Origin of the sequence: Lacipirellula parvula (assembly GCF_009177095.1) — a bacterium.
GTDB classification, from domain to species: Bacteria; Planctomycetota; Planctomycetia; order Pirellulales; family Lacipirellulaceae; genus Lacipirellula; species Lacipirellula parvula.
Genome location: NZ_AP021861.1, coordinates 5,989,878 through 6,047,548 on the forward strand (window position 1 = coordinate 5,989,878; position 57,671 = coordinate 6,047,548).

Annotated in this window: 42 protein-coding genes (1 of these 42 only partly in view); 18 read left to right on the forward strand and 24 right to left on the reverse strand. The window is 62.5% G+C overall.

The window, feature by feature from the left end; translation table 11 throughout:
- Positions 1–51, reverse strand: partial view of an AI-2E family transporter gene (locus PLANPX_RS23515; protein WP_152101077.1) — the 5' end (the start) only. Its footprint begins 1,893 nt before the window's first position; 51 of the gene's 1,944 nt are visible here — the first part of the coding sequence; the start codon lies at positions 49–51; its stop codon lies beyond the left edge, outside the window.
- 38 nt (positions 52–89) lie between these two features.
- The gene (locus tag PLANPX_RS27570; RefSeq protein ID WP_172992283.1) at positions 90–431 is read right to left on the reverse strand and encodes a BON domain-containing protein; all 342 of its coding nucleotides are present in this window, start codon (positions 429–431) and stop codon (positions 90–92) included.
- A gap of 696 nt (positions 432–1,127) precedes the next feature.
- Here PLANPX_RS27570 and PLANPX_RS23525 point away from each other — a divergent pair.
- The 6 genes from PLANPX_RS23525 to PLANPX_RS23550 all read left to right on the forward strand — a co-directional run bounded on the left by PLANPX_RS23525 (position 1,128) and on the right by PLANPX_RS23550 (position 3,246).
- Positions 1,128–1,550, forward strand: coding sequence for a CsbD family protein (locus PLANPX_RS23525; RefSeq protein WP_152101079.1), 423 nt, complete (start codon positions 1,128–1,130; stop codon positions 1,548–1,550).
- Positions 1,551–1,620: 70 nt separating this feature from the next.
- Positions 1,621–1,794: a DUF1328 domain-containing protein gene (locus PLANPX_RS23530; RefSeq protein WP_152101080.1), complete on the forward strand. Its 174-nt coding sequence runs from the start codon at positions 1,621–1,623 to the stop codon at positions 1,792–1,794.
- 58 nt (positions 1,795–1,852) lie between these two features.
- Complete coding sequence (locus PLANPX_RS23535; RefSeq protein ID WP_152101081.1) at positions 1,853–2,317, forward strand: hypothetical protein; 465 nt, start codon at positions 1,853–1,855, stop codon at positions 2,315–2,317.
- Positions 2,318–2,321: 4 nt separating this feature from the next.
- A complete protein-coding gene (locus tag PLANPX_RS23540) occupies positions 2,322–2,543 on the forward strand; it encodes a hypothetical protein (RefSeq protein ID WP_152101082.1) in 222 nt (73 codons plus the stop codon).
- Entirely contained in the window at positions 2,543–2,983 is a 441-nt protein-coding gene (locus tag PLANPX_RS23545; RefSeq protein ID WP_172992284.1) for a phage holin family protein, read from the forward strand. The genes PLANPX_RS23540 and PLANPX_RS23545 overlap by 1 nt, the downstream gene beginning before the upstream one ends.
- Positions 2,984–3,036: 53 nt before the next feature.
- Positions 3,037–3,246, forward strand: a complete 210-nt coding sequence (locus PLANPX_RS23550) for a hypothetical protein (protein ID WP_152101084.1) — start codon at positions 3,037–3,039, stop codon at positions 3,244–3,246.
- A gap of 119 nt (positions 3,247–3,365) precedes the next feature.
- On the opposite strand, the gene PLANPX_RS23555 is transcribed toward PLANPX_RS23550, so the two are convergent.
- From PLANPX_RS23555 to PLANPX_RS23565, 3 genes are all read right to left on the reverse strand, one after another.
- Complete coding sequence (locus tag PLANPX_RS23555; protein WP_152101085.1) at positions 3,366–4,823, reverse strand: sigma-54-dependent transcriptional regulator; 1,458 nt, start codon at positions 4,821–4,823, stop codon at positions 3,366–3,368.
- Positions 4,824–5,101: 278 nt separating this feature from the next.
- On the reverse strand, positions 5,102–8,983 hold the full coding sequence (locus PLANPX_RS23560) for a PAS domain S-box protein (RefSeq protein ID WP_152101086.1): 3,882 nt from the start codon (positions 8,981–8,983) through the stop codon (positions 5,102–5,104).
- A gap of 135 nt (positions 8,984–9,118) precedes the next feature.
- Positions 9,119–9,631, reverse strand: a complete 513-nt coding sequence (locus PLANPX_RS23565) for a hypothetical protein (RefSeq protein WP_152101087.1) — start codon at positions 9,629–9,631, stop codon at positions 9,119–9,121.
- 1,124 nt (positions 9,632–10,755) lie between these two features.
- Between PLANPX_RS23565 and PLANPX_RS23570 the strand changes: the two genes are divergently transcribed.
- A complete protein-coding gene (locus PLANPX_RS23570) occupies positions 10,756–12,030 on the forward strand; it encodes a Gfo/Idh/MocA family protein (protein WP_152101088.1) in 1,275 nt (424 codons plus the stop codon).
- Positions 12,031–12,109: 79 nt separating this feature from the next.
- Positions 12,110–13,528, forward strand: coding sequence for an arylsulfatase (locus PLANPX_RS23575; RefSeq protein ID WP_152101089.1), 1,419 nt, complete (start codon positions 12,110–12,112; stop codon positions 13,526–13,528).
- Positions 13,529–13,631: 103 nt separating this feature from the next.
- On the opposite strand, the gene PLANPX_RS23580 is transcribed toward PLANPX_RS23575, so the two are convergent.
- The 4 genes from PLANPX_RS23580 to PLANPX_RS23595 all read right to left on the reverse strand — a co-directional run bounded on the left by PLANPX_RS23580 (position 13,632) and on the right by PLANPX_RS23595 (position 17,427).
- Positions 13,632–15,092, reverse strand: a complete 1,461-nt coding sequence (locus PLANPX_RS23580) for a hypothetical protein (RefSeq protein WP_152101090.1) — start codon at positions 15,090–15,092, stop codon at positions 13,632–13,634.
- 231 nt (positions 15,093–15,323) lie between these two features.
- On the reverse strand, positions 15,324–15,968 hold the full coding sequence (locus PLANPX_RS23585; RefSeq protein WP_152101091.1) for a hypothetical protein: 645 nt from the start codon (positions 15,966–15,968) through the stop codon (positions 15,324–15,326).
- Complete coding sequence (locus PLANPX_RS23590; RefSeq protein WP_152101092.1) at positions 15,934–16,881, reverse strand: ABC transporter ATP-binding protein; 948 nt, start codon at positions 16,879–16,881, stop codon at positions 15,934–15,936. Before PLANPX_RS23590 ends, PLANPX_RS23585 begins: the two co-directional genes overlap by 35 nt.
- 150 nt (positions 16,882–17,031) lie before the next feature.
- The gene (locus PLANPX_RS23595) at positions 17,032–17,427 is read right to left on the reverse strand and encodes a GntR family transcriptional regulator (protein WP_152101093.1); all 396 of its coding nucleotides are present in this window, start codon (positions 17,425–17,427) and stop codon (positions 17,032–17,034) included.
- Between the two features lie 447 nt (positions 17,428–17,874).
- On the opposite strand from PLANPX_RS23595, the gene PLANPX_RS23600 reads away from it, so the two are divergent.
- Positions 17,875–18,858, forward strand: coding sequence for a dockerin type I domain-containing protein (locus PLANPX_RS23600; protein WP_172992285.1), 984 nt, complete (start codon positions 17,875–17,877; stop codon positions 18,856–18,858).
- A gap of 42 nt (positions 18,859–18,900) precedes the next feature.
- On the opposite strand, the gene PLANPX_RS23605 is transcribed toward PLANPX_RS23600, so the two are convergent.
- From PLANPX_RS23605 to PLANPX_RS23635, 6 genes are all read right to left on the reverse strand, one after another.
- Positions 18,901–19,953, reverse strand: coding sequence for a hypothetical protein (locus PLANPX_RS23605; protein ID WP_152101095.1), 1,053 nt, complete (start codon positions 19,951–19,953; stop codon positions 18,901–18,903).
- A 278-nt stretch (positions 19,954–20,231) separates the two neighbouring features.
- Complete coding sequence (locus tag PLANPX_RS23610) at positions 20,232–21,794, reverse strand: DUF7453 family protein (RefSeq protein ID WP_172992286.1); 1,563 nt, start codon at positions 21,792–21,794, stop codon at positions 20,232–20,234.
- Between the two features lie 245 nt (positions 21,795–22,039).
- Positions 22,040–24,736 (reverse strand): hypothetical protein, encoded by a 2,697-nt coding sequence (locus tag PLANPX_RS23615; protein ID WP_152101097.1) that lies wholly within the window; start codon positions 24,734–24,736, stop codon positions 22,040–22,042.
- A 192-nt stretch (positions 24,737–24,928) separates the two neighbouring features.
- On the reverse strand, positions 24,929–27,568 hold the full coding sequence (locus tag PLANPX_RS23620; protein ID WP_172992287.1) for a hypothetical protein: 2,640 nt from the start codon (positions 27,566–27,568) through the stop codon (positions 24,929–24,931).
- Positions 27,569–27,585: 17 nt separating this feature from the next.
- Entirely contained in the window at positions 27,586–29,118 is a 1,533-nt protein-coding gene (locus PLANPX_RS23630; protein WP_152101100.1) for a pectate lyase family protein, read from the reverse strand.
- Positions 29,119–29,457: 339 nt separating this feature from the next.
- Positions 29,458–30,384, reverse strand: a complete 927-nt coding sequence (locus PLANPX_RS23635; protein ID WP_152101101.1) for a hypothetical protein — start codon at positions 30,382–30,384, stop codon at positions 29,458–29,460.
- Between the two features lie 872 nt (positions 30,385–31,256).
- On the opposite strand from PLANPX_RS23635, the gene PLANPX_RS23640 reads away from it, so the two are divergent.
- From PLANPX_RS23640 to PLANPX_RS23650, 3 genes are all read left to right on the forward strand, one after another.
- Complete coding sequence (locus tag PLANPX_RS23640) at positions 31,257–32,333, forward strand: DUF1559 domain-containing protein (RefSeq protein ID WP_152101102.1); 1,077 nt, start codon at positions 31,257–31,259, stop codon at positions 32,331–32,333.
- A gap of 25 nt (positions 32,334–32,358) precedes the next feature.
- A complete protein-coding gene (locus PLANPX_RS23645) occupies positions 32,359–32,763 on the forward strand; it encodes a carboxypeptidase-like regulatory domain-containing protein (RefSeq protein ID WP_152101103.1) in 405 nt (134 codons plus the stop codon).
- Positions 32,764–32,854: 91 nt separating this feature from the next.
- Complete coding sequence (locus PLANPX_RS23650) at positions 32,855–34,402, forward strand: dockerin type I domain-containing protein (RefSeq protein WP_172992289.1); 1,548 nt, start codon at positions 32,855–32,857, stop codon at positions 34,400–34,402.
- Positions 34,403–34,792: 390 nt separating this feature from the next.
- Here PLANPX_RS23650 and PLANPX_RS23655 read toward each other — a convergent pair whose 3' ends face one another.
- The 4 genes from PLANPX_RS23655 to PLANPX_RS23670 form a co-directional block, all read right to left on the reverse strand.
- Positions 34,793–36,226 (reverse strand): DUF1501 domain-containing protein, encoded by a 1,434-nt coding sequence (locus PLANPX_RS23655; protein WP_152101105.1) that lies wholly within the window; start codon positions 36,224–36,226, stop codon positions 34,793–34,795.
- A gap of 113 nt (positions 36,227–36,339) precedes the next feature.
- Positions 36,340–39,030: a PSD1 and planctomycete cytochrome C domain-containing protein gene (locus PLANPX_RS23660; protein WP_172992290.1), complete on the reverse strand. Its 2,691-nt coding sequence runs from the start codon at positions 39,028–39,030 to the stop codon at positions 36,340–36,342.
- 272 nt (positions 39,031–39,302) lie between these two features.
- The gene (locus PLANPX_RS23665; protein ID WP_152101107.1) at positions 39,303–42,287 is read right to left on the reverse strand and encodes a sulfatase-like hydrolase/transferase; all 2,985 of its coding nucleotides are present in this window, start codon (positions 42,285–42,287) and stop codon (positions 39,303–39,305) included.
- 57 nt (positions 42,288–42,344) lie between these two features.
- Positions 42,345–43,016 (reverse strand): response regulator transcription factor, encoded by a 672-nt coding sequence (locus PLANPX_RS23670; protein ID WP_152101108.1) that lies wholly within the window; start codon positions 43,014–43,016, stop codon positions 42,345–42,347.
- A gap of 505 nt (positions 43,017–43,521) precedes the next feature.
- On the opposite strand from PLANPX_RS23670, the gene PLANPX_RS23675 reads away from it, so the two are divergent.
- From PLANPX_RS23675 to PLANPX_RS27575, 6 genes are all read left to right on the forward strand, one after another.
- Positions 43,522–46,605, forward strand: a complete 3,084-nt coding sequence (locus tag PLANPX_RS23675) for a DUF2309 domain-containing protein (protein WP_232536226.1) — start codon at positions 43,522–43,524, stop codon at positions 46,603–46,605.
- Positions 46,602–47,993 (forward strand): proton-conducting transporter membrane subunit, encoded by a 1,392-nt coding sequence (locus tag PLANPX_RS23680; RefSeq protein ID WP_152101110.1) that lies wholly within the window; start codon positions 46,602–46,604, stop codon positions 47,991–47,993. The genes PLANPX_RS23675 and PLANPX_RS23680 overlap by 4 nt, the downstream gene beginning before the upstream one ends.
- Positions 47,990–49,414 (forward strand): proton-conducting transporter membrane subunit, encoded by a 1,425-nt coding sequence (locus PLANPX_RS23685; RefSeq protein ID WP_152101111.1) that lies wholly within the window; start codon positions 47,990–47,992, stop codon positions 49,412–49,414. The genes PLANPX_RS23680 and PLANPX_RS23685 overlap by 4 nt, the downstream gene beginning before the upstream one ends.
- A 228-nt stretch (positions 49,415–49,642) precedes the next feature.
- Positions 49,643–49,984 (forward strand): hypothetical protein, encoded by a 342-nt coding sequence (locus PLANPX_RS23690; protein WP_152101112.1) that lies wholly within the window; start codon positions 49,643–49,645, stop codon positions 49,982–49,984.
- 231 nt (positions 49,985–50,215) lie between these two features.
- Positions 50,216–50,881 carry a carbonic anhydrase gene (locus PLANPX_RS23695; RefSeq protein ID WP_152101113.1) on the forward strand — a complete coding sequence of 222 codons (666 nt, stop codon included), beginning with the start codon at positions 50,216–50,218 and terminating at the stop codon, positions 50,879–50,881.
- A 143-nt stretch (positions 50,882–51,024) separates the two neighbouring features.
- A complete protein-coding gene (locus PLANPX_RS27575) occupies positions 51,025–52,983 on the forward strand; it encodes a SulP family inorganic anion transporter (protein WP_172992291.1) in 1,959 nt (652 codons plus the stop codon).
- 18 nt (positions 52,984–53,001) lie between these two features.
- Here the strand turns inward: PLANPX_RS27575 and PLANPX_RS23705 are convergent, their stop codons facing one another.
- From PLANPX_RS23705 to PLANPX_RS23725, 5 genes are all read right to left on the reverse strand, one after another.
- A complete protein-coding gene (locus PLANPX_RS23705; RefSeq protein ID WP_152101114.1) occupies positions 53,002–53,961 on the reverse strand; it encodes a YihY/virulence factor BrkB family protein in 960 nt (319 codons plus the stop codon).
- Positions 53,962–54,073: 112 nt separating this feature from the next.
- Positions 54,074–54,712: a hypothetical protein gene (locus PLANPX_RS23710; protein ID WP_152101115.1), complete on the reverse strand. Its 639-nt coding sequence runs from the start codon at positions 54,710–54,712 to the stop codon at positions 54,074–54,076.
- Positions 54,713–54,938: 226 nt separating this feature from the next.
- On the reverse strand, positions 54,939–55,364 hold the full coding sequence (locus tag PLANPX_RS23715; protein ID WP_152101116.1) for a globin: 426 nt from the start codon (positions 55,362–55,364) through the stop codon (positions 54,939–54,941).
- Positions 55,365–55,632: 268 nt separating this feature from the next.
- The gene (locus PLANPX_RS23720) at positions 55,633–57,117 is read right to left on the reverse strand and encodes a glycoside hydrolase family 99-like domain-containing protein (RefSeq protein WP_172992292.1); all 1,485 of its coding nucleotides are present in this window, start codon (positions 57,115–57,117) and stop codon (positions 55,633–55,635) included.
- A gap of 64 nt (positions 57,118–57,181) precedes the next feature.
- The gene (locus PLANPX_RS23725) at positions 57,182–57,643 is read right to left on the reverse strand and encodes a carboxypeptidase-like regulatory domain-containing protein (RefSeq protein WP_152101117.1); all 462 of its coding nucleotides are present in this window, start codon (positions 57,641–57,643) and stop codon (positions 57,182–57,184) included.
- Between the last annotated feature and the right edge of the window lie 28 nt (positions 57,644–57,671).

Here is a 57,671-nt window from a genome sequence, read left to right on the forward strand (position 1 = left end):
CAAGGTGAGAAGCGGCGAACTAGCGCCAGACGACGTGCGGGATCGAGCCATGCGCGACGTCGGCGAGCGACGCCGACGTTCCTATGAAATTAGAACGATGTGACGATCAGTCGGTTGACGACCCGCACCGAACCGGCAACCCGGAGTGCGGCCACCTGCGCCATCTGCTTCAGATAATAGCTGGGAACAGCGCCCGAGAGAACGAGCCCTTCCTGCGCCGCGGCGCAGCTCACGCTACCGAGCACAGGATAACCAAGCGATTCGAGTGTTGCTTTGACGTTCTCGCTCGCTAGTTGCAGCCGGTTGCGGTTGATTGCCTGATGGTCGCTGTCGCGGCGCTCAAGCGGATTGGAGCGATGGAAGTCGAGGGCGGGAGTCGCAGAGGCGGGCGTCGATTTATGGCGAGGACGAATGCGAAGTGCTTCGTGCATGACAGTGAAGGATCCAGTACGGAGGGACCGTCGAGGCAGTCCAGTTGGTAGGGAGTTAAGCGACGAGAGGATCGATCTTGCGGATCCATTAAAAAAGCCGACGGGCGACAACCCTATCTGTTCAGCGACGGTGCGGACACCAGAGCAACGTCGTGACTTCAGACATGGTTTTTCGCCCGTCGGCGCTTCCGTGATTTGGCGAGCCCCGCGTGCGGGAGCGGAGCAATGCATTCAGCGTGCCAATTTGCGCAGATCGCAGCGATCAAAGGGGCCACCGCCACAGTCGGCCGCCGCTCGCGCAGGCATACATCGATTAAACCGGGCGATTTCTGCAACCTGATCGCCTTTCGGTCACTTTGTACGGCTGCTGTGCGGCCCGCGTAGGCGCGGTCGATTGCCCGCAGAGGGCGGCTCGGTTGGTCGCTAGCAATCCAGCTTTCGGGCGTTAGTGGTAGTTTTGAAGTCACTACCGAGTGGAAACTCCCCAACAGAAGGCCTTCGAGCGGCTCGCGTGCGCGGATCGCCAAACGATCACCCATTTCGCGATTTCACCGCGAATCGTCGCGACGCCGGCGCGCTGCGCATGGCACGCCGGTTGCAATTGTGTATCTCAGGCCTGACGCGATCTCGCTGAGACGCTGCTCCAGGGCCCAGGGGTCACGACACAACGACACCAGACGAACAAAGGAAGCTGTGATGAAACTGAACCAACAAACGCTAGAAGGAAACTGGAACGAGATCAAAGGCAAGCTCCACGAACGTTGGGGCGAACTGACCAACGACGATCTGCAGAAGGCCCGCGGCAGCGTCGACCAACTCGTCGGCATGATCCAGAAGAAGACCGGGGAGGCTCGCGACAAGGTTGAGCAGTATCTCGGCGAAGTCACTTCCAACGGCGCGACGGGCGTCAGCAAAGTTGCTGAGGCCGTTCGCAGCTATGCCGGTTCCGCCGCCGAATCGTTTGGCGACGCCCGCGGTCGTGCAGGAGATGCGATGCGCGGCGGTTACTCTCAGACGGAACGCATGGTTCAGCAACGTCCGATCGAGTCGCTCGCCGTCGGCTTCGGAGCCGGTCTCATCACGGGCGTCGTGCTCGGGTTAGTGATGCGCTCGAGGTAACTGCATTTAACCTACTCAACCCCGGCCTCCAAGGTCGACGCTTGCATAGTTTTCACATAGGAGAGAAGTCATGTTAAACCTAGCCATTACCATGCTGATTTTGGCATTGGTTGCCGCTCTACTCGGATTTGGCGCAATTGCCAGCAGTTTCGCCGGTATCGCGAAAATTCTATTTGTCGTCTTTATTGTGCTATTCTTGATCAGCGCTCTCGCAGGCGCCTTGCGTGGACGTCCGCCGGTCTAATCTGGCGATGACCTCGCTCGAACGAGTAAGAGTAGTCACGCAGGATTAGCAACATCACATGGCTAGCAACGCCGATGATATCTGCCGACGCATGGAAGCCGTTCGCCGCACTGCCGGCGAAGAGGTTGAATCTATTGTGCAATCGGCGAAGACGCTGTCGGACTGGCGCTACTATGTGAAGAATCATCCGTTCTTGTTGGCGGGGGCCGCTGCGGGGTTGGGGTTCTTCCTCATCCCGCGCCGGAAAGCCCCGCCAACTCCCGGAGCGGCGGATGCGAAAGAGCTAATTGAGTTGCTGAAGAAGCATCACGTGAGTGGAGTGACGGTCGAGGGCCCGCCGAGCGGATTGCTCAAAACAGTTGCGGGACTAGCCACGCCGTTCCTGATTCGCACGGCGATGAACTTCGCACAAACTCGATTGGAATCGGGCGATTGGAGTTCGTTGTTCGGCGGCAAGGCGGCATCGCCTGCCAAGACGCCGGACGACGAACAGTCATTCGAAGAGTTCAACATTCCGCGGTGATGCCATGCACAATCGCCTCCAGAATCATTTTCGAACTGCGGCTGAAGCCGCTGAGGCGCGGGTCTCGGCAGCAGCGGCCGCGGCTGATGAAGCCGTCGCCGATTTTGCAGCCAGCGGCGAAGGCATCGTGAACCGGACGGCGCGTTCGGTTGCGTCACACCCTGCCCTGGCTATCGGCGCCGCCTTCGCGGTTGGTCTTCTGATTGGCAAATGGGTGAAGCGATAATGGCGTTCGATCGACGTCCCACGACTGCTGCACCTGCCGCCTCGATGAGTCGGAGCTTCCGTCAGTTGGGAAGCGACGTACTCACGCTGATGGAACTGCAGGCTGAACTACTGCAACTTGATGTGCGGGAGTGGGTGCACAGCTTTATTCGCCCGCTCGCTGCACTGCTTGCCGCCGCGATTATTTTGTTGGCGACGGCTCCGATAGCACTGCTCAGTTTTGGCTACCTGCTAGCCGCCAAGACAGAGCTGCCATTGTGGGGCGCCATGATAACCGCAGCCGCAACAGGCTTCGCGCTCGCGATTATCTCTGCCGGCATCGGCGTCTGGATGCTGAAGCATGACCGGCGAATCCTCGATCGGTTTAGCACAGAACTTCGCAAGAACGTCCACTGGCTAAAAGAAACCCTACGCACCACGCCCGACGACGGCCCGCGATAGCCCGCCTTCGTCTCACGGTGGTTTAGCGTTCACCTCCTCGGAGACTTATCGCAATGTCTACCGCCAACTACTCAGAATTCGCTGAACGTACCGGCGCACGGCCTCCTGCCTTCGGCGGCGACGACCAACTCGCTCGCGGCCTCGACGCTTGCGATGCGGCGACCACGTTCTTCCGAGAGTATGCCCGCGAACGTCCCGAAGTCGTCGCATTGTGGGCGTTCGGCATCGGGTTCGTGCTCGGTTGGAAGCTGAAGCCGTGGTAGCGAGCACGCATCGCGTCATTAGCCCCGGGCTCCACCCGGGGGTCGGTCACCATTCCGGTAGGCATCGCGTTGCGCGCGGTTAGCTCACCCCCGGGCGGAGCCCGGGGCTAGGAGCGCTCTCAGTCTCCTTCGACGACCTGCCCGACTTGGATCCCGAGTTCCCGCATCTTATTGCGGAGGCTGCCGCGGGTGATGCCGAGTCGCAGGGCGGCCTTCGATTGGTTCCCTGCCGTCTCGCGTAATACGCGGGTCAGCAGATAGCGCTCCATGAACTGCAGCGATTCCTGGTAGACGTTCTCCGAGCCGGAATTAATCCGCTCGTCGAGGAACGACGCCAGATCGACGGCGCCTCCGTCATCGCTGGAAGAGGCGCCAGCCACGCGTCGCGGCGCTGAGCCTGGCTGCAGATACTCAAGGATATCTTTCGGCAACAACTCCGGCACGATCGTCGGACCGGTCGCCATGAGCATCGCGCGGCGGACGGCGCCCTGCATCTCGCGAATATTACCCGGCCAAGGGTACTTCTCCATCAGATCGAGCGCTTCGGGCGAGATGCTCGTGATCCCCTTGCTCAGCTGGCTGTTGAACCGCTTGAGGAAGTGATCTAGCAGCAGCTTCAAATCTCCCTGGCGTTCCCGCAGGGGCGGCAGTTGGATCTCGAAGCCGTTGAGGCGATGGAACAAGTCGAGCCGGAACTCGTTGTCCTCGATCATCTGTTCCAGATCGCGGTTGGTCGCCGAAATGAGCCGCACGTCGACCGAGATCGTGTCGTGCCCGCCGACGCGTTCGAACTTCTGTTCCTGGAGCAACCGCAGTACCTTGCTCTGCGTTGCCGGCGACATGTCGCCGACTTCGTCGAGGAAGATCGTGCCGCCGTTGCACTGTTCGAAGCGGCCAATATGGCGACGGTCGGCGCCGGTGAAGGCGCCCTTCTCGTGACCGAACAACTCGCTTTCCAGCAGGGTGTCGGTCAGGGCGGCGCAGTTCACCGCCATAAAGCACTGGTCATTGCGATGGCTGTGCTGGTACAGGGCCCGGGCGATTAGCTCCTTGCCCGAACCGCTCTCGCCGCGGATGAGCACGGTGACGTCCTGAGCCGCGACGCGGCCAATTTGCTTGTAGACCTCCAGCATCTTGGGGCTGCGGCCAACGAGCACGTCGCTGTCTTCGGAATCAGTTTCCGCTTCTTGCAAGCGGACCGGCGAGTTCATCAGCCGGCGGGTCTCGAGCGCCCGTTCGACCAACGAGCGAACCTGGCGAATATCAAGCGGTTTGAGGAGATAATCGTACGCCCCCATCTTCATCGCTTCGATCGCCGTGTCGCTGTCGTTCGTGGCGGTGATGAAGATGACCGGCAGGCGGAGATCGATTGCCCGAATCTCGCGGGCCAGCTCCATGCCGGAAACCTCCGGCAGGAGGATATCGAGCAGCAAAACATCGGGCTTGTGCTCGCGCAAGGCGGCCATGCCCGACTCCGCGTCGCTGGCAGTGTGAATCTCGACGTCCGAATCGGCGAACGCCTTTTTGACCAGCAACAGGACGGTGCGGTCGTCATCAATTACCAACAAACTCGCCATTGATTCCTTTTCTCCGAGCTCAATTGCGGCGCTCGGCGGTTATTCGATTTATCTCCCCGGCGTCTCGGGCGCACGAAGGCCCCCGCCGCCGTTGGCAGAAGTTTTCGATTCTATCTCGGCCATCTAAATTTACGAGACTACCGAATCGATTTGGTCTGGCAGAATCCCCCTAACATCCCAAGCCGGCCAAGGCGTAGAGCACAGTGGCAATAGTAGAGTCGCCGCCCGCCAAGGAAATAGCCGGAATACCCGATTCCGACGAATCGTTGTCGGCTCGATTAGAGGCGGGGGCGATTGGCTAGCAGCTCGCGTAATGCGGCCTTTCCCACCGGCTTCGTCACGTGGTAGTCGAAGCCTGCTTCCTTCGACGCTCTGCGGGCTTCGTCGTGCCCGTAGCCGGTGACCGCCACCAGGTAGGCTGCGGCGGTTTCGGGTAACGACCGCAACGCCCGGCAAACCGCATAGCCATTCATCTCGCCGGGGAGGCTGATATCGCACAGCACAACGCGGGGCTGAAATTCAACTGCTTTCGCAACGGCCGCGGCGCCATCTTCGGCAGTCGCCACCATGTGGCCGTCGAGTCGCAGCATATGGTTGAGGGCGAGGAGCGCATCGCGGCGGTCATCGACGATCAGAATCCGCTCCTGACGAGCGAGTTCTTCCCCCTTGGCTGGCGGCTCTGGCTGCGCCAACTGCGGCGGCGTCGACCGGGGCAGCGTGATGGTGAACTCCGCCCCCTGCCCTACCCCGTCGCTATGGGCGCGGATGCCGCCGCCGTGGAGTTCCACCAACCCCTTGGTGAGCGCCAGCCCCAGTCCCAAGCCGCCGCGGCTCCGCTCCAGGCTGTTGTCAGCTTGGTTGAACGGTTCGAAGATCCTCGCCAGCGTTTCGTCGGTCATGCCGATTCCCTGGTCGCGGACCACGATCGCGGCGTCGCCAACAGCGTCAGCGGCCTGCGCGTGGAGCGTCACTGAGATGACGTTCGGGCCATCGCTGAACTTGTAGCTGTTGTGGATGAGGTTCGAGAACGCCTGAGCCAAGCGGGCCGAGTCGGCGAAGACCCACGCATCTTGCTCGGGCAGTTCGATCTGGAGTTCGCATTGCTCCAGCAAACGGGCCTTGCGATAGTCGTCGATCGTGTCCCGCAGCAGTTCGCGGAGGTTCACGTGCTGACGGCGTAGCCGCAGCTTGCCGCGAGCGATCCGCGAGACGTCGAGCAGATCGTCGACGATCCGCGACATTTGCGCCGCCTGCCGCGCGATGACGGCCTGCATCTCGTTCGCTTCTTGATCGAGATTGAGCATCGCCAACACTTGGGCGCCGGTGACGATCCCCGCCAGCGGGTTGCGCAGTTCATGGCCGAGCATCGCCAAGAAATCGTCTTTACGGCGATCGGCTTCACGCAGGGCGCTTTCGGACGCCTTCATGTCGGTGATATCGACCGAGCAGCCGACATAACCCAGGAAGGCTCCGTCCGCACGGAACCGCGGCGTGCCGTTCACGCTGAGCCAGCGATACTCCCCATCGGCGCGACGCATGCGCAGCTGCGCATCGATCGCTTGCTGCAGCTTGAATGCTTGTCGGTAACTCTCGATAAAGGCTTCGCGCTCGTCTTGGTGGATGAATCGCGTCCAATTCATGCCCTGCAGTTCGTCGAGTTCGGCCCCGACGAATCGCATGTACTCCTTGTTCACATACTGGCAGCCGCCGACGCCATGGATCCAGATGAGCACCGGCGCGTTATCCGCCATGCTGCGGAAGCGGGCTTCGCTCTCGCGAAGGTCGCTCTCGATCCGCTTGAGATCGCTGATGTCGAGATTGATGCCGACCCAGGCGATGATGGCGCCATGCTCGTCGCGCACCGGCACGCCACGCGCCAGGACGGGATGCCACTTGCCATCGACGCCGCGAAAGCGATGCTCGACGTCCCATGCATCGCCCGATTGCACGCACTGCCGCCACGCGGCGATTGTTTGCTCGACGTCGTCGGGATGGAGCACGTCGGTCCAACCAGTGTCGGAGCATTCTTGCTGCGTCATGCCGACAAGATTGAGGAACGACTCGCTGCAGTAGATGTTTCGTCCCGCGGCATCGCAGATCCAAATGCCGTAGTCGATCGACTCGCCGATGGCGCGGTACATCAGTTCGCTGTTCCGCAGCGCTGCTTCGCCTTGCTTGCGCGCGGTGATGTCGACCACCGTGCCGATGTAACCGATGCGACGACCGTTCACATCGCGAAGCGGTACGGCGTTCCCCTGCACCCACGTGACAGCGCCGTCAGGACGCCGAAAACGAAATTCTGCCGACGACGACGCCTCTTCGGTAAGCGCCTGCTGCCAACCGGCAAGAGCTGCCTCGCGATCGTCGACGTGGATCGCGCTCATCCATCCCTTGCCGCGAGCTTCGTCCGCGGATAGGCCGGCCATCTCGCACCAACCTTCATTGACGAACATGTTGTCGCCGTGAAGATCCGTTTGAAAAATGCCGACCGGGGCATGGCTCGCCAAGGTGCGGAACCGCTCTTCGCTCGCTCGGAGCGCCGCTTCGCCTTGCTTGCGATCGGTGACGTCGAGCGTCGCGCCGAGCATCCGCACGGCACGGCCCCCTTCGCGAATCACCGAGCCAGTGCTGAACAGCCAAATGGTCTCACCGCTCGGTCGTTGTGCGCGGAACTCAAGCTCCAGCGGCGCATCTTTCTCAACAGCATTGGCGAGCGCCTGCCGCACGAGCCTGCGGTCGTCGGGATGAACAAGCGATTCGAACCCATCGGCTCCAGGGTCCAAATCTGCCGGCGTTACGCCGACGATGCCCTGCAGCGACTCTGACCAGGAGACGCGGTTCTCGGCAATATCCCACGCCCAAACGCCGACCTTGCCGGTCTGCGTCGCCAGAAGCAATCGCCGCTCGCTCTCACGGAGCGCTTGCTGCGCCTGCTTGCGATCAGTGACGTCGACCGCGACGCCGCCGACGCCAACGATTTCGCCAGCGGCGTTCCGCAGCGGGAACTTTGCCGCCAGAAAGTGCCGATCAACGCCCAACTGTGGAATCGTCTCTTCGAATTCCGCCGCTTCGCCAGATGTCAGAACTTGCTGATCTGCGGCGCGAAGCGCGTCGGCCACTTCGCGCGGCATCAGGTCGTAGTCGGTCATGCCGATGACGCCGCGCGGCTTCCCAAGCGACTGCGAAGCGACCGGATTGCAAAGCGTGTAGCGCCCTTCAAGATCCTTGATGAAAATCGCCACTGGGGCGTTCATTGTCACGGCGCGGAATCGCTGCTCGACGTCGCGGAGCGCTTGTTCGTGTTGCCGTTCTTCAGTGAGGTCGCGCATCGCGCCGATGACGCGCACGGCCTTCCCTTCGCTATCTCGAATCACATGGCCGCGCGTTGAGACGAGCGCGTAGCTGTCATCGGCGCGCTGAAATCGATACTCGGCCGACCAAGCCGTCTCTCCCTTTTCGATCGCAACCTTGATGATGCGCAAAACGCCGTCGCGATCCTTCGGGTGGATCTTGTTAACGCCCCAGTTCAGGTCGCCGCCAATCTCGGCGGATTGGTAGCCAAACAGCGTCTCCGCGCCTGCGTTGCGAGCCACGAGATCGGTTTCAAGATCCCAATCCCAGATGTAGTCGCCAGTCGCTTCGGCCACGAGACGGTAGCGTAGCTCGCGTTCTTCGAGCTCCGCCTCAGTCGCGCTCGCGAGCAGCGGGTTCCATTCGCAGAGAAATCCGCCAGGCTGACCATCGTCATTGAGTAATGCTAGCAGCGTGAGCGAACCTGCTCCGTCGCGTCCTTCGACGCCCGCGATGACAATTGGCGTCATGGCGTTCGAGCTGTCGCTCATCGCAGCGAAAATCTGATCGCCGGCGACCTCCCAAACGTCGTTCCATAAATCTGTAGCTGGAGCGCCGACTGCCTTCGTGCGATCGGCAAACTGGCTCTGAAAGCGATCGTTCGCCAACTGGGCGAAACTCGCTCCCCACCACACCGCTTGCGGACGTTGGCTGGCCAATACGATGTGCAGCGCCGTCCTCAAACTAACGGGCCACGCCTGCGACTCGCCAAGTGGATGCTTCGACCAGTCAATCGCCTTGAGTTGCCGCCCCAGCGCGCTGAGGCCCCATGGCGGCGTCGCGGCATCACTGGGGAGCGGAGCATTCATTCGGTCGGCCCGGGATCGAAGCGCAAGTCGTGCCGCGTCACCCCGACGTGGTCCAGCGTTGATTATCGCCCCGCCATGCCTCTATCGCAATCGACCTTCACGGCCATCGCGGTCGAATTGCCTGTAGTCTACAGCCTAAGCGTCGACGTGGGCGTCCGCAGACTCGGCGTGGAGTTTCACTTCCTCGGCAGGCGACTTTTCCAACGCTTCCTCGATCTCGGCCAGATGAAGCGGGTCGGCCTTAGCGACGATCAACGATTTGCCGCGCCGCAACTCTTCTTCGTAATCCTGAGCGTGGTCTTCCTTGATCCCCCACCCCGTCATGGCGCCGACGAGGCCACCAACGATTCCGCCGGTGATGCCGCTCGCGATAGCGCCGACAAACAAGACTGGCCCGAGACCCGGGATGACCAACAGCGCTGAACTTGCGAGCAGACCTAGCGTCGCGCCGGTGGCGGCCCCGACGGCGGCGGATTTCTCCATCTCGTCGCCTTGAGTCATCGGCCCCGCCGCGTCGAGACGCTCAGCAGTGTCGCGGCTGATGATCGAGATATATGATCCATAGCCTAATGCCTCGAGATCCCGTCGAGCGTCGCTCGCCGCTGCATACGTTCCAAAAACCGCAACTACGCAATCTTGTTTTGGCATCGAACTCTCGCCTCCAGTAGTGTCTGAACGCCGAACAATTAGCTAACTCAAACAGACGCATTACTCGGCGCGTCTGCAAATAACTGCATTGCGTGTGCCAATTTCACTCTGACGAAGTGTATCAGAACTCGAAGCCTAGCCATTCCACCAATAACAAAAGCCGCCGAGTCGCTAACGACTCGACGGCCTGGGTCGTGTCCCTGATAGCTGGCGAGCGACGCTTACCGCATTGCGTGATTGACGCCGTCGCCAACTAAATGAGTTGTGAAATCGGACCGCCGCTGGCGAGGATCAGCCTCGTGGCGATCGGCGGGATAAGATGCCGCCCTTAGGCGGGAGCTCGACTGGCCGTCGCAAGACAAGGTCGTACGAGCCCGGCTTGGAACAGCAGTTCCAGACAGCGTCGTTCGCCGAGGATGGCGCGATTCTCCCGCTCCTTCCGCGACCAGCTGCGCCGAATTTCGTTAACACGCGATTGGATGGTTCGTTGGCTCATCACATCTCCCTCCTGTTCGTGTCCCCCACGGGCCCTTACTAGGCCCCGTTTCTCAGTTGATAAAAGTATTAGGCAAACGTCGTGCCGAGCCGCTCGTTGTTCCGTCAGGCGACCGAAAACTGTTCGGTCGCAGCACGTTACGTTGCCGCCGCCATTGCTTGGCTTCTCCTCGCACAGCACTTGGAGAAGATTTATTCGCCAGCCGGCCTAAAAAACTTCCAGCCCGGTCGGCGGCCGTCCAAGTGAACGTCGACGCCCCTATTTACGGCACGACCGGCAAGGTAGTTCGCAAGTTCCTTGCGATTGCCTCGCCAAGCGTTCAGCGTTTTTTCTCGCTGTGTAGAAAGATGCGGAAAGCTTTGCGTTATTCCGCCTCCGCTGGCGCCTGACGGGCGCTCTCGAGCAGCGACAACTGCCTGAAAAGCGGGGAGCAATTGCGGTCCACGGCATCGAAGCAGCTTGATCAACGCGTTCATCCCGCTCGCCTCAACTCCTCCTCGCTCCCCACGCGTCTAGGTACAATGAGAGGCTCGAAGAGGGACTAAACTCCCGACTTTTCCTGCTATTTCTCCCTGCGGCTCTCGGTGCGCTGCAAGGGCTCTCCCGGCACCCAACGGAGTTCTCCCTGATGAGTCGCCACTCGACTGCTTCACGCCGCACGTTCCTCAAAACCGCGGCCGCAGCGAGCACCGCGATCGCGCTGCCGACTTTCATTCCGGCGCGGGTGCTCGGACGCGAAGGCGCCGTCGGTCCCAACGATCAAATCGTCATCGGCTTCATCGGCGCCGGCGGCCGTGCGCGGCAGTTGATGGATCAGGTGCCAGAAGGGGGCCGCATCGTCGCGCTGGCCGATTGCTTCCCTGAGCGGATGGCCGAGACCCTCGACCAGAAGAAGCAGCAGTGGAAAACGTACACCGACTATCGCACGATGTTCGATAAGGAGCAGCTCGACGCGGTGGTCGTGGCGACTCCCGATCATGGTCGCACCCTCCCCTGCATGCGGGCGATGCAAGCGGGGCTCGACATCTACGCCGAAAAGCCGCTCACCGCCTACATCCGCGAAGGCCGCATCCTCGCTGATGCGGCGCGGAAGCTGGGCCGCGTCTTCCAGGTCGGCTCGCAACAGCGCAGCATGGAGATCAATGACTACTGCTGTGCGTTCGTCCGCGACGGCAAGCTCGGCAAGCTGAAAAAAGTGCTCGCTGTCAACTATGTCGGTCCGCAGGCGATGCAAAACTTCCCTGCCGAGCCCGTGCCGACCGGCGGCGACTGGGACGTTTGGTGCGGCCCGACTGAACTGCGGCCGTACAACGGTTCGCTTCGCTTCGCATGGATGGGCTGGCGCGACTACTCGGGCGGCGAGATGACCAACTGGGGCGCTCACGGCGTCGATCAAATTCAGTGGGCCCTCGGCAAGAGCCACACCGGCCCGGTCGAGCTGTGGCCGATCACGCCCGGCCCGAACGGCAAAGTTGGCATGCGATACGACGACGGCGTCGAGGTGAGCTTCGAGTTGGAGAACACCGGACCGATGGGGGGCGGCATCTTCGTCGGCGAAGACGCGAAGATGGAAATCAATCGCAACAAATTCGCCACCAACCCGCCCGGCTTCGCGAAGGACGCCCCCAAGCCAGCCGTGCAAGACAAATGGGAAGGCGACGGCTGGATCGCGCGGCCGCACATTCAAAACTGGCTCGACTGCATCCGTACCCGTGAGTTGCCGAACGCCGACGTCGAGATCGGCCACCGTTCGATCAGCGTCTGCCACTTGGCAAACATCACCCGCGAAGTGGGCCGGCCGCTGAAGTGGGACCCGGTCGCCGAGACGTTCCCCGAAGACCCCGAAGCTTGCAAGCTGCTCGACCGCCCGCGCCGTGAAGGATACGAGCTGCCGGTCGTTTGATCTTCACTATCGAGCTGACTGAGTTATTTGAACCACGACGGCACAACGAGCACGACGTAAGACCAACACCATGAATGCGATGACTACCTTGACCTACTTCTTTCCCCGTCGTGTCCTTCGTGCCGTCGTGGTGCTCCTCTCCTGCGTCTGCCTCGCCGCGAGCGCCGCGGAGAGCGAGGCCGCCGAGCAGCCGAACATCATCTTCATCCTCGCCGATGATCTCGGTTACGGCGATCTCAGCTGCTATGGACAAAAGAACTTCAAGACGCCGAACCTCGATCGCATGGCGAAGGAGGGGATGCGGTTCACACAGCATTACGCCGGCTGCACCGTCTGCGCGCCGTCGCGGGCGTGCCTGCTCTCGGGCCAGCATACGGGCCACGTCCACCAACGAGCGAACGGCCCGATCGAGTTCCGGCCCGATCCGCAAGACATCTCGATCGGCCGACTGCTGAAGAACGCCGGCTATCACACGGCGATGATCGGCAAGAGCGGGCTCGCGTGCAACTCGCAGAACGGCAACCATCCGGCTGAGAAAGGCTTCGATCACTTCTTCGGCTACATCAGCCATGGCGCCGCCCACCGTTACTACCCCCAAGTGCTGTGGCGCGACGGCGAGAAGGTGCAGTATCCCGACAACCACGGCAAAGAAGGGAAGCACTACTCGACCGACATGTTCGTCGCCGATGCGAAAGAGTACATCAAGGAACACAAGGACGGGCCGTTCTTCCTTCACCTCTCGCTGCAGGCGCCGCACGCCGACCTGAACGTCCCCGCGAAGTGGCGCGACCCGTTCGTCGGCAAGTTCAAAGAAAAACCGCACACCAAAGACAGCCACTACCGCAACGAGACGCATCCGAAGGCGACCTTCGCCGGGATGGTGACGAACCTCGATGATGCGGTCGGCCAGATTCTCGACGAGCTGAAGGAGCAGGGAATCGACGAGAACACGATCGTGATGTTCGCCAGCGATAATGGCCCGATGAGCGAAGGAGGTTGGGATCGCAACTTCTTCAACTCCGGCGGACCGCTCAAAGGGGGCAAGCGCGACATGTACGAAGGGGGCGTCCGCGTGCCGATGATCGCGTGGCAGCCGGGCAAGATCGCCGCGGGCGAGACGAGCGACCACGTCTCGGCGTTCTGGGACTTCGTGCCGACCGCGTGCGAGGCAGCAGGAATCAAACCGCCGGCCGATACAGACGGCCTCTCCTACCTGCCGACGCTCTACGGCAAGGGCGAGCAGCCGGAGCACGATTACCTCTACTGGGAGTTCCACGAGCGCGGCGGCAAGCAGGCCGTGCGACAAGGCGATTGGAAGGCCGTGCGGCTCGACTTCCAGACCGATCCCAGTCGGCCGCTGGAACTGTACAACCTCGCAGATGATCTGGCCGAGACGAAGAACGTGGCGGCGGAGCATCCGGAGATTGTGGCGAGGATGCGGGAGATCATGCGCAAGGCGCATGTCGATACCGAGCTGTTTAAGATTCCTGCAAACTGAGATCTTGCTCGTGTTTCCGTTCGATACGCGACGCCCAACGGCGCGCGGACTGGTCGCCTAAGCGACCAGTCCGAACCCTCGCTTGGGTGTGCGCCCGGTTCGCTTACGCGAAGATTTCGATGCCTAGGAGCTTGGGCTCGGTCGTTGCGATCTTGCGAGTGCGCGCCCGGGCGACGCTCGGTCGGCCGTAGAGAATGAGATAGGCGATGAATCCCGGGACGCCAAGCAGAAACGCGGCAACGGCCCAGGCGACGGGACGCGGGCGGTTATTCTCGCGCTGCCAGCGGTAGACGAATACGGCGAGAACAGTCGAGAGGACGAACAACCCAAGCGAGACTTGCCACGATCCGACGGTAATCTCTTGCAGCGCCTCGCCAAAGGTACTGCCAGGGTGGACCTCTACCCATCCAAGAGGAGCAAACCAGACCATGCTCGGCGCGTACAGCAACAACAATGGCGCCGCGAGACAGAGAATTATTGCTGCGGCAAACGGCGTTGTCTCCTCGCGACGATTCGTCGTCACCTCCTCGGTGCGGAGGACCTCGCTCGCGGGGCTCAGCCAAGTGAGATGGCGAATGGTTGCTGTGGGAGTGTTCTCAAGCCGCTCGACGACCAATCGCTCGTTCGTGACTGGATAGACGTTGACGGCCGCGCCGTGCAGATCGGCCGGCAGCCGATACTCGACTTGCTCGCCATTCGACGGATTTAGCAGCACGACGCGCTCCGTCGTGCGGATCACCAGCCGCGGATTCCTTGGCGCTTGTATCGCCTGGAAGTCTTCATCGGCCTCCTGCCCGGCCGCTGCCTGCTTCGCCTCGCCGGCCTGCGCGCGGGAGGCTGGAACCCCGGCCATCGTCAGTGCCAGAGGGCGAGGAATGGCGGCAATTTTCTCCGTACTGAGCGCTTGAAGCTTGATTTCGAGGAGATCGTCTCCATCGAACAGGTAAATGTTCGGCGTGGGCGTCGCCCCGCCAATGTCGAGCCCGCTGTATTGGTTGCTGAATGACAATCCGCTCAACTTTCTGCCAGTCACCAAGCCAGTCGAGTGGTAGAAGCGCGGCCCCACTTCAAAATAGTCCTCCTTGTCCGGGGGCGTGAACTGAAAGCCCGCACGACTGAGATACTGGCTAGGGAGCTTTGATTCGCGATTATAGCCAACCAAATAGGCGCGCCCGTCGACGGCGGCGTCGCGCACGACAAACCAGCGAAGGTGGTCTTCGCACCAGAGTATTCTATTGCCCCAATTGATTGGCCCCTCGGTCCAAGGCAGGGGACGATTATTACCGACAAGAATCACCGGATTCGCCAGCTCACGGTTTCGCGGAACCTCCTCGCCTGCAAGCGTTTTGTAGGGAAGCCGCCGACTCCCTCCGTTGGAAATCACATATCGATCGAGCAGCGGCTCGCCGTCGATGGCGATGCAAAGCGATTCCGTCGACCTGGGCTGCGAGAAGCTCCCGACGACGGAGACGCCCATGCCCGCGGCGACAATCCAGATCGCGGCGACGCCGATCGTTAGCGAAAGGAACAGCCGCAGCGAGGGGAAGTTTGATTGGCGAGGCATGGGGAGCCTATTGGGAGCGGAGTGGGGAGGCGATAGGTGTTGGCTGGGCGAGATGGATGTAAATCCAACAACATTCGTGAGGTCCCCTCCCCTTGATGGGGAGGGTTAGGGAGGGGTGAAGGAAGCGTGTAATAGCGCTCCCCCCTCCCCAGCCCTCCCCTCAAGGGGGAGGGAGCCGGAACCTTCTAATAATCTGACGTTACTGCTGTCCGACCGAATCAATCCACGCGCTTAATAATCACGTCGTTGGGCGACATCGATCGCCGTGCTCGCGTACAGCGCGGTGAGCGCGAGCGAAACGGCGGCCGCGATCCAAGGCCACGGCTGATAGACCAGAATCAGCGAGACGAACATCGCGCCAATCAGCGGCCCCAATCGCGAGCCGAACCAACGCGCCCGGCGGATGCCGCTCAGGAACGCCGCCGAGTAAATCAGCGGCAGCACGAACCAAACTTGCCACGCGCCGATCGTCATCGACCAGTAAAAGGGGGCTGCAAAGCGTCCCGGCCAAGCGGACCAGAGCGCGTAGAAGATGATGTACGCCGCAACGAAGCCGACGACGAGCAGCATCCCTACCGCGATCTTCAACTGAAACGTCGTGCGCCGGTCGATGGGACGGAATAGCAGGTAGCGATACGTTCCCTTCGAATCTTCCCATGCCGTTTGCTTCAAGCCGACGCCGACGGCGACGCTGTAGCCGATGAGCAGGACCCACGCCCAGAAACCATTCAGAAACGGGATCTCGACCACCGGCGACGTTGAGACGACGGCGGAGAGCAGAAAGTTCAAGCAAAAACCTGAAGCAATCGCGAAGGCCGCCGCCGCCACGATCGGCAGGCTCTCACGCAACTCCTTGAGGACGAGCGTACGAATCATCGGTCGACTCCGTGACAAACAGGGGGAGCGAGCGTTTGGGCCCGCGGGTGTATTCGATGAACGCGTCTTCCAGATTCAAATCGAGCACGTCGATTGCGAGCGGCTCAAGCGACTCGGCCAGTTCACGTTGCTCGGCGTCGAAGCCAACCGTAATCAGTTCGAGGTTCGAGCCGACGTGCCGTGAGCTGACGACTCCGCCGCCTCCCGACCAATCGGGCGGAACGCCGCGGAATTCGAGCGTGACGAGCTTGATCGACTCGCGGAAATGCTCGGTCGGACAATCGACCCGAAGGACGCCGTCAACCATCACGCCAATGCGGTCGGCGATGCGTTCGACGTCGCCCAGGATGTGCGAGCTGAACAGGATCGTGCGACCCTTGCGCTGGATGATTTGAATAAGCGACTCGAGGAAGTCGCGGCGGACGACCGTGTCGAGGCCGAGCGTCGGGTCGTCGAGAATCAAGAGCTCCGGCTCGGGCGCCACGGCAAGCGCGAGCGAGACTTGGGCCCGCTGGCCGTTGGAGAGGCGGCGGAGTTTGCCGCGGCGGGGCAGTTCAAAGTGATTGATGATCTGATCGACAAGCCGGCCGTTCCAACGCGTGTAGAACGGCGCCACGAAGTCGATCGCCTGCTGGATCGTCATCCAGTCGTAGAGCGGATGCCCCTCGGCGATGTAGGCGATTCGCTGTCGCACTTCGGCCGGCATCTCGGCGACGTTGTGGCCGAGAAGCGTCGCTTCGCCGGCGTCGGGCTGCACCATGCCCATCAGCATTTTGATGAGCGTGCTTTTGCCGGCGCCGTTGCGACCGAGCAGGCCGTAGACGCAGCCGCTGGGAATCGCGAGGTTCACCGAGTTTACGACTGGGCGATTGCCGTAGAACTTTGTTAAGCGAGTGGTGGCGAGGGGGAGCATTTTTAGAAGGGAGAGCGAATTAAAGATGGGGAAGTTTTTACTGCATGTCAGTGGTCCGTGGTCAGTCGTCAGTCGTCAGTGGCTGAAATGCCGCAGGCACTAGGCGGCGACAGCAGCCAGTGACGACTGACCACGGGCCACTGACACTTACTACTCCTTCGTTCCTGCGAATTGAAACTGGCCGATCCTTTTTTGGAGCATTTCGGTCACTTGCTCGGCGGCGAAGCCGAGGTGGACGGCTTCGGTGAGGAAGCGGTCGATGAGGGCGGCGAGCCGGCGTTCGCGGGCTTGATTGGTGAGCTCCGCCTGCCGGGAGGCGATGAACACTCCCAGCCCGGGGCGGGTGTTGAGCACCCCCTCTCGCTCGAGCTCGGTGTAAGCACGGGCGATCGTGTTCGGATTAACCACCAGGTCTTTCGAGAGCTGGCGGACCGACGGCAGCCGGTCGCCCGGCTGAACGCGGCCCCGAGCGACGGCCTCGCGGACCTGCTCGATGAGCTGGCGGTAGATGGGCGTTCGGGCGGTGGAATCGCATTGAAATTTCATCTCAACCTCGGCACTGTACCAATCGTACTAGTACAGTGAATTTGGGTCAAGAGATGATTTTTGAAAATCGTGGGAGGTCGAAAATGGTAATGGGGAAGCTGAATGTGAAATGGGGTGTTGGCGTCTCCCCATTCCACATTCAGCATTCCCATTTTCATTGTCACCGCTCCGGCGGCTCGTTGAGCCGCGGCTACTGGGGCCGCAGCTAGGATGCTGAAAATAATTGACTCGTTGCGGGCGCTTCGTTACGCTCCAGGAGTCGTCAATCGGCAAGCAGGCAGCTAGCGATGACGGCTCTTCTCTTGCTCTTTTCTGTTGATTCCACCGAGATGCCAAGCGGCGTCGAGGTACAAGTCTCTTCCAGACGTTTCGGCCGCGGCCTTGCGCCGCGATGGCTGCTCGACGGCGTTTATGTTGTCCCTGCTCATTTGGCATCGGAGAGGTTCCATGCTTGTCGCCCCTCGTTCACGTTGGTCGCTCGTCACGTTGATGGGTCTAGCGATGTTTCTCCCGCAAGCGACCGAGGGCGCTGCATGGATGGACGACTTCAGCGACGGCAGCGTCACGGATGGGAATCCCGTTCCCTGGGTTCTCAACCTCAACGGCGCCGGCCCCTTCCCGGGAACGTACGACGCCTCCGGCGGCGATTTTTACATGAAACCCGCTGCTGGATCGGTCACGAACCAGATGTCGGCGCTCGTGCCGATCACGCTCGGCCCCACCTATGTTCGGACGCAGGGGACTGTACTGCCGGATCCCAACAATCCAAACAACAAAGCGGGCAATCTGGTTCTCACAGCTCGCGTCAACCCGCAGAACCTGACGGGCTACCTGCTGTACCTCGACCTTAGCGGCAATCTCAACATTCAAGCTCTCACCGGCGGCGGCGCGTCCGTCGACCTCGGCGGGGCCGACCTCGCGTTCAACGCCGGCACTGAGGTCGTGATGGAATTCAACGCCGTCGGCAATCAACTGACCGGCTACGCGTGGGCCGCCAACGATCCGGCCGGCAAGCCAGCGCTACCGCAGATCTCGGTCTCGCACTCCAGCTTCACGAGCGGATATGCCGGGCTCGCCTTCGCCGAGGACGCCGACGGGACGGCCGGAATCTACCGCTATGCGGCCGCTCAAGAAACGCCGTTCGTAGACGTGAATCCGTCGAACGGCGACTTCGACGGCGATGGCGACGTCGACGGCGTCGACTTTCTCACATGGCAGCGCGGCTTCGGACTCACTGGGCAACCCAATGCGACCACCGGCGACGCCAATGGAGACGGCAACGTCGACGCGGCGGACCTTGCCTTGTGGAAGAGCCATTTTGGCGGTCCGCCGACGCCAGTCGGAGCGGTGCCGGAGCCTGGTTCGCTGGGGCTGCTGATTGCGGCTGGGATGGCGCTGGCGGCAGTGCAGCGTCGAAGAGCCTTGCGCTAGGAGGCTCGCTCCGGCGGCTCGTTGAGCCGCGGCTACGACACGTTACCGGGCGTAGCTTAGTTCCGTCGCAGTGAGTTGGAGATCGTCTTTCAGTTCGCGCCGCGGGGCGATCTTCAGCTTCTGCAGTTCGCCGTGATACGCGCGGACGGCTTCTTCGGGGGCGAGTTCGCCGTCAGCGACCCGACGAAGGATCGAGACAAACGACAGCGGGTACTCGGCGTCTTTGATTTTGCGCCCGAACAGCGCCACGCGAGCGCCATGCTTCTTCGCTTCGGCAAGCAACGTAAAGGCGTCGAAACTCGTGCCGCTGCTGCCGCCGAGGACGCCGACGATCATGCTCGTGTCGTAGCAAACGAGTTCTTCGAGGACTTCAGGGCCGAAGAAGGGAATCTTGAGGAACTCGGGCCGGCCGCTTTGCGGGACGCCGGCGAGCATGCGGCAGATGTGATCGTTGACGAACGCGCCGACTTCCGGCGCGGGAACGACGCCGTCGATGTTCGGCGCAAAGACTTCCAGAAAGTAGTGGAAGCCACATTGCTCGGCGTAGGCGCGGAACTCGCGAAACGCTTCGAGCGTCGCGTAGTCGCTGTCGAGCGAGTTGTTAAACGTCGCCGAGTAGAGGCCAAGATTCACCTTCGGCTCGCCATCTTCGGTCGCCATCAGGCTGCCATACTGGGCTTCTTCGAGATAACAACTCGCGAACGGCAGCGACGGCGATTGGCGATAGTTGCCGCCGCGCGGGATCCAGACGTCGGTGGCGTCGTTCGCCCGGATCGCTGGCGTGACGTCACTGGCGTCGAACAATCCTTCGCGGTGGGCGAGCAGATCCATCGTCGAGACCGAAGCGAGCATAATATCGACGGCGCCTTGGCGGACGATCTCACGAATCTGGTCGCGGAAGTCGGCGATCGAACGATAGCGGCTCGACCGAGCGGCCGCTTTGTCGGTCTTCGTCGCAGCGGCACCGCCGTACGGTTCGCCGGGGCTCGTGACGCCCCACGCCATGTCGGCGTCCTTCGCATCGGCGAGGATGAAGTGGCCGCAATCGAGATTCTGGCGGAGAGCGGAGAGCTTTTCGACGAGTCGGGACTTCATGGATGGCGAACGAAGAATTTCGCTCGGAACGGCGGTGAGTCGGCAGTGAACGCGAGGTGTTGATATTACCTGCGCGGCTGCGGAGCGACTACCGTGCGAACCCGCGTCGCGACCGTTGGTCGCCGCGGAACGTGACAATTCTTCGTAGTTCTTTTAATGTTCGCGGCGAGTCTAGCCCCGGGCTTCGCCCGGGGGTCGGCCGCCACACCGGTAAGCGTGACGTTGTGCAGCGTCACCCCCGGGCGGAGCCCGGGGCTAGAAGATGTGCAAGCGAAGATTCAACGACGGCGGCGCGAGCCAATGCATGCCAACGCCGCGAGCGACGCCAACGCGAGCGTCGACGGTTCAGGCACGACGCTGCTGATGTAGATTCCTTCCAGCGGCCGCGTGTTCACGCCAGCTTCGAAAGCAAGTTCCACGATGAAGTCGCCGTGATCGTTGAAACGCAGTTGGCCGCCGCCCTGCGGGCCGCCGAACGTGCCCGGCATCGACAGATCGGCGATGGGGCGAATGTCGGTCCCGTCACCGAGGACGTCGACGTTCATACCCGTGATGAGTTGCCGCACCAAGGTCGTCGTGCCGGCGGCGACGTACCACAGACCGACATTCTCATCGGCGAGTTCCGCCACGAACATCATGTCGCCGGCAGCATTTGTATGGACGCCATTAAAGAATTTGAAGGTCGAGTTGGCGCCGGGAGCCGCTTGACCTTCAATCGCAAGGGCCGAGAGTGCGCCGTTGTTCCACTTGTAGATACCATCGGTCGCGGTGACGTCCGACTCGCCGGTGAAGAAGACGTCGTCGTTGCCGCTAATGGTGACACTGGAGAGTAGCCAGTCGAACTTCTCGCCGGGAACGCCCGGCACGTTAGTAATCCCGCTCAAGACTACCGGCTCCAACAAACCACGTGCGGTCGTGAAGAGCCCGCTATTGCCGAAGGCGCCCCAATCGCCGCCCATGACAATGTGGCCGGCATTGTTGATCGCCTCTTTCTGCACGCCACTAAACTTCGTGCCGGCGGGGAGCCCAGGAACGTCGAGATAGTTGGTACGTGCGACAACCTGCAAATTGGCGTCGCTCGTGCCGACGAGCACGGCTTCTTCATCGCCCGACGGGCCATAGCCAACGTCGAACAACGCGACGCCCGTGCTGGTGATGCACGGCGTTTCGAACGATGCATCTTCGACGACAAACGCCGTGTTAGGAATGAGGGTGACGTCTTCTTGCACCAACCGCACTAAGTTGGCCGAGTTCGTTCCGCGCCACAGGCCCAGGTCGTTGTTGCCGACGCGGCCATAGAAAACCATCTGGCCGTTGTTGTTCCCCTCCACGCTGACGAAGGGTTCCCACGGATCGGTGTTGCCTGGCGCATCGGCGCCGCCGACGCGATTGACGAACGCGAGGCCGGCGCGATTCGGGCCAATATAGTTCACGTCGTCCTGATCGACGCCAAAGCTTGCGGGAGCGGCCACGTTGCCGTTGTGGTCGAGAAACCCGGGCTGCGTTTGAACCACTGGCTGGCCGATACCGGGGGCGTTCTGCACGTCGTCGTTGCGGAGAAGGTCGGTGAGGACGCCGTTCTCCCAGGTGAAGATGCCGTTGTGAGAAAAGGGATTGCCCGGCCAGCCGCCCCAAGTGACTACTTTGCGGCTGTTGTTGAGCCCCGAAACCGTGATCGTCGGGGCGTAAAAGAATCCTGTCGTCCCCGGAACGGCCTGAGACTGCAACATCACCGGTTCGAGGTCGATGGCGACGGCTCTGGGCGCGTCGAGCAGAGCAGCAGCGATCGCAAACGAAAGAGTAACAAGCGCTGTACGGCAACGGAGGAGCATGAGCATCATGTAAGCCTCGTGAGAGGAGTCGAAAAGGTCGCCAAGAGCAGGAAGAGCTACTTGCAAAAAAGTGCACCGCCTACTTGTTCGTCGACATGCCGAGGGTAGTGTCGCACAGTAGCCGCCGGTCAACGACCCGCCGGAGCGGCAAGCAACGGTCGAACCAACCAAGCATGCAGCGTAATGGCGATCACGAAATCCGGCGATGCCATGCGTGAAATCGACCGCGTCGTGCGCGGCGACCGCTAATCGGATTACGAGCGGTACTTGCCGAATCGGCTCGGCAACATTGCGCCGCCAGCGGCCAGAAGCAGCAACACGCATGGGGCTGGCTCAGGAACCGCCGCGGACGATGCGTTGCTGGCAGGCGCCGCATTCCGCTGCCAGACAAGAAAGTCGGCCCCGTCGACTGTACCGTTGCGATCGGCGTCACCGTTGGTATTGGTGGTTTGGCTCGTCGAACCGAAACTCGCGCGCCAGATGGCAAGATCATCGCCGTTGACGAAGCCGTCGTTGTTGAAGTCGGCTCCGGCAAGCGGCGCCGCGGCGACAGCCAACGTCCCTGTGGCGAGCAGGTCGCTCGCGTCCCACGCCATCCCGGCAGGGAGCGCTGGCAAATCGAGCGCGAAGACACCGCTCGCCATCGTGAAGTTGAGTAGATCGAAGCTATCACCGACCGTTGGCACGAAACTATCGACGAGCTCGATGCTCAACGTACCGCCGGCGGCGAGCGTTCCGCTGACGACCAATTGGTCGAACCCGCCCGTTGCGGCGGCGGCAATCTGCAAATGGATGGCGCCGCTCTGCATCGTCAAGTCGCCATGGATCTCTGTGATGCCAATCCATTCGCCAGGCGAGATGACGCCCCCTTGATTGACGACACTAAAGTCGACGACGTCGGCCACCAGCGTGCCGCCGGTGAATTCAAACGCGCCGCCGTTCGCACCTTTCGCTAGTTGGCCGACACGCAACCAGCCGTCGCCGGAGAGTCGGTAGACGCCCGCCGCGTTGGCCCCGCTGCCGCCAAGCGTGATCGCATTCGCCGCGACCGCGCCGCCGGAATGATTGACGCTCCCCTGCCCCGCCGCGCCGACTTGCAGCGCGGCGGCGACTTCGATCCAACCGGCGGTGACGTTGAACGTTGCGACGTTCCCGGCGTTCGGCGCTATGGCAAGCGTGCCCGCATGCTGCCCCACGGCGTCGACGGCGACCGAGCCGTTTTGAATCGCCGCGACGTCGTAGCGCGACGGCTGCCAGTTGTGCGTCAGCGCCACGTCGGGGTTCGCATCCCAGTTAGTGATTTGTGCGTACCGCTGGTTCGTGCCGCCATTGAAGATGATCGTCGTCGGCGCCGGCCAGGCTGCGATGTCGTTAATGTACTCTTCGAGATTCGTGTAACCATCGGCGTCGAAGTCGCCGTTGTTGTCGGCGGCGCTCGGATCGAGGCCGTGCGCCAGTTCCCAAAAGCTGGGCATACCGTCGCCATCGACGTCCCAATCGGCGCCGCGATTGTACGGGGCGACGCCGGTGACGGGATCGGCCCGCTTGGCGAGCATCGCCCGCCACTCGACCCCTTCGTTCGGATCGTGATTGAATGGATCGTCGGCCCACGCCTTGATCTTGCCCGTGCCGGTGCGGACCTCCTGGATGATCCGCTCGTCGAGCGTGTCGATCACGTTGTCGCGGGTCCACCAGTTGGCGCCCATGTAGTCGAGGACGCGATTGTACGCCGTGGTGGCCGTATCGGTGACGCCGTTGTACGTTGGCACGCCCCCCGACCATACGGGGCCGGCCTGAAAGCTCGAGGCGCCGAAATCGCTGTTGGCAAGGGCGACGCCATCGTTGGCATCGCCGTCCTTATTCGTGTCTTTCAGATTGCCCGAGTGGTAGACGCGGGTGCCGCTGGAGTTGCTGCCGCTAAAAATGCCCGTGCCGCCGCTCGCCGTCGTGATCGCCGTGCTTGCGCCGCCGACAGGATTGTCGCCGCCCGGACCCGCTCGATAAAAGTTGCCGACGAAGTTATTAAAACTCGGCTGCCCGCTCGCTCCGCCGCCGGCCGTGCCGAACCAGTTGTAAAAAACGTTGTTACGGAAGTCGTTGAACGCCCCTGTGCCGACTTCGCTGCCGACGCGCGGCAGCCGCCCCTTTTGGTGGGCGTACAGATTATGGTGAATGCTGAACTTCGCATTCGAGCCTCCCTGAAGTAGCGAACCGAGGCCGTGGCCGGTGTAGGTAATGCCGCTCGCCTCGGCGTCGGCTTGCGGGTAGTTCTGCCCCTGCGAAATGTTGCTGTACTGGATCGTGACGTTGTTGGCGAGTTCGTTGGCCGAGATCGTTTCGTCGGTGGAGTATGCCGTGGTGACGTGATCGATCATCAGGTTCGTCCCGGTGATGTCGATCGCATCGTAGACGTAAGAGTCCGGAAAATCGCCCGGCGTCGGCTGGATGCCTTCTTCCGGCTTAGAGAAATTCCGCATGCCGTAGCCAGGGGCGATCGTTACGTTGCGAAGGATGGCGTTCGTGCCGCTCGCCTTCACAAGGCCGCCCATGATCGTCACCGGCCCCGGCGCCGTCTGGCCCGCGACGGTGACGTGACTGCCGAGGTTGTAGCGGCTGTTGGTATCCCAGCCGTTGTCGTGGCCGCTCTCGGCGCCGAACCGGCCGAGCCAAAACGTGCCAGCGACGTCGAACACGATCGTCCGCGGCTGGACGACGCCGCTGACCGTGAAGTTGGAATCGCTTAGCCCGTAGCGCAGCGTGCCGACGCCGGCGTCGGTGTAGTTTCTGTCGAGCTTCGTCACGTGGTAGACAAGGCCGCCGCGACCGCCGGTAACGTTTGAAGCAGCGCCATCGGCGCCGGCAAAGGCGGGGAGCGATTGGGCATGCGCGGCGCCGGGTGTGCTGAACGCAACGAGTGCCGCGGCGAGGAGAAGCGTGAGGCGGAGCGGCATGAGGAGAAGACTCGACCGGCTACGTGTTGATGGCGAAGAGAGCCGTCATTTTAAGCTGCGGGCCACCGTCACGGGGCGAATCGGCAACGCCGGTTCTGGATCAGTGAATCTTGCGTTCCGCAACCGCGACAGCAGCCGCCGGTCAACGACCCGCCGGAGCGAGTACAAATGGGGAATGGGGAAATAACAGAGTCACGACCGAAGTCCACATTCCCCATGCAGCGTTCGCCATTTATCACCGCTCCGGCGGGTCGTTGACCCGCGGCTAGAGAGCGCGGCGATCACGCAAAGAAGCAAACTTGATGGCTCGGGGACTGCCACGGAAGTCGCAGCACCATCGGCAGACGTGAAGCCTCGCTGCCAAACAAGGAAATCGGCGCCGTCAACGGCGCCGTTGCCGTCAGCATCGCCCGTGGCGTTGTTCGTTTGTCCGGTGCTGCCGAAGCCTATCCGCCAAACGGCGAGATCATCGCCGTTCACAAAACCGTCGCCGTTAAAGTCGGCGGGACTGAGCGGCGCGTCGGCGACGACGTTGAGGAAGACCGTCACGTTGCCAGGGCTGAGTTGCCATGCCAGCCCTGAAGCGAGTGCGGGCAATTCGAACGCATCGAACATGCCGCCAGCGCCGCCGCTGGCGGCGAGGAAGGGTATCGAATCGCCGAGTTGCGGTTGGTACGCGCCGCCGCCGAGGTTGACGAGCGCCACGCGCAATGTGCCGCCAAGGTCGGCCGTACCGTCGACTTCGAGCCGGTCGAACTGCCCGAGTTGGGTGCCGCCGATTTCGATTTCGAGCACGCCGCTGTTAAGGGCGAGATCGCCGTCGATTTGCATCAACCCAGGACTTTCGCCAGCAGCGATGACGCCGCCGTTGTTGACGAGATCAAAGTCGACGGCGTCGGCGCTCAGCGTGCCGCCGGTAAAATTGAACGCCCCGCCGTTGGCGCCCTTGGCGAGCCGGCCTGTGCGCAGCACGCCGCTGCCGGAGAGATGGTACTCGCCGCTTGCCCCGACGCCGCCCCCCAGCAGCACTTCGTCGGCGAGCACCAATCCCCCCGTATGGTTCACCGTGCCGCTGCCGGCGGCGCCAACTTCGAGCCGTTCGGCGACGTCGATCCAACCGGCCGTCACGTTAAGCGTCGCCGCATTGCCGACCGCGGGCGCCACTTGCAGCACACCTGCGTGCTGGCCGATAGCGTCGATGGCGACCGTGCCGCCATTGATCACCGAGGCGTCGTATTTCGACGGCTGCCAGTTGCTGCCGGCCGTGACACCGCCATCGTTGGTTCGCCAGTTGGTGATCTGAGCGTAGCGCGTATTCGTTGCGCCGTTGAACACAATCGGCGCCGGCGCGGGAAACTCGCCCGCTTCGTTGAGGTATTCGACGACGTTCACGTAGCCGTCGCCGTCGAAGTCGAGTCGATTGTCGGCGGCGGAATTGGGATTGAGGCCATGGGCGAGTTCCCAAGCGTTCGGCATGCCGTCGGCATCGCTGTCCCAACCGGCAGGCCGAGTCGTCGTCGGAGCCGCGAGCAGGTTCGCCAGTTCAGTCGCGTTCGGCGCTGCGGCGCCGACGCCGCCGGACGGGCCGGTGTTCGTCTTCACGTTGTTGATAATCCGCTGATCAATCGCTTCGCGGTTCCACCAGAAGTTGCCGACATGGTCGAGCACCTGCTCATAGGCCGCCGGCGCCGTTTGCGTGGTGACGGGCGCCGTCGCGAACGGCGTCACCATTTGCGTCATCGTTTGGTCGGTGACCGGCGTCGAGACAGCGAACGCCCCCCAGCCGAGATCGCTGCCGTTCGGTACGCCGCCGGGATTGAGCTGTTTATCGGCGTCGACGAAATTGCCCGACTGATAGACGCGCGAGGTGACGTTTTTGTCGACCGAGAACGCGCGGTTGGCGGGCCCGGTGGTATTCGGCCCGGCGACAAGGTAGTTGCCGACGTAGTTGACGTCGGTGAACTCTTGCTCCGCCTCACTGCTGCCGCCGGTGTAGCTCGCGCGATCGCGCCAGTTGTAGATGACATTGTTGCGAAAGTCGGCCGTCAGCGTTTCGGCGTTGTAGGTGCCGAAGCGGGCCTGCCGACTGGCGTTGCTGGCGTAGAGGTTGTGGTGGAACGTCACGCTGGAATCGATCTGCGGACGAATCAGCGAACCGTACGCGTGACTGTTCGTCAGCGCGTCCGCAATGATCGAGTACTGCACCGTGACGTTGGTATTGTTGTTCGCTACGGAAAGATCTTCATCTTCAGCCCAAGATGCGGAAACGTGATCAAGAATCATGTTCGTCGCCACCGTCTGCCCCGCCCCATTGCCGCCGGCGAACGTGATCGCATCTTCACCGTCGCCCGTTCCCTTGCGGAATGTCATGTAGCGGAGCACCACGTTGCTGTTGACGGTGTTATTGCTCTTCGTGATTTGCGTGGTGTTGCCGTAGACGGTCACGGGACTCGGCGCCGTTTGGCCGGCGATGTAGATATTGTTGACCGTCTTGATGTCGAGGCTGCCCTGCGTGAGTTGAAACGTACCGCCGACATCGAAGACGACCAGCACGTTGCTCGCCATTTGCTTGCGGGCGGCGTCGTAAAAGGCGCCCCGCAGCGTGCCGACGGCGGGCTTGCCGTCGGGGGCGAGCGTGTCGGCCGTGGTGGTGACGTGGTAGACGGTGGCGTTAGAAAACCAGCCCCCGGCCGGCGCCGTGCCGGTGAATGAACCGCCGAATCCCTCGGCGCCGGGGAAGAAGGGGAGTTGGGCATGCACTTGCGCTGCAGCGACGGTCGCTAGGATGAGCGCAGCTGCACGCAATGCGAAAGGTATCTTGATCAGCGGCATGCAGAGCTCACGTTGCGCTAGTTCTTGGTGGCCAAGTCGTTGATGTAGACTTCCAAGTTCGTATACCCTTCATCGCTCAGCGTTGCGCCATTGCCATCACTCGGATCGCGCGGATCGAGCCCATGCTTGCGTTCCCACGCGTCGGCGATGCCGTCGCGATCGGCGTCGAAATCAGCGGGCCGTCGTTGTTCTTGCAAATCATCGATGCCTGGCAGCTTGCCGTCGGCGCCGCGGAACTCTTCTTGCGAATCAACTAACCCGCCGGTGCGGTTCCGCACGGAGTCGACGATTCGCTGGTCGATCGCATCGCGTGCGAGCGAGGCCCCGACGCCCGCGAGGACTGCTTCGTACGCTTGCTCCGCCGGTTGAGCGACTGCGGCGACTTGTTCGCCGAACGGCAACGGCTTGCCAGCGGTGGCGAGGCGATCGTCTTTCGCAAACCCGTCAAAACCTTTGGCAAGCTCCGCATCATCCTCCGGCACAGAGCCGTCGTGATCGTCGTCCTGATCGAGGTCGCGCCAATTGCCGATGGCGACGACTTCGCTCCGCCCTGGCGTCTTCTCGCGGAAGAAATACTTTGCCTTCTTCGCGGGCCCGCAAATAAAGACGTTGCCGAGCAAGTTGACGCGAACGTCTCCCCCTTCGCTACGGTGGGCGGCTTGATCGCCCCAGTCGTAGACGACGTTGTTCGCCAGATTGAGATCGGTGCGACGGCGATCGCCTTCCGCTTGGCCGTCGTCGAGCGTCTGCTGCCCGCCGATCGATGGATTGCGGGCGCGGTTGTGGGCCCACAGGTTGCCGTAGAGGGTGTAGCCGCCAATGTTCTTGGCCTGATCCTCCGGCGTCAATTCACCGCGGATGAGCGAGCCGTAGCCGTGGGCGCCCTTCGGGTGGAACGAGTTGTTGAGTCCCTCGGCAATGATCGAATTCTGAATCGTGACGTCGCGGGCCCGCGTGACCGAAAGGACTTCGTCGATGCCCCACGCGGCGGAGACGTGGTCGAGGATCACCCGCTCGCTCTCGTTGCCGACGTACATCGCGTTGGCGGAGGCGGGGTTTAGCTTTCTTGGCGTCGCTCCGGCGGGTCGTTGCCCCGCGGCTACTGGTACTGGGCGCGCGTTGAAATCGCCGGTGCGGAAGCGCATGTGGCGGAGGATGACGTTTTTTGTGCCGGAGACTTCGGCGGGGAAGCCCCAGCAAGTGACGCCGCCGGGGGCCGTTTGGCCGGCGATGGTGAGGTCAGGCTTACGGATTTCGAGTTCGGCATGGAGCGGAATGGTGCCGCCGACGTCGAACACGATCGTCCGCGGTCCCTCGGCCGAACGGATCGCGTGGCGGAACGAGCCTTCGATTTTGGGCTCGGTCTTCGGGTCGTAATCCGCGAGCGTCGTCACATGATAGACGTCGCCCCCGCGGCCGCCGGTGGCCTGCGCGCCCTGGCCGACGGCGCCCGGAAACGCCGGCGGCGCGGCCTGCATTGCAGACGCGACGCCGGCGTAGGCCAGTGCGATCACGATGGCGAATCGTGCAACGTGACGTGTGAGGCTCATGACACTCCAAACGTAGAACGAGCGCAAGCGGCAGTCACTCGCGATACAGTGTTGGCCCCTGAGGGGCCGAGTGATGTAGCCAGGGGCGCGAGCCCCTGGTCTGTGGGCTGAACAGATTACTTAGCCCCGCGAGGGGCGACACTGTTCGGCATAGCTTTGGGGAATTGTGTCGCCCCTCACGGGGCTCTGAATCATCAGGAGCTTCGAACCAGGGGCTCGCGCCCCTGGCTACAGCATATCGCCCCCTCCGGGGCTGACATCCGATACGTAATCCTGTCCCCTTCAGGGGGAGAGTTGGAACTTCCAAAGTAGTCGAGGCCGCCTCCCCCCCCTTCGCTCTTACTTGCGCCGTCCCACCGCCAACGCAGCCAACGCCGCGATTCCGCACAGGCTCAGCGTCGCCGGTTCCGGCACTGCCGCGGTCACTTCTACGCGAAAGAGACTCGTATCGAATTGCGCCGCCGTGCCGCTCGCGCTCGATGGCCGCAACGTGAACGTGTCGAACGTGAAGCTCGGCGTCGTATCGGTGAAGCTGACCGTCGCCGTGCCAGCGCCGCCGATGCTGCCGCCGCTCATCGTGCTGACGATGTCGAGGCCGCTTGATGCGTTGCGGGTGAGCGTCATCACATAGGTGTACTGCGTGTCGCTCGCGTAGCCAGTCGCGCCGGTGGCGACGCCGTTGGCCAGGGCGAGCCAATCGCCGCTGCCGCTCAGGAGGGCGCCGTTGCCGTCGTGCTCGCGGAGCTGGAAGGGATTGCTGTTGCCGAGCGTCGGCCCCATGTTCATGAACATGCTGTAACCGGAATAGGTTCCCGAACCGGGGGCGCCATTCGCAGCCAGTCGCGTCGCGGCGGGGCTATCGACGACGGCAAGCCGGAAATCCTGGCTCGTATTGCCGGCGTTCACCGTGCGCGGCGTGAACGTCCAAGTAACCCGCAGCGAATCGCCCGTATTGGCCAGCGTCACCGGCGAGGCTTCGGGCGTGAAATAGGTGGTCCACGACGACGATCCAGTCGAAACGGAACCTGCCAACGGCCCGCCGGCGCCCGTGGGATCAAGCGTACCGCCGCCCCCTTGGAACCAGGCCGATTCGAGATCGGTGTCGGCGTCGCCGTCGACGCCCATTTCAGAATAAGTGGGCGAAGCGGGGTCCGAGTCGGTCCCGTCGGCCCAACGGTCGTTCACCAGAATCGCGGCATTGGCTACCGACGAGAAGCCAACAAGCAGACAACCCGCCGCAGCGAGTCGCCAAGTCGTAACGTGCATGAGCGTCCCTCCCAGAGATGAGAAACCAAGGAGATGCCGAGTGCGAACCGACGGCGCGACTTGAAGTCCCGAGGCTCGCGTCATGCCGAGCGTCGAGGTGCTGCAAGACCGCGATCTACAAGACCGCCGCAGAAAAGTTAGAGAAGCAATGTCCGCACCGGCGACTGCAGGGTTTAGTCTATTCGCGGGATCTCTGCATCCAAGTAGCCAATGTTGCAATGTTATTCCGAAAAGACGCAACGCCCCGGCAATTACGTCGCGAAATAGAAGTTCCGCACCGTCCAATCTTATTTTTGAGGTAATTAGCTATCGCGACGCTCTCGCCCCGAGCTGCCGACAACAGCGCGTGACGCCTCGATCGCGGGCGCTTCGTGGCGAAATTCTCGACATTTCAGCCGCGCACTAGCGAAGCCGACTGAGCCACTTCGCTTGCCTGCCCGCAGTCGACTCGACTCCTCCGCGGAAAACATTTGCGAAACCTCATCCTCGCGTTGCTCGATTCGCTGATTGACGACGCAGACGACAGCGTTTGGCCGTGCGTAATTTCGGACCAATGTTGCAATAAATGACACTAGACCGCAAACGGCGTCGCAGCGAAGATCAATCACGGCGGCGGCAAGCCCTCGGTGGCGTGTCGTTGCTCGCTGATTAGATTGCATGATGCACGCGATTGAACGGGCCGCAGCTTAACAAGCCCGACTTAACAAGCTCGACGCCCGATCAATCCTTTTCCCATTGTTCGTCGATTCCGACTTGCTCGTTGTTGTCGTAGCCGAAGATCGCTCGACTCACTAACTCCTTGCCGCGCGGCCGTCGCGACCTCGCGGCGATTCGCCAGTGCGCTGGGAGCCTGTTCAGCGCAGAGGATTTCCATGAACCAATCTGCACCGGCGCCAACTGCCACCGGTGGCGGCAAGCCCCCTCAAGTTCGGCGGGCACGATGCGCCGTCGCGGCGCGAGCCTTCACGCTGGTCGAGCTGCTCGTCGTCATCGCGATCATCGGCGTGCTGGTGGCGCTGCTACTCCCGGCCGTGCAAGCCGCCCGCGAAGCCGCGCGGCGGACGCAGTGCCAGAACAATCTCAAGCAAGTCGGCTTGGCAACGCAAAACTACCACGACTCGCGGCGAGAACTGCCGCCGTCGCGCGTGGCGGATGGCCAGCAGACGTGGCTGGCGTTGATCCTCGACTACATGGAGCAAGCGAGCGTCAAGAAGCTGTGGAACCCGCAGCTCGGCTGCTACTACGACCAAACGCTCGCCACGCGGAATGCGAGCGTCGAAGCTTACTACTGCCCGTCGCAGTCGCACGAAAATCGCGCGATCTTGGTCCCGGAGATTCCACAGGACGGACACTCTCACGTTCGCGGCGATCCAGAAATCCCCGGAACGACGGTTGGCTACTCTGGCGCGCTGGCAGACTACCGCGGAGTGCTTGGTTCGACCTGCCCAGTATTCGCCACGAATGATGCGGGAACGCAGATTCAAGTCACCGACTTCGACGGCGGCATGGGCCATTATGCCGACGGTGCCATCCCGCAGTGCGACCGAAGCAAAGTCCGCTTTGGCGGCGCCGGCAATCGAGGCGTGATCGGCTTCAAAGCAATGACCGCGCTCAAGAGCGTTACCGACGGGACGTCGCTCACGGTGCTAGGCGGCGAGGTCGGCCGTTACGCTTCGGAAGCGGGCCACGCCTTTAATGGCGACCACAATGCAGCCATCATGCTCGGCGAAGGTCGCGGCTTTTGTCAAAAGTGCGAATTGAATAAAGCCGAGGGAGGCGACAACGGCTTCGGCGGCGTTCACTCCGGCATCGTGCTTTTCGTCATGTGCGATGGCAGCGTGCAATCGATTTCCAAAGAAACCGACTTGCCCGTGCTTGACCGCATGGCAACGCGGGCCGGCGACGATCTGTACGCTCTGAACGGCACAGCGACAAGCTGCCGGCCGTAGTGTTCTTGCTGAGCGAAGGCGATTGATGTTCTGGAGCCTGTTAAAGCACCGAGTGCCGTCGCTCGCAGTCGCGCTGATGCTGTGCGCGGGCTGCGGCGATTCGCTCCGCACATCCGTCGGCGGGCGAATTACTCGCGCCGATGGTTCGCCACTCATCGGCGCGACCGTCACCGTACGCTCCGACGCGACTGGCAAGTGGGCTCGCGGCGTCACTGATGCCGACGGCGCCTTCCAGCTAGGCGGAGCCACCGCCGACGAAGGTATCGAACCTGGCGAATACTACGTCACTATCACGGAAGAACGCGGCGATATGGGACAGTTGCCGGCCACGATTCCCGCACGCTATGCGAAACGAACGGCGTCGGGCATTGCGCTCACCGTCGCCGCGGGCGAATCGCAGGAACTCATTCTGCAACTCGACCCAACATAAAAATCACCTCCGATCGGCGGCTCGCTGGCCTCGCAGCAGACCGCTCGGTTGCCTCTCATCAACGCCATCTTATCGTCCGGAGACATCACGCATGCTTTCGCACCAAGCCTCGCCGTCGACGAAGCTTTCTGGATTGTTCGCCGCCGGGCTATTCGTCGTGTTGTCGTCGGCTCCTGCGGCCCACGCCGCCATCACCTGGGACGGCCAAGCCAACACGCAGTGGTGGTTTGATCCCGTCAACTGGAACGCCAACAGCAACGCCAATAACGTCCTGCCGCCGATTGATCCGATCGCCAGCGGCGATACGCAAATCAACATCGGCACCACTGGCGCCTGGAATCTCACCGGCGAGGGCGTCGTCTACGATCCCGCGAACGATCCCTTCTTCACCTCCGCCAGTTCCGTGACGTTCCCCACCGGCTCGCCGCTCGTGTCGACGCCCGGCGTCATGCGCGACTACGGCCCGGAGACGATCTACCGCCTCTACATCACTCGCAATCAAACCAACACGAACATCCTCACCATCAAGAGCGGCGATCTCGTCATCGAGAGCACGACGATCATCGGCCGCTCGGGGAGCACTGCCGAAGCGGCGAACCTCGGCAAGATTGTGCAGACGGGCGGTTCGCTGCGGCTGCCGACGGCGACGCTCGACCTTGGCCAGCGCGAAACCTCCGGTTGGGGCAACGGCACCTACGATTACCGCGGCGGCGTCCTCGAAGTGCAGCAGGCGGGCGGCACGCAGGGGATTCGCCTCTCGGCTGGCAGCTCGACCAACGGCACCGGCGGCAAGGGCCGGTTCATCATGCACAACCCCAGCACGGCAGGGCATGTCCGCACGTTCGACTTCACGCTCGCCGCCGACGGCAACAACGGCGACGGCATTACCACGGGCGTCGCGACGGTCGAGTTCCACTTCGAAAACGGCGGCACTCGGCCGATTCAGGTCGATCGCAACCTCACTATCAACAACGGCCTCGATGCGGACAGCATCGGTACGCGCTCCTCGCGACTCGAACTTGTACTCGACTCAGCGCCGATGCTCACGGCGGGCGTGCCGCAGAATCTCGGGCTGTTCGACGTCAACTTTGGCGGCACGTTCAGCGGCATCATCAACGGCACTGGCGACTTGGACGGCGACGCCGTCTTCAACGATGATCGCGTCTTCTCGAACGCCGCCGGCTCCGTCCACTATCGCCAGGGCGACACCGTTTCGGCGACGTTCGGCAACACGAAGTACAATTGGACGATCAGCTACACGGGCGACATCACCTGGACCGATCCCGTCGCCGGCTCGGTGGCGGCCGTCGCGGGCAGCGGCGGGACCGACGTCGTGCTCGTGGGCCTCAGTTCCGAAACGCTCGCCGTCGACGACGCCGACTTCAACAACGACGGCACGGTGGACGGCAAGGACTTTTTGATTTGGCAGCGCGGGTTCGGCTCGGGGACGAACAACGGAACCGGCGACGCGAACGGCAACGGCGCGGTCGACGCGGCCGATCTCACGATCTGGAAGAGCCAGTTCGGCGGCCCAGCGCCCGGCGTCGCCGCCGTTAGTGCGATCCCTGAGCCGGCGACGATGGCCCTGGCGTTCGTAGCGATGTGCGGGCTGCTCGCAGTGCGTCGCCGCACGGCTTAGTTGGCGGCGCTGATTGAAGACTGGACAGGATAACAGGATTTGGGGGGATCGACAAGATTTGTCATTCATTGCTGTCGCTGAGAAGACGAACTTGATTGAGCTGCGGTCATTCAACCGCTCACTCTCCTCTAAAATCCAGTGAATCCTGCGAAATCCTGTGATCCTGTCCAACCTCGATCGACAAACCACTCCGCGCAAGGCGGCCACAAATCGCACACCTCTTCAAAAGAACTAACCGCAGAGGAACGCGAATGGACGCAGACCATCCAGATGAAAATTGCTGGTTACGTTTCAACTAACAATCTGCGTTCATCTGCGGTTCCGCCTTTCGCTCTTAGCCGCAGGCCGTTGTAAAAGTCGCTCCGGCGGGGGCGTTGCCCCGCGGCTGGGTCAGGCAATCAGTTGCTTGACCACTTGGCCGTGGACGTCGGTGAGGCGGAAGTCGCGGCCGGCGTGGCGGTAGGTGAGGCGTTCGTGGTCGAAGCCGAGCAGGTGCAAGATCGTCGCGTGCAGGTCGTGGACGTGGACGCGGTTCTCCACCGCTTTGAAACCGAAGTCGTCGGTGGCGCCGTAAACTTGGCCCCCCTTCACGCCGCCGCCGGCGAGCCAGGTGGTGAAGCCGTAATGATTGTGATCGCGGCCGTTGACCTTGCCTTGGTTGGCGCCGGCCGTCGGTAGTTCGACCGACGGCGTGCGCCCAAACTCGCCGCCCCAAATGACGAGCGTCTCATCGAGTAAGCCGCGCTGCTTCAGGTCGACCAAGAGGGCGCCGATCGCCTGGTCGCACTCGCCGGCGAGCTTGCGGTGGATGATCTCGAGGTCGTCGTGGCTGTCCCACGGCTGACCCTCGCCGTGCCACACCTGCACGAAGCGGACGCCGCGCTCGACGAGCCGACGGGCGATGAGGATTTGCCGCGCCTGCGTGCCGGGGCCGTACATGTCGCGGATGTACTGCGGCTCGCGGCTGACGTCGAACGCCTCGGCCGCCTCGGTTTGCATGCGGAAACCAAGTTCGTACGACTGAATGCGGGACTCGAGCGCGGCGTCGTCCTGACGAGCCTGCTGATGGCGGAGATTGAGCTTCGCGAGCAAATCGAGTTGCTCGCGTTGCCGCGGCAGCGAGATCGCCTCGTTTCGGATGTTTTCGATCAGCTGCTCGATTGCCGTGTGCTGCGTGTCGAGGTAAGCGCCTTCGAACGCCCCGGGCAAGAAGCCCGATTGCCAGTTCTGTGTTTCCTGAATCGGATAGCCGTTGGGGCACATCGCGACGAACGCCGGCAGGTTTTGATTCTGCGAGCCGAGGCCGTAGCAAACCCACGAGCCGAGGCTGGGGCGAATCTGCCGAGCGTCGCCGCAGTTCATTAGCATCAGCGACGGCTCGTGATTCGGCACGTCGGCGTGCATCGAGCGGATGACGGCGATGTCGTCGATCGACTCGGCAGTCTTCGCAAAGATCTCACTGACTTCAATGCCGCTCTGGCCGTACTTCTTGAACTTGAACGGCGAGCCGAGGGCGGCGCCGGTGGGACGTTCAGTAGCGAGATTTTGCGTCGGCAGGTTCTGGCCGGCGTATTTGTTGAGCAGCGGCTTCGGATCGAACGTGTCGATGTGCGAGGGGCCGCCGTTCATGAAGAGATGAATGACGTGCTTCGCCTTCGCCGGGAAGTGCGCGACCCGCGGCAGGAGCGGGTTGGCGATTTCAGCGGAAGACGCTTCGCCGGCCAGCATGCTGCCGAGGCTGAGCGCGCCGAGGCCCATGCCGCAACGCTGCAGCAACTCGCGACGAGTGAGAGCGAGATGTTCCGGGCGAGGTTGGTGGGGCATGGTTCCGACTCTCTGATTCAAACAATGCAGATCTCACGCAAAGGCGCGAAGTCGCAAAGGAAATGCAGTTATTGGCTCTCTTCTTTGCGCCTTCGCGAGAGAAATCCTTTACCTCAATCCACAAACGCAAACTCATTACACATCAACAGCACCTGCGCCAGTTGCGACCAGCGGTCGAGCGGCGCCGGCGCGGCGGTGCGCGGGCCGTCGATGCCGTCGAGCGTGTTCCAAGCTTCCACTGAGCCGTCTTCGCGGGTGAGAGTAATATTCGCTCGCCAGAAGAACGTGTCGTGGTGGTGATTGTTTTCGATCGAATCGACGATCAGGTCGATCGTGTCGCCCGCGCTGACGGGGAATGATTCCACGCTCGTTGCGCTGCCGCCGGTCGGCACATGCCACTCGCCAACGCGGCCGCGAGCGCTGGAGACGATGCGCCCCAGCACGCCGTTACCTTCGGCGGCGTGCCGCTGCAGTTCGCCTTCGATCCGCAGCGTGCCGGCGGCGGGGACGGTGAAGCGGCGGATCGCGGCGTGCGTTGCGTCGCCGGGATGCCCGCCTTGGACGTTGAGCATCGCCCAGCCGGCCTCGACTTCGGGAAATGCTTCGCCGCCGTTCCAAGTTCCGTTCGCGAAGTGCGGGAACTGATGGAAGTCGGCGCGGTCGCTCAGCGGATCGTACGTGCCGTAGCCATACTGCCACCGCGGCTGAGAGGCGACCTGCGCGGCCGCATCGGCCTGGGCGCCGGCGGCGACGAACGTGGCGGCCTCGGCGATTTCCTCGACGCTTGGCTTGCGTCCGAGCGCGAATTGATAGAGCTGCGAAACGCGATCGGTGTCGGCCAGCGGCGGCGAGTTCTCCGGCACGGCGGCGCTCCGCTCGGCAAGGCCCCGCGCTTGCTCGATCGCGAACGGGCTGTTGAGCATGAACAACGCTTGGCTCGGCGACGCCGTTTGCGGACGGGCCGCGGCGGGGGTGTTCGGATTCGCGAAGTCGAATGTGCGGAAGAACGCCGGCAGGTTCTGGCGTTCGATGAAGCCGTAGATCGCGCGGCGATTCGAATAAGGAGCGGTCGTGAGCTGCACCGACGGACCGCCCATCGTCACGTCGAGCCGGCCAGCTGCCTGCAGCAAGCCGTCGCGAAGCGATTCCATGTCGAGTCGGCGGCGATTCATGCGGGCCAACAGCGCGTTCGTCGGGTCGACCTCGTGGCAATCGGGCCGCGGGGCGCTTGACTGGCGGTAGACGTTCGACGTCACGATGCGGCGGATGAGCCGCTTCGTCGACCACGACTCATCCATGAACGTGACCGCGAGCCAATCGAGCAGTTCGGGGTGCGTCGGCGCCTCGCCGCGAACGCCGAAGTCGCTCGGCGTCGCCACGATGCCGCGGCCGATCAGCCTGCCCCACACGCGGTTCACCCACACGCGAGCGGTGAGCGGGTTGTTGCGGCTGGCGATCGCGTTGGCGAGTTCCAGACGGCCGCTGCCGTTTTGAAATGGCTGCGGCTCGCCTTCGGCAAAGCAACTGAGGAAGTGCCGTGTCACCTCCGGCCCCGGCGACCCGTTGTTGCCGCGGAGGAAGATGTGCTGCGTCGCCGGTTGCGGGGCGTCGGCCATGGCCGCGGGCAGATCGTCGCGCGGCGTTTCGGTGCAACTCGCCAGCACGCCGTAGAGCGAATAGTAGTCGGCCGTCGGAATCGCATCGTACTTGTGATCGTGGCAGCGAGCGCACGCAACGCTCAGCCCCATCAGCCCGCGGGTCATCAAGTCGATGCGATCGTCGTTGATTAGTTGGGAATCGTTGAGGAATCGCCGGCCGAGCGTGAGGAACCCGCTCGCGGCCGCGGCGTTCGGATCACCCGACTGGTCGGCGGCAATCTGATTGACGACGAACCGGTCGAACGGCATATCGCCGTTGAACGCGCTGATCACCCAATCGCGGTACTTGAAGGCGTTCGGGTAATTGCGGTCTTCTTGAAAGCAGTAGCCCTTTGTGTCGGCGTAGCGGGCGACGTCGAGCCAGTAGCGGCCCCAGCGTTCGCCGAACTGCGGCGACGCGAGCAGCCGGTCGACGGCTTGTTCGTACTCGGCGTCGCTGGAGTTAGCGGCGAATTGCTCCAACTCGGCGGCGGTTGGCGGCAGACCAGTGAGATCGAAGTGGAGCCGACGGAGTAGCGTTCGCGGATCGGCGGCGGGCGATGGTTTGACATTCGCCGCTTCGAGCCGCGCGAGGATGAACGCATCAATCACCGTGCGCGTCCACGCGCGATCGGCGACTGCGGGCGCCGCGACTTTTTGCGGGGCCTTGAGCGACCAATGATTGCGCGGGTCGACCGTCGGCGCCTCGTCGGCAGTGGCCGCTTCATTGCGCGGGTCGGGGGCGCCCATCGCCACCCATTGTTCGAAGTCGGCAATGATCTCGTCGGAGAGCTTGCCCGACGGCGGCATCTCGTACGATTCGTACTTGAGCGCCGAGATGAGCGTGCTCTCGGCCGGATTGCCGGGTTCAATCACCGCGCCGCCGGGGCCGCCGTTGCGGAGATGCTCGGCCGAGTCGAGCCGGAAGTCGCCCTTCGGCGAACCGGCCGCAGCGGAGTGGCACGAGTAGCAATGCTCGACCAGCACGGGGCGGATGCGGGTTTCGAAGAATTCGACCGCCGCGGGGTCGAGCGCGGCCTCATCGGCGCGAGCGAAGGAGACAGCCAGCAGTGACGACAGCGAGAGAGCCAGCAACGATACCGGAGCGCGGCGCCAAAGCTTCCGCGCAACATGAGTATTCCTCAATCGTCGCAACGCATCCCGCATGGCGATCATTGCCTCGGGGTTTGAACGGTCTCACCTCGCGCCCTGCGGGCCCGGTCATTATATACCGACGGGCAGCCAGCTACACCCGCGATGCGGTGCGGACGCGATCGCCTTTTGCGACGGCGCCTGTTCGTTCGAGCCAAGCGAGCGATGAGTAAATCGCTGCAATGCCGCATTAGACAACGACTTCGGTAACAAGATGCGCGGACCAGTAGCTCGCCGCCCGCCAAGGAGCAGCGTGAAACTAGAGCAATTAGCGAAGCCGCGAACCGCTAAGAGCGGTCTGGAGACGTTGCGATTGCTCGTAACTTCTTTCTCATCGTTGCGGCCTGCTCCGGATGCTTGTTGACGAGGTTCGTCGTCTCGTCGAACTCGGCGGAGAGGTTGTAGAGCGCGCCCTTTTTGGCAACCTTCGTCGGCGGCCCAGGGTTGAGGCTGTCGCGCGACGGTCCCGCAGGGACGAACTTCCAAGGTCCCATCCGCAGCGAGTGCGGATCGCGGCCTTCATGCACCAGATGCGGCCGGCCGGTCTTATCCTCGCCGAGCAGCGCGTCGAGTTCGTCGCGGCTGTCTTGGCAAGCACCGGTCGGAATCTTCGCGCCGGCAAGCGCCGACAGCGTTGCCGCGAGGTCGACCTGCCCAAACAGCGCGCCGGTCGTCCCGCCGGCCGGCACGCGGGCGGGCCAGCGAACGAAGAACGGCACGCGGGTTCCCCCTTCGAACGCCGAGTACTTCCCGGCACGGTACGGTCCATTAGGATCGTGCTCGCCGAGCAACTCGTTCGCTTGGTCGACGTAACCGTCGTCGAGCACCGGCCCGTTGTCGGAGCTGAAGATCACGAGCGTGTTGTCGGCGAGGTTGTGCTTCTCGAGCGAGTCGAGCACTTGGCCTACGGTCCAATCGAGTTGCATGATCGCATCGCCGCGGAGGCCGTGGCCGCTCTTGCCTGCGAAGCGCGAGTGAGGCACGCGCGGTACATGGATGTCTTGCGTGGCGAAGAACAGGAAAAACGGCTCGGCATGATGCCGCTCGATAAAGTCGACGCCCTGCCCTGCGATCACGTCGGCCATCTCCTCGTCGATCCACCGAGCCTGCTCGCCGCCGGTCATCCAACCGATGCGGGAGATGCCGTTGACGATCGACTGATCGTGCCCATGCGACCAGCGCTGCTTCAGCTTTTCCGGCTGCTCGGCGCCCGACGGGGACAGGTCGATTCTCTCGGCATAGCTCACTTCGATCGGATCGGCCGGATCGAGATCGACGACGCGACCGCCGGAAACGTAAACGCAAGGCACACGATCGCCCGTGGCGGCAATGATAAAATGTTCGTCGAAGCCAATTTGCTCGGGACTTGGTTTGATCGGCTCATTCCAGTTCACCTTCCCTTCGCCGAGCCCGAGATGCCACTTGCCGATCACGCCAGTCTTGTAGCCGACGCTCTGCAGCAAGCTCGCGATCGTTGGCGTACCAGGCTTGATAATGAGGTTCGCATCGCCGGGCAAGATGCCGGTCCCTTCCTGGCGAAACGCATACTGCCCCGTCAGCAACGCGAACCGTGACGGCGTACAGGTTGGCGCCGAGGAGTGCGCGTCGCGAAACGCAAGCCCTTGCTGGGCGAGCTTGTCGATGTTCGGCGTCGGAATCTTGCCGCCGTTGATCGAGACGTCGCCGTAGCCGAGATCGTCGGCGTAAATCAACACGATGTTAGGGCGCGCGACGCCGGCCGGCTCCGCGGCCTGCAGCGGCGCTACGTTGATCAGTATAGCGGACAGACCGAACAGAATCGAAACGACGCGTGTCATGCCGCTGCCTTGGAAGGGACTCTCTTCAGTGGTCGCACTATCGGCGAGCGGCAACGTCACCGTGAAGGTCGTGCCCCGATCGATCACGCTGTTGAACGCAATCTCGCCGCCGTGATTATGAACCACCGACTGACAGATGCTAAGCCCCAACCCCGTGCCGCCGACGCCGGGGCTGCGCGTGCGAGCCGATTCCGCGCGGAAAAATCGTTGAAAAATGTGCTGCTGCTCTTCGTTCGAGATGCCGGTTCCCGTGTCCGCAATGCTGAGCCGCACGCTCGTCCCGTCGACGATCGCCTCGACTGTCACCTCGCCGCCGGCAGGAGTGTACTTCACGGCGTTGTCGAGCAGGTTGTTGAGCACCTGCCGGAGATGGTTGCGGTTCCCTTCGACCAGCGCGTAGTCGACGCGGCCGACGCGCAGTTTCACCCCGCGAGCTTCCGCAACGCCAGAGAACATGTCGACTGCTTTGAAAGTCAGGTCGTTCAAATCAACGCGTTGAAACTGAGCCACCGGAAGCTCCGCCTCGGTTTCGGACAGCAGCAGCAACTGATTGACGAGCGCTTCGAGCGCGCCGCACTCTTCGATCACATCGACCATCAGGTCTTCGTATTCCTCGGGAGAGCGAGCGCCGTTGAGGGCGACTTCGACCGAACTCCGAATCGCGGCAAGCGGCGTCCGCAGTTCATGCGCCGCGTTCGCCAAGAAGTCGCGTTTTACGTTCAAGTACGCAGCAATACGATCGAGGAGGCTGTTGATCGTCTCGGCAAGCTGATCGAGTTCGTCGCCTGAGCCGCGAATGATCAAGCGTTCTTCGAGGTGGTTGGGGCGCAATCTCGCGGCGGTGGTGATGATCTCGCCCAAGGTGTGCACGGCGCGAGACGCAAGCCAGTACCCGCCAATCGGCGCCGCCAACAGCACCGCGGCGGCGGCCAGCAACACCCAGCGATCGATCCGCGCCATGTCCTCGTTGATGCGATCGAGCGTGGCGCCGACGCGGATGCCGGCCACGCCGTCGATCGCATGGGGAGCCCGCATCTGCACGATGCGATACCCCTCAAAAGTCACCGGAGTTGCATCCTCATCGATATTGGGCCGCGGCAATCGCGGACGCGCATCTTGAGTCGCCCATAGCTGATCGCCGCGATCGTCGACCAGCTTCACATACCAACCACGATGCTCGTGGCTTTGCGCCATGCGCTCCAGGTCGGTCTTCAGCGACTCCAAATTGCCGTGATGCACCGAGTTGATCGAAAGCACAATTTCATGCGCATCGTCGATGAGCACCTGGTCGAGTTCGTGCACGAGCGCCCAGCGCACTCCTTGGCGCAGGCCGATCAGCGTCACCAGCGCCGTGATAATGACGACGATGGCGTTCCAGACGGCGAGTCGAAACCGCAAAGTCCGCCACGTCGGCCCCTGAGACTTCGTGCGTTTGGCGGGATTCAACGACGGCATGGCGTCATTCCGTGAAAGTGGTCTGCAAGGCCGCGTCTCGCTCCGCACGAACGTCGTTTAGACGCCCTTGAGCACGTAGCCCCGACCGCGGACGGTTTGCAACAACGGCTCGCCGAAGTCGCGATCGATCTTCCCGCGCAGTCGCGTGATGTGGACTTCGATCACGTTGGTCACGCCTTCCCAATTCGAATCCCACAGATGCTCGCTCAGCATCTTGCGGGTCAGCACTTGCCCCGCGTTCCGCATCAGGAACTCAAGCAGGCTGAACTCGGTTGGGGTGAGATCGATTTCTTGACCGTCGCGCGTAACCCGACGCGTCGCCAAGTCGAGCGACAGCGGCCCGACGCACAGACTCTGAGCCGTCAGATTGTGGGCGCGCCGTGCCACGGCCGAGAGCCGCGCGAGCAGTTCGGGAAACGAAAATGGCTTGATTAGATAGTCGTCGGCGCCGGCGTTCAGGCCGTCGACGCGTTCCTCCACAGAGCCCAAGGCAGTCAGGATGATCACCGGCGTGCGGATTCCCTGGCTGCGGATGGTGCGGAGCACGTCGATACCCGACTGATCCGGGAGCATCAGGTCGAGGACGACGGCGTCGCACTTCTGGGCGACGACGACGTCGAGCCCCTTCGCCCCGGTGGCGGCGAGCGTGCAACGATGACCGGCGTCTTCGAGACCGCGGCGAATCGCTTTCCCGAGAATGTCGTCATCTTCTACGACAAGGACTTCCATATTGCATCTGTTCCGTAAGTGAGGCGAGAAGTTGAATGACGGGGGCGGCGATTAAAGCCACCGGCTTCGCCGGTGGACGAATGGCCGCCAGGCTTAATTCGTACATCGTCCACCGGCAGAGCCGGCGGCTTTCATCCCTGAAGTTGCGACAGTCCTATTATTAAGAATAGCGTCCGCGGGCTCCTGGGGGCGACGGGCTAATTAGCGGAAATCCGTACCAGCACGGGAGTAATAGCGGTCTGTCTATTTTGTAATTACCGTTGACGGCTGCCGCCGATCAGTGAAAGTATACAAAATTGAAAGGTAACTTCGAACATGAATGCAATTCCGAGTCACCGCTGGCCGCTTTTTCAAACATGAAAAACAACCGCACCGATTAAACAGCTCCCGCCCGTCGCCTCCCCCTCCCTCCCAGCTCGTAATCGGAGCTCCTCCCGCTGTGGCGCTAACTGCTTCTTCTGAGCGCCCTGCCCCGATCGACCTTTCTCCAGAGAAAGCCGATCGCTTGCTTCGTTCGATCGAGCAGGCCGCCCATCTGCTGCCGACTCAGGGCCCGATCACGGTCTTCGTCCATCATAATACGCTCCACGCCTTCGAGGAGTTGCGCTTCGACGCGGCGCTCGGCCGCTCGCAACGCGTCTACGGCAGTCAACCGTTCCTGATGGAAGAACGCTACCGACGCGAACTCGCGCGCGGGCGAATCAAGGAAGCGGATCTCGCCGCCGTCCTCGAAGCAGACCTCGCCGATCGCGCCGACGAACTCATCGGGCTGCTGGGAACGCGTTTCCACCTCCGGCTCGCGATGCTCAAGCATTCGCTGCGCACGGCGCCGAGCCCCGAACTACGGTGGGTGGTCGCCGAGACCGACGCGCTGCGCACCTTTCGCAGCGACGTCCCGCCGGAGATTCGCCGGCGACTGGTCGAGGGAACGCGTCGCTGGATCATGCGCGACTTCCGTGCGGGTGTCGCGAATTCGGGACAACTAAGCGAGCCGTTGCTGGAGCAGTTGATTGAGAAAACACTCGATCAGTTTGATCGCCAAAAGATCGAATCGTGGCACGACGCCCAGTGGGAGGAAGTTTGTTTGCAACTCTTGTGGCGACTTTCTTTCGACGGCGTCCAGCGCACCGGCCGAACGACTCCCGCCCCGCCGGCAGCCCTGCGCCACCGCGACGCCCTGCTGCAGGCGACCGGAGTCGACGCCGACGAGTTGGCCAACGAAGTGCTGATTCGCTACGCCGCGGCCTTCCTCGACCAAGGGTACGCCCACTGGCCGCTTCCTGATCGCGACGCCGGGTTCTATCAGTCGTTCCTGAGAGTGTACGGTCATTCGGGAGGCGTCGTTCCCCACTGGCTCATGGGGATCAAACGCGAACTTGCCAGACTGCAGCGCGAGCAAGTCACGCCGCTCGCGTGCATCGAGGAATCGCTCGACCTCCTCGGCGTCTCGGCCGAGGAACGCGACGAGTTCATCGCGGCGTCGTTGCTTGCGCTGCGCGGCTGGGCCGGCATGATCTGGCAGATGGAGACGAACGCCGAATGGGCCGTACGGCCGGCGCCGCGCGGCACGCTCGTCGAATTCCTGGCGGTACGGCTGCTGCTCGATCGCTTCGCCGCCGCTCACATCGCGAAAGAAGCGCTGGGCGATGCGGAGCCGCTCGCAATGCTTCGCTCACGAGTCACCGCAATTCACGCCGCGCGCACGCCCACCGGCAAGACGCAACTGGCGTTCTTGGTTTTCCAGCTCTGCCAAGTGCGGGGCGTCCTGCCTGAAGAACTCTTCCGTTTGCCTGAAAAGACTTGGGGGCAGCTGGCGGACGAGCTGTCCGCCTTCGACGACTTCGAGCGCCGCCGCACATTTCAGTTGGCCTACGAGCGCCGCTACCGCAATCAAACGCTCGACGCCCTCGCGATTCACAACCGCTGCCAGCAGCCGAATGACGCCGCCTCGCGGCAGGCGCCTTCGTTCCAGATCGTTTGCTGCATCGACGACCGCGAAGAATCGTTCCGGCGCCACTTGGAGGAAGTCGATCCTGCGTGCGAGACGCTTGGATACGCCGGCTTCTTCGGCGTGGCGATGTATTACCGCGGCGTTGCCGACGCCCACAGCCGGCCTCTGTGTCCGGTGGCAGTCAAACCGCAGCATTACGTCAAAGAACTGCCGGCGTACGCACTCGAAGAAGTCGATCGTCGTCGGTCGCGCTTTCGGCGGCTGTTCGGCGCGGCTTCGCATCAGTTTCACCGGGGCAGCCGTTCGCTTCTCGGCGGCGCCGTCACGGCCCTCTTCGGCACGCTGGCGTCCGTGCCGCTCGTGACTCGGATCCTGTTTCCGCGCATTTCCGCGCAGATCCGCAAGCTGTTCGGTCAGATCGTTCGCCCGCCCGCAGCAACGCAGTTGCTGCTTGAGCGAAGCGAAGCGAAGCCCGGCCCCGACGCAGGCCACGTGGGCTACAGCGTCGACGAAATGACCGACGTCGTCGAGCAGACGCTTCGCGATACGGGACTTACTCGCAATTTTTCACGACTGGTACTGTTCTGTGGACATGGTTCGTCCAGCTTGAACAACCCGCATGAAAGCGCCTACAACTGCGGCGCTTGTAGCGGCGGCAGCGGCGGACCGAATGCCCGCGCCTTCTGCCAAATGGCAAACGACCCACGCGTCCGAGCGAGACTGGCAGACCGCGGGCTCGACATTCCCGCAGAAGCCTACTTCATCGGCGCGTTTCACAACACCTGCACCGATGGCGTCGACTACTTCGATCTCGATCGCCTGCCGGCCGCCCACCAAGAACTGTTCGCGACGACGCGGCGAACCATCGACGAAGCGCGGCGCCGCAACGCCCACGAACGCTGCCGACGTTTTGAATCGGCGGAACTATCGCTCACGCCCGCCGCGGCGCTCGCGCATGTCGAGCTCCGCTCGGAAGACTTGTCGCAAGCGCGGCCCGAGTACAATCACGCGACCAACGCAGCAGTCTTCGTCGGACGACGTGCACGGAGCCGCGGGCTTTTCATGGATCGGCGCACCTTCCTGGCGTCGTACGATCCGACGCAAGACGCCGAGGACGGGGCAATCCTGGCAAGAATCCTCGCCGCGGTAATCCCCGTTTGCGCGGGCATCAATCTGGAGTACTACTTCTCCTGCGTCGACGTCGAGGGCTACGGCTGTGGCTCAAAGTTGCCCCACAACATCACGTCGCTGCTGGGGGTGATGGAAGGGGCGTCGAGCGATTTGCGGCCAGGGCTTTCGGCCCAGATGATCGAAATCCATGAACCGCTCCGAATCCTGTTCGTCATTGAAACAACGCCGGCCGCACTGGAGCGAATCATGACCGCCAACCCGACGATCGCGCGGCTTTGCCGCAACGAGTGGGTGCAACTGGCGACGTTGAGTCCTGAAAACGCGACGATCCACCTCTTCAGCAACGGGCGATTCGAGCGATACGTTACCGAATCCGACCAACTGCCCGAAGCAGCGGCTTCGATCGATTGGTACCGCGGCTGGCGCGATCATCTGGGCTACGCTTCAATCAAAGCGTCCGTCTCGCCAACTCCCGCTTCCAGGCTCAAGGGGAGGACGCCGCGATGAACGACGAGCAACTCTTCCAACTGCTGGGAACGTCCGTCGTTGCGTGCCCGACGCTGCTGTTGACGGTGCTGGGCGTCTCGTCGCTTGTCGGCCGGCCGCTACGCGAACGGACGGCGAGCCGGCTCACTCAGGGCGCCGTGGCGACGGGGCTACTTGCATCGATCGGCATTCTCGTGCTGATGCTAATTACCGATCGCCGACTGGTTGAACTCGACATGGGCCACTGGCTGGCACTTGAGAAGCAGCACTTTCATTTCACCTTCAAGTTCGTGTTTGATCGGCTCTCCGTGCCATTCGTGATTCTCTCCTTCGCCCTCTGCGGCGTGACCGGCGCGTTCGCAAGCAAGTACCTACATCGCGAGCCGGGCTACGGGCGATTTTTCGTGCTATATGCGATGTTCCTGCTGGGGATGGTCGTCACCTCGCTGGCCGGGACGATCGAAACATTGTTCGCCGGGTGGGAACTCGTCGGCCTGTCGTCCGCGCTTCTCGTCGGCTTCTTCCACGAACGCTCGGCGCCGGTGCGAAACGGGCTGCGCGTTTGGACCGTCTATCGCGTGGCCGATGCGGCGTTCCTGTTGGCGACGCTCGCGCTCCACCATCTCGCTGGTGGCGGCGACTTCGGCGGATTGATGGGGAACAGCCCATGGCCCGCGGGGCATGCAGCGCTCACTACGAATCAGGCGTTGTTCGTCGGCCTGCTGCTGTTGGTCGCCGCGGCCGGCAAGAGCGCGCTCGTTCCGTTCTCAGGCTGGCTGCCGCGCGCAATGGAAGGGCCCACGCCGTCGAGCGCTATTTTCTACGGCGCCCTGTCGGTTCATCTCGGCGCCTTCTTGTTGCTGCGATTCGGCCCACTGCTCGAAGCATCGACGCTCCTGTGCGTCGTGGTCGTGGCGCTTGGGCTTGTTTCAGCAATTTTTGGAGCACTCGCCGCGCGAGTGCAAACCGACGTGAAAAGCGCCCTCGCCTTTGCCGCGCTCACTCAGGTAAGCATCATTTTCGTCGAAATCGGCTGCGGCCTCCGTTACATCGCGCTGATCCACATCATCGGCCATGCCTGCTTGCGAACGCTGCAACTCCTGCGGGCACCGACGCTGCTGCACGACTACCACGACCTCGAAAACGCCATCGGCGGCCATCTCCCGCAACAGGCGACGTTCTGGCAACGCATTGTGCCCGCGGCACTGCGTCGCCAGGCGTTCCGCTTGGCATTTGAACGCGGCTTCTTCGACACGCTGCTTGGCGACTACTGCGTTCGTCCGTTTCTCAGCTTCTTCCGACGGTGCGACGCCATGGAACGACGCTGGACGAATTTCCTGGCAGGCCAAACGTCGCGCAACGCCGCGCCCCTCCAAGCAACGGGAGACGTCGCCGACGACATACAGTGACTGAACTCCACCTTCCCTGGTTGCAACTGGCGATCGCGCTGCCAGCGCTCGGCGCGCTGTCACTAATCGGCCTGCGCAACCATGCAGCGACTCAGCGCCGCACGCTCCTCTGCAGCGGGTTGTCGCTCGCGTGCGCAGCAGGAGCCTGGCTCGACTTCGGTTCACTCCATGCAATTGCAGCACACGACCGCTGGTCGATCGCCTCTCGGCTCTTCGGCGTCGAGTTCTTCGTCATCGACGAATTAAATGCGCCGCTACTGCCGATGGCGGCGCTAATCAGCTTCGTCACCGCGCTCGCGACGCTGCGCACAAAATTCCGCCACTATCCGTTCACGATCAGTTTGCTCTCCGAGACGATCCTGCTCGCGACGCTCAGCTGCCGCCACTCGTGGGGCATCGTCGCCCTGCTCGCGATCAGCGTGCTGCCGCCGCTATGGGAACTCCACAGTCGCGGCAAACCAATGCGCGTGTTTGCGATTCATATTTCATTCTTCGTCACGCTGCTCGTCGCTGGATGGTGGCTTGTCGAACGAACAACGCCCGGCACGGCGTCCTCGAGTCTCGCGTTTGGACTGTTGACCGCCGCCGTGCTGCTGCGCTGCGGGGCCGTGCCGTTCCACTGCTGGATCACCGACCTGTTCGAACACGCCGCGTTCGGCACGTCGCTGTTGTTCGTCACGCCCATGGTCGGCGTCTACGCGGCTGTGCGCTTGCTACTGCCGACGGCTCCCGACTGGGCCCTGCAGAGTCTCGCACTAGTCTCCATCGTCACGGCCGTCTACGCCGCTGGGATGGCGCTGGTGCAACGCGACGGCCGGCGGTTCTTCTGCTATTTGTTCTTGAGCCACTCGTCGCTCGTGCTCGTCGGACTTGAATCGGCCACTCCCATCGGTTTGACTGGCGCTCTCTGCCTCTGGATCTCGGTCGGCCTGGCGCTCACCGGATTCGGCCTGACGCTGCGAGCGATCGAATCCCGTACTGGCCGCCTCTCGCTCAGCGAATTCCACGGCCTTTACGAACATACGCCAACGCTCGCGGCGTTCTTCCTGATTACCGGCCTCGCGAGCATCGGCTTTCCCGGGACGATCGGCTTCGTCGGCGCCGAACTGCTGCTTGAGGGCGCCATCGGCGTCCACCCGTGGATCTGCTTGCTGGCGGTGCTCACTGCCGCGCTCAACGGCATCGCCGTGCTGCAGGCTTACTTCCGCATCTTCACGGGCAAGCGTTACTTCCCGACGATCTCCCTGCGAAGCCGCCTACCGGAACGGATCGCCGTGCTGGCCCTTGCAGCGCTCCTGCTCGGCGGCGGCCTCTTTCCTCAGCCAGGGCTGACCTCGCGTTACCGCGCCGCCAGCGAATTGATCGCCGCCCGCCTTGAGCGGCTTGGCCAGAGGTCGGCGATGCGAGCTGCCAGCGACTGACCGAGAGCATGTCGGCCGTAAGCGGCCAAACTTACCGCTTTCTGCGGCTTCTTTTCCCCGGTTTTGCTGGCGTCCAAAGTGTCCGGCGCCGATGCAAATATTGACGCCTCGGCGACCCGAGCCAACTCGGACCGCGTTGACTTTTCCCCAGCCGCGAACTAGAAGTATCAGTGACTGCTAATAGGTTTTGGCAGGCGATTTTCGGGCCCAGCGGCCCCTCTGGACGCCATGATTCGCTCACTGATCAACGCCGCGAACGTCGCTTGCCAATGGGGCGGGCAATGCGCGTTTCGATCAATGGTGCTGGCGATCGCACTAGTCGCGTACGGCTCGATCCCGAGTCTCTCGCTCGTGCAGACCGAGGTCGAATCTGAGGTTCAAGAAGAGGCCGCGACCGCTTCCAAACCGATCGGAGAGTTCCGACGCAGCCTCCGCTACGTCGACCTCGCTTACCCGGTGAAGAGCGGCCAAGTGGCGGCCCATGTTTGTCGTTCGCCAGCCTTAGCGGCCCATTACGTTGATTCGATTCCGCACCTCTCGGCCGGACTGGCGCTTCCGCTGCGCTGTTAGCAGGGCAACCGCCTCCGGCGCGCTCTTGCGGTGCGCCTGTGAGGTCGCTCGACGAACTCGGCGGCGTTTGCCAGAGCGTTTCTTCCATCCAGTCGAACTTGCGGTTGCCTCGTCGAGCCTACGCGAGCGCATCTTGCGTCCGTCGGCTCCGGCTGCTCGCTTCGACTTACATGCCGCGGCCGACCATCGGCTGCGCCATTCACCGACTTACGATTCGGAATCTTACCTACCATGCAAAAACTAGTAGACGGCGTTCATCGCTTCCAAAACGACGTGTTCTCCACGCACGAGCGCTTCTTCAAGCGGCTCGTCGAGGGCCAAAAGCCTCTGGCGCTGTTCATCACCTGTTCGGACTCGCGCATCGATCCGAACATGATCACTCAGACCGAGCCAGGCGAACTATTCATCCTCCGCAATGCGGGGAACATCGTTCCCACCTACTCCAATACCAGCAGCGGTGAAGCGGCGACCATCGAGTACGCCGTCGCCGTCCTCGGCGTGCAGGATGTCATCGTCTGCGGCCACTCCCACTGCGGCGCCATGGGCGCACTGCTCGACCCGAGCCAGGTGACGAACCTCCCTTCGGTGCGCGGCTGGCTCGGCCACGCCGAGGCGACTGCTCGCATCATTCGCGAAAATTACGGACACATCACCGATCCGCAGGCAAAGCTCACCGCGACCGTCGAGGAAAACGTCCTCGTCCAGCTTGAAAACCTCCGCACTCATCCCAGCGTCCTAGCTGCGATGGGGCGCAACGAGTTGCGGCTCCACGGTTGGGTTTACAAGTTCGAAACAGGCCAAGTCTTCGCATTCAATCCGCAAGACGGACAGTTCGAATCGGTGGGCGACCAAGGCTTCGAGCCCCGTCCGATCATGCCGCACTTGCGAGCGATCTAAACACAGGCGATTAACCACAGAGGACACAGAGAGCACGGAGAAGAGGGCGCTGATTGAGGCAGCCAATCTTCTTCGTGCTTTTTCTATGTGGCCTCTGTGTTCTCTGGTGAGAGCACTTGATGATTGCAGTTCTCTAGCCGCCAATGAACAAACCTGAACCAGCCTCGCCGCTGCGTTATTGGAAGCAAGACTTCCTCTCGTCGATCGTCGTCTTCTTCGTCGCCCTCCCCCTCTGCATGGGCGTTGCGCTCGCGTCCGGCGCCCCGGTGGCGGCGGGCCTCATCACTGGTATCGTCGGCGGCATCGTGGCCGGCTCGCTCGCCGGTTGTCAGCTGCAAGTCAGCGGTCCCGCCGCCGGCCTCACCGTCATCGTTTTTGAAATCATCCAGCGGCTTGGCCTCGAAATGCTTGGCCTCGCCGTCCTCATTGCCGGCGCGATGCAGATCGTCGCCGGCGGACTGAAGCTCGGCCCCTGGTTCCGCGCCGTCTCGCCCGCCGTCATCCACGGCATGCTCGCGGGCATCGGCGTCCTCATCTTCGCCAGCCAGTTCCATGTGATGGTCGACGACAAACCGCGTCGTAGCGGCTTGGAAAATCTCGCGACCATCCCGCAAGCGATCTACAAGACATTCAACGGCCCGCCGCTTGCCGGCGAAGAAGAGCGCATCTTCCGCCGCCACGCTCTGCAGGAGATGGCCGACCTCCATCACGATCAGATCAACATGCGGGTCCACGCCGCGGAGCTCATTCCTTACGCGCACATCGCCCCAGCGAGCCCGGCGCTCGAGCAAGTCGAAGAACCGCAGCTCAAAACGCTCATCCCCGAGCAGGAACGCATCACGCGACACCTGCTGCAACTTCGCGACGAGATGATTACGGCCGAGGGCGCCTCGGACGGCCAAGTTCACCTCGACGCGGCCAAGGTCGCGCTCCAGGAGGCGATCGTCCGTAGCGAAGCTGCTGAGGCGGCGCTTCGCTCAGGCAAAGCGGTTGATGCGATCGCTACGCAAGAGGCCGCCGTGGCCGCGATCGATGTTGCCGCCAAGCGGCTGAGGAACCATCGCATTGCCGCGATCCTTGGCATCGGCACGATCGTGATCATCATCCTGTGGCAAAAACTCTCGCCGCGGAAGCTTCGGCTCGTCCCGGCGCCGCTGATCGCGATCGTCGCGGCGCTGCTGGCTGCTTACTTCCTGATGCTGCCCGTATTCTACGTCGAACTCCCCGGCAGCCTGTGGGAGGAGGTTCGCCTGCCGACGCTCACGCTGTTGCAAAACGCCCATTGGGGCGAGCTGCTGCAAACCGCGGCGCTTATCGCCATTATCGCCAGCGCCGAAACGCTGCTGTGCGCCACCGCCGTCGACCAACTGGCGCATGGTCAACGCACGAACTACGACCGCGAACTGACGGCTCAAGGAGTCGGCAATATCATCTGCGGCACGCTCGGCGCGCTGCCGATGACCGGCGTCATCGTCCGCAGCTCAGCTAATGTCCAGGCCGGCGCCAAAAGCCGCCTCTCGACCATTCTTCATGGCGTTTGGCTGTTGGTGTTCGTCGTCGCGCTCGGCGGCCTCTTGCAGATGATTCCCACCGCCAGCCTCGCCGCGGTGCTCGTCTACACCGGTTACAAGCTGGTGAACATCAAGGAGATCAAACGACTCCTCGAGTTCGGCTGGGGCGAGGTCGCCATCTATCTGGCGACGCTGATCACGATCGTTGCGAAAGATCTGCTGGTCGGCGTCGTCGTTGGCATCGCGCTCGCCGCGGCCAAGCTCCTGTACACCTTCTCGCGGCTTGGCATCAAGATTGACCGCGATGAAGCGCAGAACCGCTACCGCATGCGACTCGCCGGAGCGGCAACGTTCGTCCGGCTGCCCAAACTGGCTGCCGCACTCGAGCAGTTCCCCAGCGATGCGGAAGTTCAGGTCGAACTCGACCGTCTGTCGTACATCGATCACGCCTGCCTCGAATTGCTCACCTCCTGGGGCGAGCAGCACCAAGCCTCCGGCGGGCGGCTGTCGATCGATTGGGACACGCTACGCGCCAGTGCGCACCGCTCGTCGCCTCGCAGGAGGACAACTGGCGAACCAGAAGCAGCGTAGCTGTCGCAATCTATAGCACTATCGTTGACTCACTTCGTCGCCCTGCACCGCGGCCCGCACGTCGCTCGTCCGCGGTATCCCCTGCTGCACGCGGGCATGCTCGGTGACGTGCACCGCCTTCTCCGTCGGCTCCAGCGGCACGTGATGGATACGCGCCTGTACCTGCGTCATCTCGGCGCCGAACAGCAGAATGAGGCACGAGTAGTACACCCACAGAATCACGATCACAAGCGACCCCGCGGCCCCATAGCTCGAACCGAGCGAGCTGTGACCTAGATAGAGCCCAAACAGCAACTTGCCAATCACGAACAGCCCCGCCGTCACGAACGCCCCCAGCCACACGTCGCGCCACGCCACCTTCACGTCAGGCAGCACGCGGTAAATCAGCGCGAACAGCAGCGTGATTAGCGCCAGCGATAAAAGCGATTCGATGAATTGAACCCCGACGACGTACGGCGACGCCACTCGCACCGCCGCGGCCATCGCGGCGCTCGTCACGAGCGAAATCAACATCAGAAACCAGATCACCAGCACCATCGCGAACGCAAAGAAGCGGTCGATGATCATCTGCACGATCCCCAACCCCGGCTTCGGCTGAACTTCCCAGATCGTGTTGAGCGAATCTTTCAGCTCCGTGAAAACGCCGGTCGCGGCGAAGATCATCGTGGCGATGCCGATCCCCGTCGCGATCGGCGTCGCCGCCCGCGGCTGGGCGTTGGCGATCAGCGTCTCGATCGCCGCGGCGCCGTCGTTGCCAATTAGGAAAGCCGCTTGGGCGAGAATCTCGCGCAGCGCCACCTCCGAGCCGAAGCTCCGCTCGGCAATTTTGAAGGCGATGACGACGATTGGCGTGAGGGAAAAAACGGCGTAGAAGGCAATCGCCGCCGCCATCCGCGGCACTTTGTCTTCGTGCCATTCAAAGAACGCACCGCGCAAGACGCGCGGCAACTCGTGCAGCGTTCGGGAAGGAAACAACATCGCCGGGCCTGCCGCCTGCAGTTCGTGGGTCCTCGATTAGACCCATAGCGGCAAACTCCGTGCCGCACGGTCGGATGCATGCCGGCGACGACCTGGGGCGAAAATCAACGGCCTATGGCGTGATCCGGCAAACAAACCGCCCGGCAATCTCGTACGAGTTGGCCACTTGGCGAACGCGAGTCGTTTCCAGAACGACCGGCAGTAGATTGACGCCAGCGTAAGTAAAATCAATCGCCAGGTACGGCTGCGGGATCCGCCGCGTGTGGAACAGCGCGGCGCCTCCGCCCGAGACGTTGAGCGTCAGCACCCGCTCCGCCGGCGCCGTAATCCGCAAGTCGCCGCTGAGCGGAATCACCGTCACCGGCGCCGCGACGATATGCCGCCGCTGAGCACGCGTATCGGTCCCCATGAATTTGCGATTGGCGAAGCACTCCACCAGCCGCATCACATCGCGTTTGCTCGCCGTTTGCGCCCCGGCGCCGAGGTGAACGTTCAGCTCGCGCATCACTTCGTGGTAGCAGATCGGCTTGGCGACTCCACGCAGGAGCTTGCCGTCCTTCTCTTGCGGTCGCGCAAAGAAAACCGAACCGCACCGCCGGCAGAGCCACGGGCTGGCAGGCGCCGAGACGCTCGGCCGACGCAGCATCACGGGCGTGCTGCAGCTGCCGCAACGCTCGATAGCGTCATCGAGTGCGCAGACTGCGCCGCCAACGGCGGCGTAGTCATCGTCGACGGCGGAGGTTTCGATCATCGGTAGCGGCTCGCTGCTGAGTCGTTACGGATCTCTGACGGGGAAAAGCCTGAGGGACATTGGCAAGCTTATGTCAACTTTCGCCTGGATGCGGTTTGCCGTCGTCGATTGGATCGAGAAATGGCCGTCGCAACCGTCCGGTTGTTCCGGTAGTAGCGACGCACAGACAAAATGTTCTTATTCGATCCCGAATTCTTCCGACAGGCGAGCCGTTTCCGCGTTTCGCTCAGACGCCGGCCGCAGCCGGAGCGTAATACTGGCTCCGCATCGCCTCGATGCCCTTCGCCAGCACCGTCCGCCAGGCTCGGTCAGTCACGGGCGAGAACTTCGGGTCATGCTTCGCGATCGTCTTCACGAGGGCGTTCACCCACAGGTCGTACCACTGCGGCTTGATGTCCATCCGCCCCTGCGAATGCGATTCGCCGAGCTTGTCGACCTTCATCCGTCCGACGGCCGTGCCGTTGAAATACATGATCATGAACGAGATGCCGTCGCGGAGCAGCCGCTTTTGCTTCGCCATATCGGTGTTGACGAATTTGCCGGCGATGACGCTCGACGACGCCAAAAACGCATCGTAGAAATCATCGAAAAATTTCGGCGAGAGGCAGCACGCGCCGTAGCTGCTTTGAACTAGGTCTTTGTCGGCAGTCATTCGTCTGTTTCCCGCGATTGATAAGGCAGAGGCCGAGGCGCCTCTCTATTTTCAACTTAGGTCGCGGGGCGAGGAGACGAGCGGAATCCCGTTGGGGTTTCGGTTTGTAGCAACCGCTGCTGGAATGGCCGCACGGCCCTGGACGCATCGACTCTAGCCCCGGGCTCCGCCCGGGGGTCGGTTTGCCATTCAGAGAAGCGTAGTCGCTCGCACTGCCCCCCCGGGCGGAGCCCGGGGCTAGGAATGCAACTGCGACGTTCGCCGCGTCTTAGCGACGCCGGCGCAACCCGCAGAACGCGGCCGCCGCGAGAATGAGCGGCAGCGCCGCCGGCTCAGGAACCGCCGCAGCGGCCGCTGCCCCGATGCTCGTGCTCACGAACCCCAAGTACTGCCGCCACAAATCTAAATCAGCGTCATCCACAACGCCGTCGGCGTTCCCATCGGCGGCATTTTGCTTGAGCGGATAGTAACCGGTGCTGCCGTTCTCGCGCTGCCAGACAAGAAAGTCGGCGCCATCGACCGTGCCGTTGCCGTCAAAATCGCCCGGCGGCAGCAGGTTGTCGATGATGGACCGCGCATCGCTGATCTGCAGATCGTTCAACAGCGCCGCCGCATTGTCTAGCAGCGTTTGCTTCGCAGCGTCGCCCGCATACGCCTTCCGCGCACGATAGAGTTGGAACACCAACTCCAGTTCCGCCTCGCCATACTCGACGCCGGTAAAATCCTGCAGCTTCAGCAAATAGTCGTAGCCCGTTTCCACCGTCGGCTCGAACATCGTTCCTTCGCCGAAGTCGTTCCAAGTGGCAAGTTGCACGAAGTCGAGCTTGCTGGCGTACTGGTTGGCGAGGCTCAACGTGCGATCGAGCACCTGCCCGTTGTTGTGCGGAATGTCGAACGGAATGATGTCGCCGACGCCCCCTTGGACGTAGTAGTCGTTGAAACCAGGAAACGCGACGCCGCCAAACGAGCCTGACGCCGTCGCGCGAAACTTGTAAAAGTCTTCAACGTGCTGATCATACGTCCGGCTCGCGTCTTGATAGATCCACGCATACTCGCCGTCGGCGTTCACTCCGGCGTCGTTCCGCTCGTACCACAGCGTTTGGAAATCAACCGGCTCGCCCGCTTGTCCTAGAATCTCGGTCCATTGCGCCGGCTGTTGAAACGCGATCGGCCCAAAAACGTTCAACAGCGGATCGTTGTCGGCGTTGATGCGAATGTAGTTCGGATCGTTGAAGTAATTGTCGCGTAGATAAGCGACATTGGCCTTCGCCTGGCTGATATTCGTCGAGAAGCGATCTTCGAGAACGACGTTGTAATCGAGGCCGAAATCGTTCGTCTGGGCGATAATCGCGTTCGAGCTGTTCAGCAGGTCGTTAATGTCGCCGTTCGAACCCTGGACGCCATACCAGTTGACCATGACGCCGTCGACGCCGCTCATCTTCATCAACAGCAGATGATACTCGATGACGTCGGCGTCGCGCGACGCATACGGACCGATCTTTGGATAGTAGTGAGCGGCAATCTGACGGCGTCCCTGCGAATCCACGACGTTGGGATTCTTGTTGCTCATCTTCCAGTGCCAGCCCCATGCACTGCCGCCGAGCGTCGCCGGGGTTTCGAACCACGGCATGTAGTGCATGTAGACCTTCGCTGGATTGGTCTTCACCGGATCGGCCGCAACGACGACGCGCAGCGACGACGCTGCAATCAGCAGCGCGGCGAGCAGCGGCAGCGATCGGAGAAGTCGGCTCAAAGGGGCGTTGCCAATCAAAGCGAGCGCACGGCAGAACGCGGCCCGCGGAGAGTTGAGGAGTCGTTTAACGTCGCTTCGCCGGCTCGCGCCAGCCGGCGGGAGCTTGCTTCGACAACTCCAGGTTAATCTCATTCGCCCCAGGCGCGACAGTAAATTTCAGGCCCGAGGTCTCTGGCGAGGCGTACCAGGCGGGCGTGATCGCCGCTCCGGCCGGCGCCGGGCCGCCTAACTCGGTTTGGTTCACCGCTGGGCGCTCGCGGGCGACGATCGTCACGCTGTACTCGCCCGGCTTCAAGCCCGCCTCGCGACCGGTGTAGACCTCGTAGTTGCCGGCTGCATCGCTCATCGCGTACGACTGCGTCCCGCCGCTTGTAGGAACGAACGAGATCGAACCCGAAGGAACCGGCGCGCCTTCCAGCGTAACGATGCCCTCGACGGTCGCTTGGTTGCTCGTGCCGCCGCAACCGACAAGCAAGGCCGACAGCATCAAGGCGGGGTAAACAAACGATGTACTGAACTGGCGCACGCCGAGCCCTCGCTAGGTTCCTATTGCT

Coding starts and splice junctions, on each gene's coding strand:
- PLANPX_RS23575 (WP_152101089.1), top strand. CDS start 12,110: ATGACTACCTTGACCTACTTCTTTCCCCGTCGTGTCCTTCGTGCCGTC.
- PLANPX_RS23545 (WP_172992284.1), top strand. CDS start 2,543: ATGGCGTTCGATCGACGTCCCACGACTGCTGCACCTGCCGCCTCGATG.
- PLANPX_RS23555 (WP_152101085.1), bottom strand. CDS start 4,823: ATGGCGAGTTTGTTGGTAATTGATGACGACCGCACCGTCCTGTTGCTG.
- PLANPX_RS23610 (WP_172992286.1), bottom strand. CDS start 21,794: ATGATGCTCATGCTCCTCCGTTGCCGTACAGCGCTTGTTACTCTTTCG.
- PLANPX_RS23585 (WP_152101091.1), bottom strand. CDS start 15,968: ATGATTCGTACGCTCGTCCTCAAGGAGTTGCGTGAGAGCCTGCCGATC.
- PLANPX_RS23640 (WP_152101102.1), top strand. CDS start 31,257: ATGAACCAATCTGCACCGGCGCCAACTGCCACCGGTGGCGGCAAGCCC.
- PLANPX_RS23560 (WP_152101086.1), bottom strand. CDS start 8,983: ATGAATGCTCCGCTCCCCAGTGATGCCGCGACGCCGCCATGGGGCCTC.
- PLANPX_RS23670 (WP_152101108.1), bottom strand. CDS start 43,016: ATGGAAGTCCTTGTCGTAGAAGATGACGACATTCTCGGGAAAGCGATT.
- PLANPX_RS23705 (WP_152101114.1), bottom strand. CDS start 53,961: ATGTTGTTTCCTTCCCGAACGCTGCACGAGTTGCCGCGCGTCTTGCGC.
- PLANPX_RS23590 (WP_152101092.1), bottom strand. CDS start 16,881: ATGCTCCCCCTCGCCACCACTCGCTTAACAAAGTTCTACGGCAATCGC.
- PLANPX_RS23620 (WP_172992287.1), bottom strand. CDS start 27,568: ATGCCGCTGATCAAGATACCTTTCGCATTGCGTGCAGCTGCGCTCATC.
- PLANPX_RS23565 (WP_152101087.1), bottom strand. CDS start 9,631: ATGCCAAAACAAGATTGCGTAGTTGCGGTTTTTGGAACGTATGCAGCG.
- PLANPX_RS27570 (WP_172992283.1), bottom strand. CDS start 431: ATGCACGAAGCACTTCGCATTCGTCCTCGCCATAAATCGACGCCCGCC.
- PLANPX_RS23690 (WP_152101112.1), top strand. CDS start 49,643: ATGATTCGCTCACTGATCAACGCCGCGAACGTCGCTTGCCAATGGGGC.
- PLANPX_RS23710 (WP_152101115.1), bottom strand. CDS start 54,712: ATGATCGAAACCTCCGCCGTCGACGATGACTACGCCGCCGTTGGCGGC.
- PLANPX_RS23595 (WP_152101093.1), bottom strand. CDS start 17,427: ATGAAATTTCAATGCGATTCCACCGCCCGAACGCCCATCTACCGCCAG.
- PLANPX_RS23535 (WP_152101081.1), top strand. CDS start 1,853: ATGGCTAGCAACGCCGATGATATCTGCCGACGCATGGAAGCCGTTCGC.
- PLANPX_RS23580 (WP_152101090.1), bottom strand. CDS start 15,092: ATGCCTCGCCAATCAAACTTCCCCTCGCTGCGGCTGTTCCTTTCGCTA.
- PLANPX_RS23570 (WP_152101088.1), top strand. CDS start 10,756: ATGAGTCGCCACTCGACTGCTTCACGCCGCACGTTCCTCAAAACCGCG.
- PLANPX_RS23715 (WP_152101116.1), bottom strand. CDS start 55,364: ATGACTGCCGACAAAGACCTAGTTCAAAGCAGCTACGGCGCGTGCTGC.
- PLANPX_RS23605 (WP_152101095.1), bottom strand. CDS start 19,953: ATGAAGTCCCGACTCGTCGAAAAGCTCTCCGCTCTCCGCCAGAATCTC.
- PLANPX_RS23655 (WP_152101105.1), bottom strand. CDS start 36,226: ATGCCCCACCAACCTCGCCCGGAACATCTCGCTCTCACTCGTCGCGAG.
- PLANPX_RS23530 (WP_152101080.1), top strand. CDS start 1,621: ATGTTAAACCTAGCCATTACCATGCTGATTTTGGCATTGGTTGCCGCT.
- PLANPX_RS23660 (WP_172992290.1), bottom strand. CDS start 39,030: ATGCGGGATGCGTTGCGACGATTGAGGAATACTCATGTTGCGCGGAAG.
- PLANPX_RS23540 (WP_152101082.1), top strand. CDS start 2,322: ATGCACAATCGCCTCCAGAATCATTTTCGAACTGCGGCTGAAGCCGCT.
- PLANPX_RS23600 (WP_172992285.1), top strand. CDS start 17,875: ATGCTTGTCGCCCCTCGTTCACGTTGGTCGCTCGTCACGTTGATGGGT.
- PLANPX_RS23650 (WP_172992289.1), top strand. CDS start 32,855: ATGCTTTCGCACCAAGCCTCGCCGTCGACGAAGCTTTCTGGATTGTTC.
- PLANPX_RS23645 (WP_152101103.1), top strand. CDS start 32,359: ATGTTCTGGAGCCTGTTAAAGCACCGAGTGCCGTCGCTCGCAGTCGCG.
- PLANPX_RS23665 (WP_152101107.1), bottom strand. CDS start 42,287: ATGCCGTCGTTGAATCCCGCCAAACGCACGAAGTCTCAGGGGCCGACG.
- PLANPX_RS23630 (WP_152101100.1), bottom strand. CDS start 29,118: ATGAGCCTCACACGTCACGTTGCACGATTCGCCATCGTGATCGCACTG.
- PLANPX_RS23525 (WP_152101079.1), top strand. CDS start 1,128: ATGAAACTGAACCAACAAACGCTAGAAGGAAACTGGAACGAGATCAAA.
- PLANPX_RS27575 (WP_172992291.1), top strand. CDS start 51,025: ATGAACAAACCTGAACCAGCCTCGCCGCTGCGTTATTGGAAGCAAGAC.
- PLANPX_RS23615 (WP_152101097.1), bottom strand. CDS start 24,736: ATGCCGCTCCGCCTCACGCTTCTCCTCGCCGCGGCACTCGTTGCGTTC.
- PLANPX_RS23680 (WP_152101110.1), top strand. CDS start 46,602: ATGAACGACGAGCAACTCTTCCAACTGCTGGGAACGTCCGTCGTTGCG.
- PLANPX_RS23550 (WP_152101084.1), top strand. CDS start 3,037: ATGTCTACCGCCAACTACTCAGAATTCGCTGAACGTACCGGCGCACGG.
- PLANPX_RS23635 (WP_152101101.1), bottom strand. CDS start 30,384: ATGCACGTTACGACTTGGCGACTCGCTGCGGCGGGTTGTCTGCTTGTT.
- PLANPX_RS23695 (WP_152101113.1), top strand. CDS start 50,216: ATGCAAAAACTAGTAGACGGCGTTCATCGCTTCCAAAACGACGTGTTC.